Genomic DNA, 44,658 nt, shown 5'->3' with positions numbered 1-44,658 from the left:
CCCCTCGGGGGCGGGCAAGACGACTCTGGTGCGGGCACTGCTTGAGCGCGAGCCCGGGGTTGAGCTGTCGGTATCGCATACGACGCGAGCGCAGCGCCCGGGCGAGATCGACGGAGTGCACTACCACTTTGTCAGTGCGGCGCAGTTTACCGAGGCGCTTGCGGCCGATCGCTTCATTGAGCATGCGCAAGTCTTCGGCAATCTCTACGGCACCTCGCGTGACGCCGTGGAGGCCCGCTTGGAGGCCGGCGCTGATATCGTGCTTGAGATCGATTGGCAGGGGGCGCAGCAGGTGCGCAAGCTCCTGCCTGAGGCGGTCACGATCTTTATCCTCCCGCCGTCACGCCGAGCGCTGGCCGAGCGGCTGCAGGCGCGTGCTCAGGATGCTCCAGAGGTGATTGAGCGGCGCATGGCCGAGGCCGAGGCCGAGATCGCCCACTATCGCGAGTACGACTATCTCATCGTCAACGACGACTTTACCGAGGCCCTGGAGCAACTTCGGCTGGTGGTGTGCAGTCAGCGGCTATCGCAGCGGCGCCAAGAGCCACGCTTACGCCGCCTGTTGTCCGGTCTGCTCAGCAGCGGCAGCTAGTGTGAAGTGGCGCGGCGCTGGGCGAATCGTGCGACTAGGCGCGAAGCGAGTTCGATCTCGTGGGTCAGTTCTGCCATCCGCTGGTTGGCTTGCTGGGCGTATTGGCTGACCTCCTGCGCCATCTGATCGATGCTGTTGATGTTGCGGTTGACCTCATCGGCGGTGGCGCTTTGCTCCTCGGTCGCGCTGGCGATCTGGGCGCTCATATCGTGCATGGAGCGGACCGCGGTGTTGATCTGATCGAGCGATCGGCGTGCCTCATCGGCGAGTTGGAGGGTCTCCTCGGCGCGCTCTCCACTCTCTTGCATGCGGGAGACGGCGAGAGTCGTGCTCTCCTGCAGCGAGTCGATAATCGCCTTGATCTCTTTGGTCGATGAGGAGGTGCGATCGGCAAGGACGCGGACCTCTTCGGCGACGACGGCAAAACCGCGGCCGACGTGCCCGGCACGCGCGGCTTCAATGGCAGCGTTCAGGGCAAGGAGGTTGGTCTGTTCGGTGATCTCCTGAATGAGATCGAGGGCTGCACCGATGCGTTTGGTCTCGGAGGCGACCTGGTCGATCGCTGTCGAAGAGCTGCGTACCCGCTCGACGAGCCCGCGCACCGCATCGGCGCTCAGCTTGACCGTCTCCATGCCGTGTGTGGCCTGCTGTCGTGCTTGTTCGCTGGTTGCCGAGCCTGCCGAGGCGTTGTGAGCGACCTCTTGAACGCTTTGCGACATCTCCTCCATGGCCGTGGCGACCTGCTGGGTCTCCTCGGTTTGCCGCTGAGCGCGTTCGTAGGCTTCGGCGATGGCCTCGCCCGACTGGGTGCCGACGCCCTGGATGTGGTTGGTCACCCCGGCGAGGCGCTTCGGTACGGCCTCAATCTTGGTTTGGGTGTAGAGTAGGGCCAATTCGATGCGTGACGCCTCGTCCTGGCGGCCCGTATAGATTTGCTCGGCGAGTGGGTCGTGGAGCATTTCCGTGGCCTGTTTAACAAGGCGATCAAGCGGTTGCCACAGCCACTGGAAGAGGGCGATGCTAGTGGCCGCAAGCAGTACGAGTAGGGTGGCTTGGAGCCACAGCGGAGCCCCAGAGAGGGCAAGCAGCAGCGCGATGAGCGGCGTCCCGGCGAGCAGCGCGGTCGTCTTGGCTTGAATACCGAAGATGCGGCGGGGGCGCGGGATCAGTTGCAACTCGCCACGATCGGGCTCGGCGGCGCGGGCCTGAGCATAGAGCGCTTCGGCTCGGGCAATCGCGCGCTCATCGGGCGGGGCTTGGCGCACCGACTGGATCTCGACGATCCGCCCCTGGGCATCGAGAATCGGCGTAGCGAAGGCGTGGACCCAGTAGTGATCGCCGTTTTTGCAGCGGTTCTTGACCAGCCCCATCCATGAGTGCCCCGATTGCAGCCGCTGCCACATCTCGTAGAATGCCGTGCGCGGCATATCGGGGTGACGGATCAAATTATGCGGTTGACCGAGGAGTTCATCGCGCTGATAGCCGCTGATCCGCACGAAGTGCTCGTTGATATAGGTGATCTTGCCGGCTGGATCGGTGGTCGAGAGGATAGTCGAATCGGGAGTGACTTCGACCCGGCGCTGGGTGACGGGCTCATTGACGCGCATGGTGCTCCTCATGCAGTTGGGGCCGCGCTCTCAGGCCCCTCCGATGTGTTGGGCAGGGCGCTTGCTCAGGGAAGTTCGGTGCGTTTCATCTCCGTCTATGCGGCCATCTTATGCCATTCAATCGCAAACTCATACAAGGAGGCGCAATGCGTCCGAGCGGTCGAGCCAACAACGAACTACGCCCCGTTTCAATCCAGCGGCACTACACCAAGCACGCGGAGGGGGCGGTGCTGATCGCTTACGGCGATACCCAGGTCTTGTGCACTGCAACGGTCGAGACGCGCCTCCCGCACTGGCTGCGCAACAGCGGCCGCGGCTGGGTGACTGCCGAGTACGGGATGTTGCCGCGGGCCACCCATACTCGCAATGACCGCGAGGCGGCACGCGGGCGGCAGCAAGGGCGAACGCTCGAGATCCAGCGCTTAATTGGACGTTCGCTGCGTGCGGTGACCGACTTAAGCGCCCTCGGTGAGCGCCGCGTGGTCATCGATTGCGACGTGCTGCAGGCCGACGGGGGGACGCGCACGGCGGCGATCACCGGCAGTTACGTGGCCCTCTGCGATGCCGTTGCCCATCTGCTTGAGCGCGGTGTACTGCGCAGTTCTCCGCTGCACGGCCAAGTCGCCTCGGTCTCGGTCGGGGTCTATCGCGGCGAACCGGTGCTCGATCTCGACTACGCCGAGGATGGCGAGGCGGAGACCGATATGAACGTCGTCATGAACGACGCCGGCGGTTTTATCGAGTTGCAGGGAACGGCCGAGGGCCATGCCTTCCGGCGCAGTGAGCTCGATACCATGCTCGATCTAGCACAGCACGGGGTTAAGCAGCTGTTGCAGGCGCAGCAGGAGGTGTTGGCTTGAAGCGCTTGGTGTTGGCAACCGGCAACGCCGGGAAGTTGGCCGAGTTGGCGCGGATGCTCGAGGGCGCTGGGATCGAGGTGCTCAGTCAGCGGGCGCTAGGGATTGAGCCGGTCGCGGAGACGGGGCTGACGTTCGTCGAGAATGCGTTGATCAAGGCGCGGCATGTCGCCGAGCAAAGCGGTCTGCCGGCGGTGGCCGACGACTCTGGGCTAGCGGTTGCGGCCCTTGATGGAGCGCCAGGGCTCTATTCGGCCCGCTACGCCGGGGAGCCGTGCGACGATGCGGCGAACAATCGGCGTCTGCTCGCCGAGTTGGCCAGCTGTACAGCGCAGGAGCGGGAGGCGACCTTTCACTGTGTCATGGTCTATTTGCGCCACCCGCTCGATCCGGCGCCGCTGATCAGCCACGGCCGCTGGCACGGGCGCATCACTGAGCGCCCGCGCGGTGAGCACGGCTTCGGTTACGATCCGCTCTTTGAAGATCGCGAACTTGGGTTGACCGCCGCACAGCTGAGTGCCGCGGAGAAGGATGCGCGCAGCCATCGGGGGCAGGCACTGCGAGCACTCGTCAGCGAACTGTGTCGGTAGCCCCCCCGTGCGCCGTCTACATCCACCTGCCGTGGTGTCTGCGGCGCTGCCACTACTGCGATTTCAACGCCTATACCCACCGCGGCACGCTGCCGGTTGCCGCCTATGTCACAGCGTTGATTCGTGAGCTGGAGCGCCAGGCGTTGTGGCTTGAACGGGCGCGCGCAGAACGGGGGGAGCGGGGGCGGTCGCCGATCGAGAGCCTCTTTTTCGGCGGCGGAACCCCGAGCCTCTTTCCAGCGGCGGCGATCGGGCGCCTGATCACGGCCGTCGATCAGCGTCTGGGGTTGACGGCTGATGCTGAGGTCACGCTAGAGGCGAACCCTGGTGCCCGCGAGCACGGGCGCTGGCGGGACTACCGCGCCGCCGGGGTGAACCGCCTCTCGCTCGGGGTGCAGAGTTTCGCGGCGGCACCGTTGCAGCGACTCGGCCGCATCCACGATGCACCGGCGGCGCACGCGTCACTGCGCGAGGCCTTCGGTGCCGGCTTTTCAGCGATCAACATCGATCTGATGTACGGGTTGCCGGGGCAGGGTGTGGCTGGTGCTGTGGAGGATGTGCGGATCGCCGCCGCCTACGGTGTCGCGCACGTGAGCCATTACCAGTTGACCATCGAGCCGGAGACGCCGTTTGGGCGGTCACCGCCCGCCGATCTGCCGGATGAGGGGGAGCTTGAGGCGATCGAGAGACACGCGCGCGCAGCGCTGCACGAGTGCGGCTATGAGCGCTACGAAGTCTCGGCCTTTGCGCAGCCGCAGCGACGCTGTCGCCATAACCTCAACTACTGGAGCTACGGCGACTATCTGGGCCTCGGGGCGGGGGCGCACGGTAAGGTTGCGGTGGCGCCGGGGCGTATCGAGCGTCGTGTGGCCGTGGCTGAGCCGCGGCAGTGGCTAACGGCTGCCGGTCGACCACAGGCCGATGCGCACGTTTTCGCTCTGGAGGGGGACGAGGTCGCCTTTGAGCTCTTTGCCAACGGCCTGCGCCTGCTTGATGGGATTGAGCCGCAGCAGGCAGTGCGCCACAGTGGACTGGCGTGGCCGCAGCTGCACGCTCGCTTGGCGTCGCTGGTGCGCGAGGGGTGGCTGGAGCAAGGAGCGGATGGGCGGGTGCGGGCGACACCGATTGGCCTGCGCTGGCTCGATTCTTTGCTGGAGCGGTTGTTGCCGTAGCCGTTACCGTAACCGCCGCTGTTGTGCGTACATGCCCCGGCCTTCTTCCTAAGAGGCTGTTGCGTCGATTAGAATGCACCCTGGGAGTGCTGTTTTTTACCAACGGAGACCGGTATGGCCCGCGTAACTGTAGAAGACTGTTTAGGAAATGTAGAGAATCGCTTTCAATTGGTGCTCGCTGGTGCCAAGCGCGCTCGGCAGCTGGCCAACGGCGTCGAGCCGCTGGTGCCGTGGGAGAACGACAAGCCGTCGGTGGTTGCTCTGCGTGAGATCGCAGCCGGGCACGTAGGCCCGGAGATCCTGGCGACCGAGGAAGAGGGTGTGCGGCGTTTCGAGGGTGGCTTCAGTGCCGCCGATGTGGTCGCCGAGGTCGGGGGCGGTCCCCGCCAGCCCGATCCGCTGGCCAGCCAAGAGCACGAGTTTGGTGCCGAAGTTGGTGGCGGTGCCGGTAGCAAGGGTGGTACCGATGCGAGCGAGGGCGGCGCCTGAAGATGGGGCAGCCGAATGGTGTATGGCACGTCCGGCGGGGGTGATCGGGAAGGCAGCTGATGAGCCGGCGCCGCCGTCGGATACGCAGCGGCGCCTCGATGAGCTTGTACGTCTTCTGGAAGAGTACTTGGAGGCGGAGCAGCTCGCCCTCGTAGAGCGAGCCTATCAATTCTCGGCGGCAGCGCACGAGGGGCAGCGCCGGCGCAGCGGTGAGCCGTATATCACCCACCCCATTGCGGTCGCCCGCATCCTTGCCGAGATGCGCCTCGATAGCGAGTCGATCGTGGCGGCGCTGCTGCACGATGTCATTGAGGATACCGCGATCGCTAAGGAGGGGGTCGCGGAGCGCTTCGGTGAGCAGGTTGCCGAGCTGGTCGATGGGGTCTCGAAGCTGACGGCCATCGATTCAAAGAGCAAGGCCGAAGCGCAGGCGGAGAGTTTTCGCAAGATGATCTTGGCGATGACCCGCGATATCCGGGTCATCCTGATCAAGCTTGCTGATCGACTGCACAACATGCGCACCATCTGGATCATGCCGCCACATAAGCGGCGCCAGATTGCACGCGAGACGCTTGAGATCTACGCTCCCATTGCCCAGCGCTTGGGCATGAATGCGCTGCGTAACGAGCTCGAAGATCTCGGTTTTGCCGCCCTCTATCCGCTGCGATATCGGGCGCTCAAGGAGAAGCTCGCCCGGCAGCGCGGTCGCCGTGGGGTGATCCTCGATACCGTCTGCGATCAGGTGCGCACCCGGCTTGAGCAGGTCGGGGTTGCCGGAGAGGTCGCCGGGCGGGAGAAGCATCTTTGGTCGATCTACTGCAAGATGCTTCACAAGCAGTTGAATTTCAGAGATGTCTTCGATGTCTACGGGTTCCGGGTGGTGGTCTCGAGCATCGACGACTGCTACCGCGTCCTTGGCATTCTGCACAGCCTCTATAAGCCCCGTCCGGGGCGGATCAAAGACTACATCGCCATCCCGAAGGCAAACGGCTATCAGTCGCTCCATACGACCCTGATCGGGCCGCACCGCATTCGCCTTGAAGCACAAATTCGCACCCGTGAAATGCACGCCGTAGCCGAGTCAGGCATCGCCGCGCACTGGCTCTACAAGGAGGTTCACGACGATGGCAACAAGGCACAGCTGCGCGCCCGTGAGTGGGTGCAGCATTTGTTGGAGATGCAGCGCAGTGCCGGCAACTCCCAAGAGTTTATCGAGAGCGTCAAGATCGATTTGGTGCCTGATGAGATCTACGTCTTTACACCCAAGGGCGACATCATCGAGTTGCCGAGTAACGCAACACCGGTCGATCTGGCTTACGCCATTCACTCCGATGTTGGTGATTGCTGCGTAGCGGCCAAGGTCGATCACCGCTTGACCTCACTGCGCACGCCGCTGCAGACCGGTCAAGTAGTCGAGATCGTCAGGGGGCCGTTCGGACGGCCCAATCCGGTTTGGCTCGATTTCGTGGTGACGGCCAAGGCGCGAACGGCGATCCGCCACGCCCTGAAGCGCCTTAAAGATGAAGAGGCGCTCGACTTGGGACGGCGCATGGTGGAGCGGGCGCTGGCAGCACTCTCGCTGGAGATCGAACAGCTCGATCAGGCGCGCATTGAACAGGTGGTCGAGGGAGCCGGGGTCGGCAGCTTCGATGAGCTCCTGAAAGAGGTGGGGCTGGGGCGGCGGGTTTCGTGGCTGGTTGCCCAGCAGCTCTCAGGGGTGACCCAGGGGGAGGCCGAACTTGAGGGGCGCGGCGAGAGCGGCGAGCAGATCGGCCACTTGACGTTGCGCGGGAATGAGGGGGCGGTCGTTAGCTTTGGGCGGTGTTGTCGACCCATCCCGGGGGATCCCATCGTCGGTTTCGTGAGCAGCGGCCGCGGCGTGGTGGTCCACCATCAGGAGTGCAAAAATATCGGGGTGCAGCGCAAGCGCCATGAGAACTGGGTCGATGTCGACTGGGACGAGGCGATCGATGCTGAGTTCCCGACCCTGATCAGTATCGACGTTGTCAACGAGCGGGGTGCTTTGGCTCTGCTTGCCCATGCGATCGCTGAGCAGGGTTCGAGTATCGAGCACGTCAGCATCGAAGAGCGCGACGGGATGATCGCGACCGTCCGCTTTCTGATCCTGGTGCGTGATCGCCGCCATCTTGCCGCGGTGATGCGTCATCTGCGCGCGATGGCACCGGTGCAGCGCATTGTGCGCAAAAAAGACAGCTAGCACGGTATGCTGCTGAGTGTGCGGTAAGAGGTGGGGGCGAGGAGCAACCCTGCGCTTGATCGCTGAATCCCTAGGACAGAGAATCAGGAGACGGGAGGGTAGTGGCTTATGTCGCAACGCGAAACCATCGAGACGGGGGCCGCGCCGGCGGCCATTGGCCCGTACAGTCAAGCGGTTCGCGCCGGTGATTTCGTCTTCGTTTCGGGGCAGATTCCCCTCGATCCGGCGACCGGAGAGTTGGTGGGTGCCGATATGCGCAGTCAGATTGAGCGGGTATTCGCCAACCTGGGAGCGATCGCCGAGGCGGCGGGTGGGACGCTAGCCGATGCGGTGCGGATTACCGTCTATCTGACCGACCTAAGCCACTTTGCGTTGGTCAACGAGGTGATGGCTGACGTGATGGTTGAGCCGTATCCGTCGCGCGCTGCGGTGGGGGTCATGGCCTTGCCGAAAGGGGCAGCGGTGGAGATGGATGCGCTCTTGTATCTGCCGTCCGGAGGGTAAGCGGGTTCAGTGAAGGCGCCTGCTTGGCCGCTTACGGCACTGCCGGGGGTGGGTACGCGCACTGCCGAGCGACTGCAGCGTCTCGGTCTGCGGACCGTCGCCGACTTGCTTTTCCATCTGCCGATTCGCTACGAAGACCGGACGCGGCTGCGCCCGCTCGCTGCGTTGCGGGCCGGGGAGCGGGTGTTGGTCGAGGGCGTGGTCGTCTGGAGTGAGCAGACGCGCGGGCCGCGTCCCCGGCTGGTTTGTCGGTTAAGCGACGGCAGTGGTGAGCTCGATCTGGTCTTCTTCCACTGCAAGCCGCAGCAACGCGAACGGTTTCGCCAGGGCAGCCGTTGGCGTTGCTTCGGCGAGGTGCGCGCCGGTTTTACCGGCTTGCAGATGGCGCACCCGGAGTGTCAGCCGGTGCAACTGGCCGATGCCGATCGTAGCGGTGTACCGACAACGCTGACGCCGGTCTATCGTACGACCGAAGGGTTGCAGCAGCGGCAACTGCGCCGCCTGGTCGATTTGGCGCTGGCACTGCAGCCGCAAGTCTTGCCTGAACTGCTGCCCGAGTGGTTGCCCGCAGGCGGTTGGCGGCAGGCCGGTTGGCCGCCGCTCGGTGAGGCGTTGCAGCAGCTACATCGGCCGCCACCGGAGAGCGACACCGAGGCGGTGCTCGCTGGCACCCACCCAGCGCTCCAGCGCATTGCCTACGAGGAGTTGCTGGCGCACCATTTGGCTTGGCGACAGGAGCGCGGGCAGCAGCGTGTGGCTGCCGGCGCCCCAGTGCTGACGTCAGGAGAGGCGCTGGCCGCACGGTTGCGCGCAGTGTTGCCCTTCACTTTGACGGCAGCGCAGCAGCGGGTGGAGGCCGAAGTGGCCGCCGATCTGGCCTCTCCACAGCCGATGTTGCGGCTGCTGCAGGGCGATGTCGGTTCGGGCAAGACGGTCGTGGCCGCCTTGGCGTGCGCGCGCGCAATCGGCAGTGGTTATCAGGCCGTGTTGATGGCGCCGACCGAGCTGTTGGCCGAGCAGCATGGGCGGGTCTTGCGTGGTTGGCTGGAGCCGCTTGGGGTCGAGTTGGCCTGGGTGAGTGGCTCGCTGCCGGCGGCACAGCGCCGTGAGGCGTTGCGGCGCCTCGCGAGTGGTGAGGCACAGCTCGGCATCGGCACCCACGCCCTCTTTCAGGAGGCGGTAGAGCTGTCGCGACTGGGGCTGGTTGTGGTCGATGAGCAGCACCGCTTCGGCGTGCACCAACGCCTGGCGCTCAAGGAGAAGGGGCAGGATGGCGCGCCGCACCAGCTGATTATGACCGCGACGCCGATCCCGCGGACCTTGGCGATGACGGCCTACGCCGATCTCGATCTGTCGCTGCTCGATGAGCGTCCGCCGGGTCGTCAGCCGGTGCGGACCGCCGCGGTGGAGCAGGGGCGTCGGCACGAGGTGATCGAGCGCATGCGGGCGGCGCTGGCTCAGGGGCGGCAGGCCTACTGGGTCTGTACCTTGATTGAGGCCTCCGAGGAATTGAGCGCGCAAGCCGCGGCAGAGACCGCCGATCAGCTCGCCGCAGCCCTGCCGGAACACACAGTTGGGCTGGTGCACGGGCGCATGGCGCCCGCTGAGAAGGAGCGGGTGATGGCCGCCTTCGCCGCCGGCGAGATCGCACTGCTGGTGGCGACAACGGTGATCGAGGTCGGTGTCGATGTGCCGAATGCTACGCTGATGGTGATCGAGAATGCCGAACGGCTCGGTCTGGCGCAGCTGCATCAGCTGCGCGGGCGCATCGGGCGCGGCGCGGCAGCGTCGGCCTGTCTGCTCATGTATCATGGGCCGCTTTCGGTCAGCGCTCAGCAGCGCTTGTCGGTGTTGCGTCAAACCGAGGATGGGTTTGCGATTGCTGAGCACGACTTGGCGATCCGGGGGCCGGGGGAACTCCTGGGTACCCGACAGACTGGGGTATTCGGTCTGCGCATCGCCGATCTACAGCGCGACGGCGAGTTGATCGAGCGTGCACGAACAGACGTCGAGGGGTTGCTGAAGGCAGAGCCGCAGTGCATCGCGGCGCTGGTTGAGCGCTGGGTCGGAGAGCGGCAGCGCTACGGACAGGTGTAGGATCGGTAGGATGCGGTGGGCCGAGTGCAGTGGCGGGTTTTGGCTCAAGAGCAACTAAGGGTAAGAGTAAAGGAGTGACTCTGGCTTGGAGCGGTGGCGTGCGCAGCAGTTAGTATGGCGGCCTCGGGAGGCGGCTTGGCGTCCGGGGGCGGCCCCCCTTCCGGGGCGGCCGCCGCCGCTGGTGCGTGCACTGCTTGCGGTGCGTGACTCGTTGACTCAGCGACTAGAGCGCATCGGGCCAGTCCAGGTCGAATTGTTATGGCAAGGGGTGGCGCGAGCGTCGCTGGATGAGGCGCGGGCCTTGGGTATTGGGCCGCGGCGAAGGGTTTGGCTGCGGGAGGTCATACTGGCCTGCGAGGGAGGGCCGCGTGTCTATGCGCGCAGTGTACTCCCGGGGCGTGCGTGCGGACGCTTAGCCGGGTTGCGGCGCCTCGGTGCCCGGCCGTTGGGGCGGCTGATCTTCGCTGCCGCCGACGTCCAGCGCAGCCCGCTGGCGGTGGCTCGGCTGCGTGGGCCGGAGCCGCTTGCCCGGCGCTTGGCAGCGTACGGTGAATGCGGCACAGTGGGCGCTTGGGCACGACGCTCGACGATCTTGGCGGCACACCAGTCTATCTTGGTAACTGAGGTCTTTTTGACGGGGACGGTGAGCTCGGAGGAGGTGGAGCGTGATCGGGCAAGCACGGCGCGGCGGTAAATCGTGGGCTGTAACCGAGCGCCTGCACACCTACGCTGAGCTGGCGCGTCTGGATCGGCCGATTGGCAACTTTCTCCTACTCTGGCCCGTCCTCTGGGCGCTGTGGCTGGCGGCCGAGGGGGTGCCTGATCTCGATATCCTGCTCATCTTTGTGCTTGGTGTCTTGTTGATGCGGGCGGCTGGCTGTGTAATTAACGATTTTGCCGATCGCCATATCGATCTGCACGTACGGCGCACACGGCGTCGCCCCTTCGCGACCGGGCGGGTCTCCGAACGCGAGGCCTTGATACTCTTCGTAGTGCTTTGTCTGCTCGCCTTTGGCCTGGTGCTGCTGACGAACTGGCTGACGATCATGATGTCGCTCGTAGCGGTCGTGCTGGCGGCCTCTTACCCCTTTACCAAGCGCTATACTCACTTGCCGCAAGTGCACTTGGGGTTGGCCTTCGGCTGGGCGGTACCGATGGCGTTCGCCGCACAGACCGGGGCAGTACCGCCGGTGGCCTGGCTGTTGCTGCTTGCTGCGGTGCTCTGGGCAACGGTCTACGATACGATGTACGCGATGGTTGATCGTGATGACGACATCAGGATTGGGGTCAAGTCGACGGCGATCCTCTTTGGCGATCTCGACCGGGTGATGATCGGTCTGCTGCAGCTCTTGATGCTGTTGGCGTTGCTGCAGATCGGTCTGCGCAGTGAGCTGGGGCCGCTCTACTACGTCGCCCTTGGGGGTGCGGCGGGCCTTTTCATCTACCAACAGGTGCTGATCCGCCGTCGTGAACGCCACCACTGTTTTCGCGCCTTTTTGAATAACGCCTGGTTCGGTGGTGTGGTCTTTCTTGGTATCGTGCTCGACCTGCACGTCTGGCAATACTTCGTCTAATTGGGCACATCGGGCATCTTGTGCCGTTGCGGTGCGGGTCGTTGGTGGGTGGTCTCAGCCGTCCGATGGCTTGTCCTGGACCCATCAGGCTCGCTAGACTGCCCACCTTGAATTCACGAGCAGTGGGGTCCATGGTCAGAAGTCCACCGGCCGACTCAGTCGGGCTTGTGACGCAGCACAAAGCGATCTTCGAGGAGCCGCTCGCGCTCGACTGCGGGCGAGAGCTCCCGCGCTATGAGCTGGTCTACGAGACGTATGGTCAGTTGAATCGGGATGCCAGCAACGCGATCCTGGTCTGCCATGCATTGTCCGGCAATCACCACGCGGCGGGCTATCATTCGGAGCACGATCGCAAGCCGGGTTGGTGGGAGACCTGTATCGGCCCCGGGAAGCCTCTCGATACCAACCGCTTCTTTATTGTCTGCAGCAACAACTTAGGCGGTTGCCACGGTTCGACAGGGCCGGCTAGCATCAACCCGGAGAGCGGCAAGCCCTATGGCGATCAGTTTCCTGTCGTCACCGTCCGCGACTGGGTACGCAGCCAGGCCCGCTTGGCTGCGCGCTTGGGCGTTACGCAGTGGGCAGCGGTGGCCGGGGGTAGCCTGGGAGGCATGCAGGCGCTGCAGTGGGCGATCGACTTCCCAGAGCGGCTGCGTCATGCCATCGTCATCGCGGCCGCACCTCGCCTCTCGGCGCAAAATATCGGCTTCAATGAGGTCGCCCGACAGGCGATCATGAGTGATCCCGAGTTCCATGGTGGCCGCTACTACGACTACGGTGTTGCACCGCGGCGCGGGCTGGCCGTTGCCCGCATGCTCGGTCACATCACCTACCTCTCCGACGACGCCATGCGGGCGAAGTTTGGGCGTGACCTGCGCGGCAGCATGAGTTTCGATTTCGATGAGGTCGACTTCGAGGTCGAGAGCTATCTGCGCTATCAGGGGCAACGCTTCGTTCAAGATTTTGACGCCAATACCTACCTGCTGATGACCAAGGCGCTCGACTACTTCGACCCGGCGGCTCACTTTGGAGACGATTTCTCAGCGGCGGTGCGGCCGATCCAGTGTGCCACCCTGCTGCTCTCGTTCTCCAGCGATTGGCGTTTCGCACCGGCGCGCTCACGTGAGATTCTGCGCGCCCTGCTTGAGAACGAAAAACCGGTCAGCTACGTGGAGATCGAGGCAACGCAAGGGCACGATGCCTTCTTGATGCCGATCCCTCACTACCTGGATGCCTTCTCTGCCTACATGAATAACGTGGCCCGGGAGCTTGAGGGATGAACCCACTGCGCCGTGAACTCGAAATCGTCGCCGACTGGATCGAGCCCGGTTCGCGGGTGCTTGACTTGGGCTGCGGCGACGGCACACTGCTGCAGTATCTAGTGCAGCGAAAAGGCGTGATCGCTTATGGGCTGGAGATTGACCCGCGCAAAGTGACCCGCTGCATGGATCGCGGAGTCAATGTCGTGCGCGCTGATCTCGACGAGGGGCTGGCCGATTTTCATCGCGACAGTTTTGATCATGTAATCATGAGCCAGACGATCCAGGCGGTGCGTTATCCAGACAAGCTGCTTGAGGATCTGCTGCGGGTGGGGCGCAATGGTATCGTCACCTTCCCGAATATCGGTTATTGGCGTCTGCGCACGCAACTGTTGTTCCGTGGGCGTATGCCACGCGGCCCCAGTTTGCCGAACGCCTGGTATAACTCGCCAAATATCCATCTGTGCACCATCCGCGACTTCGAGCGTCTGTGCGCCAGCATGGGCATCGAGATCCTTGAGCGCCGGACCTTGGATCGTGCCCACCGCGCCAATCCGCTGCTCAACATCGCCCCGAACCTGCTTGCCGAGGTCGCGATTTACCGTTTCGTACGGGGTGCGCAGTCACTATAGAATGCTCACATTCGGTGTCGTGCCGGTTGCGGTCTTGTTGGCCCAAGGCCTGGCTGGCCTGAGTTTTTGCTGGCCCAGTCTGTGTCAGCCTGGGCTGTGTCAGCCTGGGACGAGTTGAGATGGATCTGCAGCGCCCGATACCGCTGCTGCGTCGTCGGGATCTGGAGCGCCTCTCCCGAGGTCGCCCCCCGGGGGCGGCTGTGATTACCGGGTGCGACTGTGACCGTCCGCATGGATCGATACAGAAGAGCCAACGGAGCCGCCCTATGCAGCCTGAGTACGTACGCTATAACCAGACCGTAGTAGAGAGGCGCCGCTCAGCCTACCAGGAGATCGTCATCGCCCACGATCCGGTGACGGGGCATCTGCTCTATCTCGATGATGACCTGCAAATTGCCGAAGCCGATGAACCGTACAATCAGGCGATCATCTCACCGCTGGTGAGCAGCGGGGCGCTCGGCGAGGTGCTTATTCTCGGTGGCGGCGATGGCGGGGTGTTGCGCGCGGCACTCGATGCCGGTGCTGCACGGGCCGTCCTCGTCGATATCGATGCCGAGGTCATCGAACTGGCCAAGCGCTACTTGCCTACGCTCTGTGGTGATGCCTTCGAGCGACCCGGAGCCGAGGTCGTCGTCGGTGATGCCTTCGCCCATCTGGATGCCGCAGAATGTTGGGATGGGATCGTTTACGATCTGACCATGGACCCGATCCGAGACGATCAGCCACGCACGGAGTATATTCGTGAGATCCTCGGTAAGATCAGCAAGCGTCTACGTCCGGGAGGGGTGATGAGTATGCAGTGCTGTGGGACCGATGAGCCGGGGCTGCGCGAAGAGATCCGCGCCGGGCTTGCGGCCACCTTCAGCGAGTGGGGGGATTGGGAGGCGAGGGTTCCCTCCTTCGATGTGCCGTGGATCTTCGCCTGGGCTAGTGTAGGGAGGTAACCGCCATGAGCACCTGGCTCGTCACCCATCCAGCCTGTCTGGAGCACGATACCGGTGCCGGACATCCGGAGAGCGCCGCCCGCCTGCGCGCCATTCTTAGCGCTTTGGAGACGTCGACATTCGAGTATCTGTTGCGCGAGGAGGCGCCGTGTGCCACGCCCGAGCAGCTTGAGGGGGCGCACGATCCCGACTACGTCAGGGCGATATTGGAGAGCGTGCCGGAGACCGGCTGCCGTCATATCGATTCCGATACGCTGCTGAGCCCGGGGACGGGTGAGGCGGCCCTGCGTGCTGCCGGCGGTGTCTGTCACGCCGTCGACGGGGTGCTCCAGGATCAGGCACACCGGGCATTTTGTGCTGTGCGTCCGCCGGGGCACCACGCCGAGTCGGATCGTGCCATGGGCTTTTGCTTTTTTAACAATGTCGCAGTCGGTGCGGCCCATGCGTCGATGCACTATGGGCTGCGCCGGATCGCTATGGTTGATTTCGACGTTCACCACGGCAATGGCACCGAGGAGATCAGCCGTGGCCGTCCGCGTTTTCACTACTTCTCGACCCACCAGCACCCGCTCTTTCCCGGCACTGGGCTGCCCAGTGCGGAGACGCCGCGCAACATCGTCAACGCGGCCCTGGCCGACGGCGATGGCTCGGAGCGCTTTCAGGCCGTTTTTAACGACACCATCCTGCCTGCTGTCGACGCTGTGAAGCCAGAGCTTATTCTGATTTCAGCAGGTTTCGATGCCCATCGGGCCGACCCTCTTGCGACCCTGCGCCTTGATGAGTCGGACTTTGCCTGGGCGACGCGTGAACTGGTTGCGCTCGCCCGCCGGCACTGTAACGGACGTCTCGTCTCCGTCTTGGAGGGGGGCTACAATCTCTCGAGTGTGGGCCGCTGTGCAGCCGCCCACGTCGAGGCGCTAATGATGTGAGCAGTGAGCAGTGAGCAGTGAGCAGTGAGCAGCGAATTGGCGGGCGTGTACGGCCCATCGCTTGCTGCCGATCGACGACCGACCCACTCGCAGGAGCGCGCATAACAGGGGAGCGCACCATGAACCGACCTTCCGGCCGTTATAGACCCCGCTTGGAGCGTTTCCGGCGCAGCGGTGAGCGCTCTCATCTGCTCTACTATCTGCCGATCTTCGATGCTGAGCGGCAGACGCGTATCGGGGTGTTGGCGGATCTTTCCGCACAAGGTTTACTGCTCGTCGGTCACGAGCGCTACGCCATTGGGCAGCGGCTGCGGCTGCATATCGCCGGCGAGTCGGGCAGTGAATTGGCCGGCAGCGTCGCCCTCTCTATCTTGGCCGAAGTCCGCTGGTCGGCGCCGGACGTGAACCCGGCCTATGTCGCAACCGGAGTTCGCTTCGTCGAGCTCGATTCGGAGCTCGAGCAGGAGATCCAAACGCTGATCCAGCGGCTCGGGCGCATGGAGCGCTGAGCGTGACGGCGCCGGCGGCGTGAGTTCTGTTGCGCCGTCGCTCAGCCCTGCTGGCCGTTACTGCGGTGAAACCCGAGGGTTTAGGCTGTAGGTGGTGGTGATCGCCGCTTGGTCGAGGATGTGCCCACGGATAGCCGCCAATAGATCGCCACCACGAAACGCCCCTTCGACCGGCGCCCGTGGTGTATCAAGCGCATAGAGGGTGAAGACGTAGCGGTGCGGTATGGCGTCGTTCCAGGGCGGGCACGGGCCGTCGTAGCCCCAGTACTCGCCGCTGAGCTCTTCGCTGCCCGCCAAGAAATCGGTGTAGTCGTTAACCCCTTGGCGGGTGCCAAAGGGGCCGGCTGCTTCGCGCTTGCCACCGGGAGTGACCGCATCGGCAAAGGCGCCCTCCGGCAACTCGTCGAGCTGCGGATCGATGTCGACCAGCAGCCAGTGGTAGAAATCGACCCGCGGTAAGTCGGCCGGCACCTCACGATCCTCGCGGTTGACATCATCGGCCTGGCAGGGGGCATCCGGGTCGTGGCAGATGAGGGCCAGGGATTGGGTCCCCTCCGGTAGTTCCGCCCAGGCGATCTGTGGGCTTCGATTGGGGCCAAACGCCATGTGCGCATCGGCATCAGGCACCCCGAAAGCATGACGCTCGCTGATGGGCTCGCCATCACGCAGGCTCTGACTGCTTAGACGCATATTCGACCTCCTATGGTCTCTGTTGCTAGGTGGTTTCCGGGGTCGTAGGTGAGCGCTCGCGGTGTGCCGTCTAGCTTCGGGAAGGCGCTGCCGGCAGAGGTTGCCGGTTCTGTCTCAGCCCCGTTCGGTCCTCCCTCCCCGGGGCCTCCCCAGGCATGGCCGTACAGGATCTCGTAGGTGGCCGGCACGCGACCGTCCGCTTGGCGGAAACGCCGCGAGTAGGCAGCCTCTACCCGGGCTAACCGGTGCGGTGAGGCGAGCCCCCGTGGGCGCCGTGTCGAGGCGTTGATCGAGCCTAACGCCTTGAGCTCGCGGATCACGGCGCGCGGCTGCTGATAAGTCAGCGTAAGCTGTTCACCGTCGACCACTGGGCCGGTAAAGCCGCAACGCAGCATCGCCTCGCCGACAATCGGCTTATCGCAGAAGGTGTGGATGTGGGTGTAGTGATCGACCTCAGCCCAGGCACCGCGCAGCTCCTCAAGGGTCTGTGGGCCGAGGGTGGTGAAGAAGAGTGCCCCCGCTGGGCTCAATACACGGCGCATCTCTGCTAGTGCCGCGCCGATATCACTGGCCCACTGCAGTGCCAAATTCGAAAAGAGCAGATCAATGCTGCCATCCGGGAAGGGCAGGGCCTCGGGGTCAGTGCAGATACAGCGCGGTCGCCGCAGCCACGAGCCGCGTTTGCGGCAGCGGCGCAGCAGATCGGGTGCGTCTTCGATGGCGTAGACTTCTGCTGTGCGAAAACGCTTGAGCAAGGCCCGGGTGGCATAGCCCGTTGCCGCCCCCACGTCGACTACGCGTCGGGGCGCTAGGTGGACCGGCTCCAGGCGCTCAAGCAACCGCTCGGCGACCTCACGCTGGAGTGCTGCGGCCGGCTCGTAGCGCTTGGCACAGCGCGCCATCCGCCGCCGTTGCACGCGCTGCCGGTCAAGCGGCGGCTCCGCGAGTGAGGTGTCGGTTACGCCCATCTCTATGCGCATCCTCCTACATGGGAAGCGGCAGGGCCCCCCGCATCGGGTAGACGACCAGCATGCGCACTAGGTGGAGCAGGATCAGCGCGAAAAGTGGCGATAGATCCAAACCGCCCATGTTGGGGAGCAAATTTCGCAGTGGCCGCAGTATCGGGTCGATCAGTTGGTAGAGAAGGTTCAGGCCGGGGTGGCTCGCAGTGGGGTTGACCCAGCTGACAATGACCCCGATCAGGATCAGGATGGTATAGAGGTTGAGCAGGAGACCGATCAGCCGTCCGATCGATTCAACCAAGAGGCCGACCGCAGGTGGCTGTTGCCCGTAGTAGATCAGGAAGATCAAATAGACAGCGAGGATCTGCAGGGCCAGCATCAGGACAACGGCGGCTAGATCGATACCGCGCAGCGAGGGAATAAGGCGGCGCAGCGGATTGAGAGCCGGGGCTGTTGCCCGCACTAGAAACTGCGAAATCGGGTTGTAGAAGTCGGCACGCACGCTCTGCAGCAAAAAGCGCAGCATGATCGCTAGGATGTAGAGATAAAATGCTGTGCCGACCAGGAAGATCAACGGCTCGGTCAGGTAGTTCGATCCCATTTATTGCTCCCCAAGCAGGTTGCCGATCTCTTCAGCGCGAGCGGCCGCTGCCGCTACGGCGCCCTTTACCGCTGCATGTATGTTGTGCTGCTCTAATACTTCAAGAGCGCGCTCGGTGGTCCCTCCCGGAGAGGTCACCCGCTGACGTAGCGTGCCCGGAGCATCGCTCGACTCCAGTGCCATCCGCGCCGCGCCCGTGGCGGTCTCAAGCACCAGCAAACGAGCCCGCTCACGATCCAGCCCCCGCTCCACGGCAGCCTCCTCCAGCGCCTCCATCAGCAAGAAGAAGTAGGCTGGGCCGCTGCCTGAGACAGCAGTTACAACGTCCATCTCCGCTTCGTCGTCGAGCCAGAGCGTCTGGCCGACCGCGCGCAGCAGCGACTCGGCTAACTCGCGCTGGGCGGCGCTGACGCGGGCGTTAGCCAGCAGTGCAGTGGCCGCGCTGCGCACCAGCGCCGGGGTGTTGGGCATGGTGCGGACGATCGCAGCATCAGCGCCGAGCCAGCGCTCTAGATCGCGCAAGCGTACCCCGGCGGCGACCGATATGGCTAGCGTTTGTTGTTGCCGGAGCTGTTCGCCGAGCGCTTCGGCGACTTCACGAATCACTTGCGGCTTGACCGCTAAGATAACCGCATCGGCCTGCTCCACAGCGGCTCTGTTCTCGGCATAGGTGGGGACGGCAAAATCGCGCGCAAGGGCGTCGCGGCGTTCGCTGTCGGGTTCGGCGACGTGGATGCGGGTGCTGGAGTGGCCGTCGGCGATCAGTCCGCCGATCAGCGAGCGCGCCATATTGCCACCGCCAATGAAGCTGACTCGGGTCTCTCTGTGCATACGCTACGCTTCCTCTTGTGTCTGCGGAGTGCCTTGACTGGGGGGGTGATTGGGGCGCGGCCCGAATAGGGCGGTACCTACGCGCACGATGTTAGCGCCCTCGGCGATAGCGGCTTCAAGATCGGCCGACATGCCCATGGAGAGGGTGTCGAGAGGGAAGCCGCTGCGGCGCAGTTCGTCGAAGAGTTCGCGCAGCAGCGCAAAGGGGCGGCGCTGGGCAACGGGATCGGTGGCCGGGGCGGGGAGCGCCATCAGCCCGCGGAGACGCAGGCGTGGCAGTTGGGCGACGCAATCGGCGAGTTCGTGCACCGCCTCTGGGAGACAGCCGGCCTTTTGCGGCTCGGCACTGATGTTGACCTGTAGGCAGATGTTCAGCGGCTCAAGCGATTCTGGGCGCTGTTCGGCGAGCCGGCGAGCGATCTTGCTCCGATCGAGCGTGTGGATCCAGTGGAAGCGGGTTGCTGCCTCACGCGTCTTGTTCGACTGCAGGGCGCCGATCAGGTGCCAGGTGATGTTGGCCTCGGGCAAGGCGGCTTGCTTGCGTTCTGCCTCCTGCAAATAGTTCTCGCCAAAGTCGCGCTGACCGGCGTCGTACGCCGCTCGGAGTGCCGCGATCGGCTGGCGCTTGCTGACTGCGAGCAGGCGCACGCTGTGTGGCGTGCGGCCGTATTCGGCTTCAGCGCGACGGATGCGTGCCTCGACTTCGGCTAGCCTGGCGGTGATGTCGCTCATCGGTTCCTCCGCGAGCCGCCCATCCTTTGCCTCTAGGGCGGGTCGAGTAACAGTGGCGAACGGCCGCTGTTGCCTGGGCGCAACGGTGCGGTACGACGCAGAGTCGGTACGGCACAAGGGTTGGCCACGGTGGGTGCGGCGCTGCAGCGGGTGCCCCCCTTTTTTTCCGTGCTAACATAGTGGTAATCGATGCAGCAGTCGATGCAGGGTACACAAGATGCGTAGACTACTCCTCTCGGCGTGGCTCTTTGCCGGAGTGCTGGCCGTTGTCGTGGTGGTGCGCCACCACCAGGCCGAGCCGCCGTCGCCTGGTGCACTCGCCCCGTGGATGACGCACGGGAGCGGGGGAGCGCGCACGGAGGCGGCGCTGCCTAAGGTGTCGCCGGCGGTGATCGAGTGGTTGCTCGACGACTACGAGATTCGCCGTTCCCTGGAGATCGGGTCGAACCGGGCCATCTCGATGTCGCTGCTTGAGCGGTTGATTGCCGAGGCGTCCCAGGCGACCGGGCTTGATGCCGACTTGATCCGCGCGGTTGTGCGCACCGAGAGCGATTTTCGTCCAGCAGTGGTCAGCTCGGCCGGGGCGGTCGGTCTGATGCAGGTGCGTCCGGTCGTTGCCGTCGATATGGTGAACCGGGTTACCAAGCATCAGGCCGATTGGTTGCAGCGCTTTGCTGAGCTCGACGGCGATGAGATCACGCCCGAGGACCTGGCCGACCCCCGGGTCAACATCTTGCTCGGCAGCCACTACTTGGCATACCTGCACCAGCGCTATGCCGACTTCGGCGAGCCTATGGCCCTGTGGCTGGCTTTGGCCGCCTACAACTGGGGGCCGGGCAACGTCTACCGCCATCTGCTCTCCAATCCTGATCTGCACGGCTTCGAGGATCTGCGGCGGTTGCTGGAGCAATCCGCCCCTGGTGAGACGCGCGCCTTCATCGAGCGGGTGCTTAAGCGCAGCGGCTACGGTCTTGACGCGGTCTAGTCAGTGTAGAAGCTGAAAGAGCTTCTGCCGATAGCGCCGTGCCTCGGGATGTTCGGGGCCGAGGATGCCGAGGGTCTTCAGGGCGAGTTGATGCGCCTCATCACGCCGTTCCCGATCGTGCCGGATTAGGTGTAGCAAGTGCTCTAAGGCCGAGAGCTCGTCGCCGGCTACGATCAGCTGCAACGCCAAGTGCATGCGCACACCGTCGTCCTCGGGTGTGGCAGCGAGCTGCTGCTCAAGGCTGGCGCGGTCGGGCAGGTCCTTGACCTGTTCGGCGAGCTCCTTGCGGCTCAAGATCGCTTGCGCGCGCGGGTCGTTGCGCTCATCGCTGGGCAGGGCCTCGACGAGCGCGCAGGCCTCATCGCTCTCTCCGCTTTGAAGCAAGGCGCGGGCGAGTTCCAGCGTGCTCTCGGTGTCCCCGCGCTGCCGCTGCGCGGTACGCAGGTAGGGAACGGCCTCGGCGGCACGGCCCTCAAGCAGTAGGGCCTTGCCCTCGGTCAAGGGGTCGGCGGGAGGGGCTTCAACGTGCTGTCCGAGCCACTTGCGCAGCTCTCCCTCAGGGACGGCGCCGACGAACTGATCGACAGGCTGACCCTCTTTGATCAGTAGCGCGGTCGGTAGGCTCTGAATGCCGACCTGCATCGCCAGCTGCTGCTGTTGATCGCAGTCGACCTTGGCCAGTCGAAAGCCGCCGCGGTACTCATCCGCCAACCGCTCCAGCAGTGGGCTCAGTGTTTTACACGGCTCGCACCACTGGGCCCAGAAGTAGATCAGCACCGGTTGCTGTAAGGAGGCGTCGAGCGCTTGCTCTTTGAAATTTTCAGCGGTGATCTCGATCACATGCGGCGAGGTGCTCAAGTTGGCCTCCATCATCCGAAAAACATTAGGAATATCGACTGGGTACGAGGATACCACAAAAACCCGGCGGGCGAAGCCGCACTCTGCGGCAGGAGCGCTTAAATAGTTCCAGGCCGCGTGAGGTGTTAGCGCGCGGCTGCGGCCTGGTAGACGACTTCGCCAGCGACGAGCGTCGTGGTGGCAATGCCGGTCAGCTCCCAGCCCAGGAAAGGGGTGTTGTGGCCGCGGCTGTGCAGTGTCTCGGGCGAAACGTGCCAGCGTTGCCGCGGATCGATCAGGGTTACATCGGCTACGGCGCCAATTTGGAGCGTTCCGGCGTTGAGTCGAAGCGCCGTGGCGGGGCCGCAGGTCAGCCGGGCGATGGCCTGGCGTAGATCAAGCACGCCCTCGTCGACCAGGCGCAGGGTAAGGGCTAGCAGCGTATCGAGGCCGCTGATCCCCGGTTCACTCGCCGCGAAGGGGCACGCCTTGGCGTCCGGGTCGTGCGGTTGATGATCGGAGCATAGAGCGCCGATCGCGCCACTGGCGACGTAGTGACGGAGTCCGGCGCGATCTTCGGCGCTGCGCAGCGGTGGGCAGACGTGGGCAGTGGTGTTATAGCCGCTGCAATCCTCTTCCGTTAGGTGCAGGTAGTGAACTGCGGTGTCGGCGCTGACGCGGAGCCCGGCCCGCTGTGCTTCGGCGATCATCTGAGCGGCACGGGCACTCGATAGGCGGCCGATGTGGATCGCCACCCCGCGTTCTTCGGCGAGCGCCAGAAGGCGGCCGACGGCGGCCGTCTCAGTGGCCACCGGCTGTCCGGGTAGACCGCAGCGGGTGGCCACTGCGCCGTCGTGGACCAGGCCGGCGGCTGCTAAGTCGGGATCTTGCGGAGTGAGTACGATCGGGATATCGAAGGTGGCCGCGTAGTCGAGTGCTCGGCTTAGCACCAGGGTGTTGCGGATCGGCTGGCCGCCGTCGCTCAAGCCTGGGCACCCGGCATCGCGCAGCGCGGCCATCTCGGTCAAGTGCTCGCCGGCCAGCGCGCGGGTCAACGCGCCCAAGGGGTGGACACGGGCTCCACCCGCTTCAAGGGAGCGGTTGTGGATCAGTTCGACGACCGCCGGAGTATCAGTCACCGGCTGCGTATCGGGAGGTTGCAGCAGGGTGGTGATGCCGGCAGCGGCGGCAGCGCGCGCTTCGGGGACGATACCGCCCTTGCGGACGCTGCCAGGTTCGCGCAGGCGTGCGGCAAGGTCGATCAGCCCGGGGACGACGAGCTGGCCGTCGGCTGCGATGGTCCGATCGGGGGTGAAGTCGGCCGGTGGTGAACCGATCCCGACGATGCGGCCGGCAGCGATATAGAGATCGGCCTCAATAGTGCCGTGGCCTGCTGTGCTGGGGTCGATGATTGTGCCGCCGCGAATGTGCACCCGGCTCACCCGCTCTCCTCCTCATCGCTGGCGCTGGCGATTGCCGGCTCGTTGTAGCCGCCCAAGATCATCGCCATGACTGCCATGCGTATGGCGATTCCGTTGGTCACCTGCTGCAAGATGACCGAGCGTGGCCCGTCGGCAACGCGTGGGTCGAGTTCGACGCCGCGGTTGACCGGCCCTGGATGCATCACGATGGCCTCGGCCGCGGCGTGCTGCAGGCGCTCTTCAGTCAATCCGTAGCGCTTAAAGTATTCGCTCTCGCTCGGCAGGAGGGCACCACTCATGCGCTCGCGTTGCAGACGCAGCATAATGATGACGTCGGCGCCAGCCAGCCCGCTCTCCATATCCTCGAAGAGTCGCGCGCCGAACTGCTCGCAGTGGCGCGGCAGTAAGGTACGCGGGGCGATCAGGCGCAGCTCGCCGGCCCCGAGCGTGCGCAGCACGTGGAGCTGAGAGCGCGCGACCCGCGAGTGGAGGATATCGCCGACGATGGCGATGGTGAGCGGTTCGAGCGGCCCCTTGACGCGGCGAATGGTGAAGGCATCGAGCAGCGCCTGGGTCGGGTGGGCGTGGCGCCCGTCGCCGGCGTTAATAACGGCGACCCCCGGGGCGACGTGGCGGGCGATGAGCTCGGCAGCGCCGCTATCGGCGTGGCGCACGACGAAGGCGTCGCACTGCATCGCCTCAAGGTTGTGCAGCATATCGAGCAGACTCTCGCCCTTACTGGTCGAAGAGGTCGCTACATCGAGGTTAAGGACATCGGCAGAGAGGCGCTGGGCGGCGAGCTCGAAGGTCGTCCGGGTGCGCGTGCTCGGCTCAAAAAAGAGGTTGATGATAGTGCGCCCCCGCAGCAGCGGGACCTTTTTGACCGACTTGCCGAGAACGCCCGAGAACGACTCAGCGGTATCGAGAATGCGGGTGAGTAGGTCGCGTGGCAGCCCCTCTGTGGTCAGCAGGTGGCGCAGCCGGCCTTCGGCGTCGAGCTGTACACTCATGTGGGGCGCTCCGACTCACAGGCAAAGCGCAGCGGTTCGGGGCCAAGCAGTTTCAGACGCTGTGTTCGCGGCATCTCGATGCGCACACCGACAATATCGGGCTGGATGGGGAGTTCACGGCCGCCGCGGTCGATCAACGCCGCGAGCAACACCTGTGCGGGGCGGCCATAGTCGAACAGGGCATTAAGTGCGGCACGGCTCGTGCGGCCGGTGTGGATGACATCATCGACGAGGACGAGCACGCGCCGATCGACGCAGACCGGGATCTCCGAGGGCTGGACGGCGGCCTTCAGCCCCGTGGTGGTGTGATCATCCCGGTGGAAGGCGACCTCCAGTGTGCCGACCGGGGCCGGGAGGTGCAGCCGCTCCTGAAGGGCGTGCGCGACCCACACCCCGCCGGTGTGAATGCCGACGAGCTGTGGGGCGGGGTCGATATCCGCAATAACCGCCAGTCGCTCGTTCAAGCGCTCGGCGACCTGATTGATAAGCTGGACGGCATCGAGTTGCGAGGTGTTCATGGGGACCTCGGCTTGCGCTAAATCTGCGCTAAAAAGGTCTCAACGATTACGGCTGCAGCCTCGGCGTGGAGCCGATCGGCGTTGCGCTGCGAGCGGCGCCGACTCGGGCTGCGCGCCTCCAGTCGCTGTGTCGCCTCATGTGAAGAGAGGCGCTCATCGACGGTGGCGACCGGTAGCGCGTAGCGCGCTTCTAACGCGCGGCTGAGCCGCCGGGCGGTCTGCGTACTGTTTGAGTCGCTGCCGTCGGCGTGACGCGGCAGGCCGACGAGCAGCAGCTGCGGTGACCACTCCGCAAGCAACGCATCGACCTCGGCCCATCGCGGCAGGCCGTCATCGGCGCGCAGGCAGCTAAGTGCTCGGGCCGAGCCGAGCAACGCCTCGCCCACGGCGACACCGATTGTCCGCGCACCGGGGTCGAAGCCGAGCACTGTACCGAGGGTCGCGGTATCGTAGCGCGCCGCCTCGGTGCGCTCGGCCAGAGCCGCCTCTGCAGGAGGTTTGGGTGTCCTCCCGGCGCTCGTGTCTGAGGGATGCTCAGGCATGACCACTCTCCGATGAGAGTAGCGAGATGTCGATGCCCATGTGAGCGGCGGCGGCACGCCAGCGCTTTGCCGTCTCGGTTGCAAAGATGACCCGGGGGTCGACTGGGCCGGAGAGCCATGCGTTCTGTGCCAGCTCCTGCTCCAGTTGACCCGCTCCCCAGCCGGCGTAGCCGAGAGCAACCAAACTCTGCTTCGGGCCATCGCCGCGTGCGAGCGCAACGAGAATATCGCGCGAGGTGGTGATGGCGATCTCTTCGGAGATCCGCAGCGACGCCTCCCAGCGCTCATCGGGGGGGTGGAGGACAAAGCCGCGTTCGCGTTGCACCGGGCCGCCGGCAAAGACTGTCTGCTCTTGTGGGCTCGAGTTGCTGACCTCAAGCTCAAGATGGGCGAAGAGGTCGCCGAGTTTGACGTCAGTTGGGCGGTTGACGACGATCCCCATCGCCCCGGCCGACGAATGCTCGCAGAGGAGGGTGACCGTCTGCGAAAAGTTCGGGTCGGCCAAGCTCGGCATGGCGATCAGAAAGTGATTCGCCAAGTGTGCGCCATCTTCTGCTTGCAAGTGCCGTTCGCTCATGGGGGTAGTATCGGTCACCAGCGGCGGTGTAGACAAGGGCGTGCGGCAAGCTGGGGTGTTTCTTCACTTCGCACTACTGGGTGCGCAGTCCCTCGCCGTCGACGAACTCCCAGGTGCGGGTGATGACGAGCCGGTCGTGTCCATCCATGACCGCCTCGGGGACTTCGGCGAAAGGGGCGCCGAGTTTGACAATCCGCACGGCGGCCTCGTCGAGCAGATGGTAGCGGGAGGGTTGCACGATGCGGGCGGAGTCGAGCGAGCCGTCTGGCATCAGGGTGACTTCCAGAATGAGACGGCCCGAAAGACCACGGTTGCGGGCTTCATCGGGGTAATTCAGATTGCCAATGCGCTCAACCTTGCGCGTCCACTGCTCCATGTAGGCGGCGGCATCGTGGGCGCGCGTGCGCGCGTTTAAGAAGCGCTTGGAGGGCTCACGGGGTTGGCTCAGGCGGCGTTGCAGTTCGGCGATCTCGGCGGTGGCCGGATCTTGAGCGTTGCGCGGATGCTCCTGCTCGCTCTGCGGGGTCGGCTCCGCCGGTGCGGTTTCAGTTGCCGAGGCGCGCTCTGCGGTTTCGGCGGTGATCTGCTGCGGCTGTTCGGGAGGGGGGGCACTGCTGCCGCCGCCCGGTTCGCCGCTTGGGGCGTCGAGCGGGGGAACCGGCTCACCGGCTAAAGGCAATGGGATCTGTGCCTCTTCCGCGAAGCCGCCGCCATCCTGATCGAGATCGGCGAGAAAATCGGCCTCCTCGGGGGGGCGTTCGGCCTCGATCTGCGCCAGCGTCACCTCCATCATCGACGGTTCGGTAGCGCGTGGGGCCAGTTCCCAAGTTAACCCCACCCCGAGCACAACAAGGGCGTGGACGGTTACGGCGAGGAAAAGCGACATGCCAAGCCGGTCGCCGTCGAGTTCGGGAAGAGATGCGTGCGGGACGCGGCGGTTCAAGGTGCTGCCTCTTGACTCATTGGCTAGTCGGCGATGTGGAGCGCCGGTGGCTCGTAGCGCAGCTCGACACGCTCGGCCATCGCCGTTGTCATCCATACCTCGCCGTGACGATCGATCAGCAGCACGTAGCCCACCCCGAGTTGCTTGGCGACAGTGTGCCACGCCTGCGGGCCGGCGATGAACAGCGCCGTTGCTGCGGCGTCGGCTAGCACCGGATCGCTGTCGATGACGGTGACCGAACGGCTGCCCATGGCCGGATAGCCGGTCGTCGGATCGAGGATGTGGTGGTAGAGGCGGCCGTCGTGCTTGAAAGCCCGCTCGTAGTCGCCCGAGGTGAAGACGGCTTGATTGGCCTCGGCAGTTACGGTGGCCAGGATGCCGTCACTGCGCGGATCGCGCACGCCGATGCGCCAGGGTCGGTCGCGCCCCGGCTCGGGGAGGCCCAAGGTCGCCAAATCGCCGCCGATATGGACCATACCGGCGCGCACCCCGTGTTCAGCCAGGGCGGCGACGGCACGGCCGGCGGCGTAGCCCTTGCCGATACCGCCGAGATCGAGGCGGACGGCGTCGTTCTCACTGCGGACTCGGTTATCGGCGTCGATGTGCAGATCGGTCAGCCGCGGTGCCTGCTCGACCCAGCGCGATAATTTCTCCGCATCGGGCGGCTGCTGGAGGGGACCGTCGTGGCTGGAGAAGGCCCACAGCTCGGTTAAGCCGCCGATCGCCGGGCTGAAGCGGCCGGCGCTGGCCTCTTCGACCTGCCGCGCCCGTGTCAGCAAGTGGCGCAGTTCGTCGCTGATCTGCATCGACTCGCCGCGGGCTAAGCGCTCGTTGAGCATGCCGAGTTCGGAGCCGTAGCGCGGATGCCACGCCTCATGCACCGCGTCGATCTCGGCGCGGGCGGCACCGAGCGCGGCTGCCGCATCGGCTTGCCCTGCATCGGTGATGCGGATCTCGACCGTGGTGCCGAGCGCCATAAAGCGCAGTGGTTCAGGAGGTGCGCTGTCGCGCTGACAGCCGCTGACGAGCAAGACGAGGCTGAGCAGGGCAGCAGCAATAGTGCCGCAGGCGGTTAAGTGTAGGCTCTTCATGGGCGATATCACGTTGGTAAGGGCGATCTATGGCATTGTAACGAAGCCATGAAAAAGAGACAGGAGATCTACGCTCCGGGCGCGCGGGCCCAGGCACTTTTGCCCCTTTTGCCGCAGCTGCGTGAAGGGCTTGATGCCGCTGTGGTGCGCCTGAAAGCCGCTGGTGAGAGGGGGGGTGCCATTGCCGGGGCACGGGCTGCCGTGCAGCGGCTGAGCAGCGGCTTTCGCTTTCTGGCGATTCCAGAGCTCGAGTCTTTGAGCGCAGAGATTGATGCCGGGTTAGAGCAGCTAGGGGCGATTGATGCTGCGACGGACTTGACGGCGGATTGCGGTGCGGTGGCGGATAGAGTCGACCGTGATCAGCTGCGCAGCGAGTTGCACAGCGCGCTCTCCGGTTGCAACGAAGTGCTCGAAGGCGTGGTGCGTGGTGACGATCCGCTAGCGGCCATTACCGCTTGGATCGATCGCTTGCGCTATGCCCGCGGTGCGCCTCGCTACGACTGCCTGGCACTGCTGCGCCAGTGCCTCGATCCGCAGGCGCCGCGCGCCTGGGAGGCGGCTATCGAGGTGCGGGCGCGGCGCGCGCGCTGGCCCTACCAGCTGGCGGTGCTGGAACTGCTTCGTGGCGAGGAGTGGGCGGGGCAGCAGCAGTCGCTGCAGGCGATGCAGTCGCTGCTGGAGCGGCTGGAGCAGAGTCTCGGCAACAGCGCGGCCGGCAGTGCGTGCTGGGCAGCGCTCGGTTTGATCGAAATGCTCTCGGCGCAGGCCGAACCGCTGAGTGTGGCCGATAAACGGACGCTGGCCGGCTACGACCGCGAGCTGCGGCGACTGACTGCCCCGGCTGCGGCGCTGACCGGGACGCCGCCGGCATCGCTGGTCGAGGCCCTGCTAGCGCGCTGTGCTGAGTTGAGCGAGAGTACAGCACAAGAGGTGTGGGAGGGCGGTGGCCGGTGGATGTTGCTCAGTGTGGCTATAGCACGGCTGCCGCGGGGTGAGTGGGTCTTGCCGGAGGGTCCGCAGAGTCGGCAGACGCAGCCAGCAGACGATCAGCCGCGCACGGCGGACGCGGTATGGGTGCCGCGGCAGCCGTTCGGGCAGTCGCCTGTAGCGCAGAGCGCTGGGTGGGATAGGGCGCGAGAGATTGCGCGCGCGCCGGCAGAGCCGGGGCCGCTGTTGGCGCTGCCGCCGCCCACCACGCCGGCTATAACTGCGAAACCGAAGGCCGTCGAAGAGCCGCTGCTGCTGGAGTCAGAGGCCTCATCCCTGGGTATGTTGACGCCGCTTTATGCCGAATGGTGCGCACTACTCCGGCGCGAGGCGGAGCGGAATCACCGGTTGATCGAGTTCGAGGTGGTCGCTGCGGCAGGTGAGTTACAGGCGGCCGTCGTGGCACCTCTGCGTGAGGCGCTTGATGAGTTGCTGCGCAACGCTGTCTGCCACGGCATCGAGGCCCCTGATCAGCGCCAACGCAGCGGTAAGTCGCGGCGCGGCAAGCTGCGCCTGCAGGCATCGTTGGAGAGGACGGGGGCGCTACGGATTGCACTCAGCGACGATGGGGCGGGGATCGACGTCGAGCGTCTCCAGCAGCAGCTCTCCGACTATGTGCCCGATGAGGCGCCGCTGCTGACCCGCGGTGAGATCCTGACCCTGGTCTCTATGCCCGGAGTCAGTGCCCATCACTGGAGTGCTACAGCAGCAGAGGATGCGAGACAGAGGCCCCGCGGCGACGGCATGGAGCGTGTGGCGGCGGCAGTGCGTCAGCTGCGCGGGTTGCTCGATCTTGAGACCATCACCGCGGGCGGTACGACCTTCACGCTGCGGCTGCCCGCTGCCAACGTCTTGGCGGATACGGCCGGAAGCTCTTCTTAGCGAGTAGCCGCGTCAGAGTCGTGCTAGAGCTCACCGAGGGCGCTGACCACCGTGCTCAGCGCGGCGATGGCTGCGGTCTCGGTACGCAAGGTGCGTCTTCCAGCGGCAGCCGGGATAAAACCGTGGGCCGCAGCGGCCGCCAGTTCCGCATTGCTTAGACCGCCTTCGGGGCCGATTAAGAGCACTGTGCCGGTGGCTGCCGTCAGAGTGCTGAGCGGTTCCTCGGCCTGTAGGCTCAGGACTAGGCGTCGTGCCGGTGCATCATCCAGGGTCGCCCAGGCCTGTGCCAGCGGGCGGGGTTCATCGATCTCCGGCAAGCGGTTGCGGCCGCACTGCTCGCAGGCACTGGCCGCGACCGCTCGCCAGTGCTGGCGGCGTTTGGCGGCCCGCGCGCTCTTCTCAAGGCGCACCACAGTGCGTTCGGTGAGCAGCGGGACGATGGCGCCGACACCGAGTTCGGTCGCCTTCTCAACGGCCACGTCCATGCGTTCACCCTTCACAACGGCCAGCATGAGGACGACGCGGGCCGGGAGTTCGCGTTCGGTCGGCTGTTGTGGGCCGACTTCGACGCAGATGCGTCGCCGCTCGATAGCGAGTAGGGTGCTGGGGTGTTCACCGCCGTTGCCGTCGAAGAGGGTGACGCGGTCGCCGACGCTCAGCCGGCGTGCCCGAACGTGTGCTGCCGGGTTGGCAGGCAGTTCGAGTTGCGCGCCGGGAGTTAGGGGGAGCGGGACGTAGAGTCGAGCCATCGGTCTCTCCGTAAGAGGGGGTAGAGGCCGTAAGGGGCGGCCTCTTTGATAAGCACGCAGCCTATCAGAGCGAGGTGGTATTGCGCTGGCGAAGGGGCTGCAGAATGGGCGATAATTAGAACAAGAGCAGTTTTCACTGCTGGGTTTGTCAGATTGGTACACACAGCGTGGATCGACCGTCACCCTATACGCAGTGCCGCAGTCGGTCGGCTATCGAAATCGTACAGCAACAACAGGGAGAACCTGCATGACAGCAACTGAGAAGCCGTGGACCGAAGCGATGCCCGAAGAGCAGTTTGCGCGCATGCGTGACGTGCTCGCCGCGCCGAGTCCGATCGGTCTTGAGGCCGCGATGACCTTCGGGGTGATCGAGCCGTACTTCGAGTCGTTCCGCCCCGATGGATGGGCCATTCACCGCTTCCAGGGGCACGCCGGGATCGTCTTCGACACCCATCCCGGCGACGAAGAGCGCTTTAGGATCATGGTCGTCGGGCACGCCGATAAGATTCGGTTGCAGGTGCGCAGCATCGGTGAGGACGGCAAGATCTGGGTCGATAGCGACTCCTTTCTACCGGGGACGCTGCTCGGTCATGAGGTGACCCTCTTTAGTGAAGATCCCGAGGCTCCGGGGACGTATCGGCGCCTTGAAGGCGGCACCATCGAGGCGCTCGGTGCGATCCACTTTGCCGAGGAAGCAGTGCGCCGCGGCGATAAGGGGGTGAAGAAAGAGCAGCTCTATCTGGAGCTGCAGATCCACGGCGACGAGCCGAAGGCGCAGGTCGAAAAGCTTGGGGTGCGCCCCGGCGATCCGATCTTGCTCAACCGTCCGATTCGCCGCGGCTTCGGCCCCGATACGTTCTACGGCGCCTACCTCGACAACGGCCTCGGTTGCTTTGTCACCGCCGAGGTCGCGCGTTTGATCGCGGCGGCAGGTGGCCCCGAGAACGTCCGCGTCCTCTTTACGATGGCCAGCTACGAGGAGATCGGTCGCTTCGGCAGCCGGGTTATGGCTGGCGAGCTGAAGCCCGATGCGCTGATTGCCGTCGATGTCAATCAAGACTACGTCGCCGCTCCCGGCGTCGGCGATAAGCGCTTCCAGCCGCTGAGCATGGGCAAGGGCTTTACCTTCAGCTGTGGGGCGATCACCAGCGAGCAGCTCAACGCGGTACTGCAGCAGGTGGCGCGCCAGCACGAGATCCCTTTCCAGCGCGATGTCAGCGGTCGCGACACCGGCACCGACGGGATGGCCGGGGTGCTGGCCAACGTCGACTGCGTCGCCGCCTCGATCGGTATCCCGATCCGCAACATGCATACGATCTCGGAGACTGGCTACACCGGCGATGTCATCGCGGCGATCCACGCCGTGACTGCCACGCTGCAAGAGCTTGATCGGCGAGACGATGGACAAGGCAGTCTGCGTGAGCTCTTCCGCCAGGGCCACCCGCGGCTCGATCAGGTCAGCGGATTGGGCCACCCCGGGCTGGCCGCGATTAAGGAGGACAAGGAGGACGAGGCTGCAGCGGCGTCGAAGTAGGCGGTGCACGCTGTACAAGCACCGCGCCCTTCGCCGCTCCCAGTGGGCGGCGTCTGGCCGGTGTGCAGCTGTGCTTGGTGTGCAGCTGCAGCTGCAGCTGCTGTGGCTGGCGGGGGCGGGGACGCCCCGCGCCGGCCGTACCTTGCCCCGTGCCCTTGTCTCCGCGCACTTATACTGGGGCACTAATATTTCAATAGCTATTCGTCAGCGGACGTGTTACAGTCGATTTGTGTTTGCAGAGGCCTGCTCGCTAATTCGCTGACAGGCCCAGGTTACCGCCGAACAACGCTCCGCTTTTGCGGGTGGCGATCACCGGTCCGGTACCCTCGAACCGGTCGTGGATCGCTGCGCCAAGGCCTTTCCTCGATGACTTCCTATCTATTCTCCGGTCGCACGTCGGCTGGTGCCTTGGCGCTCGTTAACCCGTTTTTAGGAGTTCTCTATGTCTTTTGATTCTCTGGGCCTCTCCCAGGAGTTGTTGCGTGCGGTCAAGCAACAGGGCTACACCACCCCGACGGCGATTCAAATGCAGTCGATCCCTGCCGTGCTAAACGGTGGTGATGTAATGGCCAGCGCGCAAACGGGCACTGGCAAGACGGCGGCCTTCACGCTGCCGATGCTTCAGCGCGTCAACGATGGGGCGGAGCGGCAGCGTACGCCGCGAGTGCGCGCCTTGGTCCTGACGCCGACGCGTGAGTTGGCCGCCCAGGTGCAGCAGAGTGTGAGCACCTATGGCCGGTATCTGCCGATCCGTGCTGCCGAGATCTACGGCGGGGCACCGATGGGCAAGCAGACCGCGATCCTACGCCGTGGGGTCGATATCGTGGTCGCCACCCCGGGGCGTCTGATTGATCACTTAGAGCGCGGCAACGTGCAGCTCGGTGGAGTCGACATCTTGGTGCTCGATGAGGCCGATCGCATGCTCGATATGGGCTTTAAGCCGGCGATCGAGCGCATCGTCAAGACCTTACCGGCGCATCGGCAGACGCTGCTCTTCTCGGCGACGTTCTCGGGTGCGGTGCGTGGTTTGGCGCAGCGTTTCCTCAACGCCCCGCAGCTGATCGAGATGGGTGGCAGCAACGCCGCGGCTGAGGCGGTGGAGCAGGCGGCCTACCTGGTCGACTCGCACCGTAAGAGCGAGCTGTTAAGCCATCTGATCGGGTCGCGCAATTGGCATCAGGTGTTGGTCTTTACCCGCACCAAGCGCGGTGCCGACCGCCTCGCCGAGCAGCTTGAGCGCGCCGGCATTCGGGCGCAGTCGATCCACGGCGATAAGAGCCAAGGCCAGCGCGGTCGTGCCCTCAACGCCTTTAAGCGGCGTTCGGTGCGGGCCTTGGTCGCCACCGACGTGGCCGCGCGCGGGCTCGATATCACGGGGCTGGCGAACGTCGTCAACTACGACCTGCCCAACAACCCCGACGACTATGTCCACCGCATCGGGCGGACCGGGCGTGGTGGCGATCACGGCTCGGCGTGGTCGTTCGTCGGTGGCGATGAGCGCCGACAGCTGCAAGCGATCCAGCGCACCGTCAAGGCCGACATCCCGCTGCAAGTGCTCGAAGGATTCGAGCCGACTCAGCGGCGCCGCTCCGGGCCGCCGCCGAGCCGTCGCTCCGGGCCACCGCCGCGGCGTCCCTCCGCCGCCGCCGGGCGCTCTACGTCGTCACGCGGGCCAGGAGGTCCGAGTGGGCATAGCAGTCGGCGTCCCAGCTAGCCAGCGCCCGCTCGCTAGCGTTTAAACTAGCGCTTAAAATCGATCGGTTGCAGCTCGTGCCGGCTGAGCAGGCGATAGAACTCCGTGCGGTTGCGTCCAGCGAGGCGCGCCGCACGGCTGACATTCCCCTCGGTCAGTTTCAGCAGGCGAACCAGGTAGTCGCGTTCAAAGCTCGCGCGCGCTGCGGCGAGTGTCGGCACCGCCGGTTGGTTGTCCTGGCGCAGCGCCTGGCGGACGAGGTCGTCGGGGATGACCTCGCTGGTACACAGCGTGACCGACTGCTCGATCACGTTTTGCAACTGCCGGATATTGCCCGGCCAGTCGGCCTGCGCCATGGTCTCGATTGCCTCCGGCGAGAAGTCGCGGACCGCTCGCCCGTGTCGGCGCGCGGCCTCACCGAGAAAGTGACGCGCCAGCAGCGGAATATCTTCGCGACGTTCAGCCAGTGGCGGCAGTTCGATGCCGACGACTGCTAGGCGAAAGTAAAGATCCTCGCGGAAGCTGCCATCGGCCAGTGCCGCATCAAGATCGCGGTGGGTGGCTGAGAGCACCCGAACGTTGATTGCTACCCCCTGGCGCCCGCCGAGTGGGCGCACCACCTGCTCCTGCAGGGCGCGCAGCAGCTTCACCTGCAGCTGCAGCGGCATATCTCCAATCTCATCAAGAAAGAGCGTGCCGCCGTCGGCTTCGCGAAAGAGCCCTTCGCGGTCGCGATCAGCGCCGGTGAAGGCGCCGCGGACGTGACCGAAGAGCTCCGACTCCAGCAGCGTCTCCGGAATCGCCCCACAGTTTACGGCGACGAAGGGGCCGTCGGCGCGTGGGCTGCTGGTGTGGATGGCGCGGGCAATGACCTCCTTACCGGTGCCGCTGGCGCCGCGGATCAGTACGTTTGCCTCGGAGTCGGCAACGAGCAGGGCGCGTTCGAGCACTGCCTCCATGCGCGGGCTGCGGGTGTGCAGGCCGTGGCGCAGACCGGCTTCGCGGGCCGACGCCGAGCCGCGGCCGCCGCCGTGGAGGACGGCCTTTTCGAGCTGTTCAAGCAGTTCGGCGGCGTCGAACGGCTTAGTCAAGAAGCCCTGTACGCCGCGTCGGGTCGCCTCGACAGCGTCCGGGATCGAGCCGTGGGCGGTGAGAATAATCACCGGCAGTGCGGGCCAGCGCTGGCGTATCGCCTCGAATAGCGCCAACCCATCCATGCCGTCCATACGCAGATCGGTGACGACGGCATTGGCTGGTTCGCGTTCGAGTTCGGCTAGGGCACGTTCCCCGCTTTCGCAGGTCGTCGGTGCGTAGCCAGCGCTCTGCAATCGCATCTCGAGCAGTCGGCAAAGGCTCGGGTCGTCGTCGACGACGAGGATTCGGGCGCGTTCGCTCATGGTCGTGGTTGCTCTCCTGACTCGGTTGGGTCCGGCTGCCCGCCTGACCTCTTTGGTCCCTTTGGGCTTGTTGGCCTCATTGGCCCCGTGGGTCCTGTTGGCCCCGTTGGCCCCGTTGGCCCGTTGGGTCGGGACGCTTTGGCGCGGGTAGGGTGGCACGCAGCAACGCCCCGCCCTCACCGGCGCGCTCTGCTTCAATCTGACCGCCGTGCGCAGCGATATGTTCGCGGACCAGCGACAGACCGAGGCCGCTGCCTTTGACTGAGCTGCGACCGCGAGCACTGCCCTGGCGAAACGGCTCGAAGATCGTCGCGCGCTCTGATTCCGGAATGCCTTCGCCCTGATCGCTGACCGAGAGCTCAAGCTGATCGGCGCTGCGGCGGAGGGCCACCGCGATGGTGCCGCCGTCGGGAGAGAAGCGCAGGGCGTTGGAGAGAAGGTTATCGATGACCGTGGTGAGCTGTTGGCGATCGCCGTAGATCGTCTGCTCCTCAAGCTCAAGAGCGATCTCGACACCGCGGCGGCGCGCCGGCAGCGTGTGGCGCTCGACGACATCGCGAATCAGCGCGGTGAAATCGAGCAACTGGTGCTCGGTAGGGCGCTGGATGGCCTCGCCGTGCCGTGCGAAACGCAACAAATTGTCGATCTGCCGACGCAGTTCGTGGCTGTTTTCGCGCACGATGTCGATGATCTCATCGGCCTGTTCCGGGTGGTTGCGGATGGTGCGCTCCCGCAGCAGTTCGGTCCCCTCAAGGACGGCGGCTAGTGGCGTTTTGAGCTCGTGGGAGAAGTGGCGCAAAAAACGCTGGCGCTGATTTTGCAGTGCGGAGAGGTGCTGGCGCAGCCAGTCGAGCTCTTCGCCGAGGGTTTCCAGATCGCGCGGCCCGGCGACGCGGATCGGCTCTTCAAAGCGGGTGGCACCGAGACGCCGGATGGCATCACCGAGGGCGTGAATGGGGCGGTGGATGCGGCGTGCGAAGTAGACCATGAAGAGGATGGTGACGGGGATCGCAGCGAGCGAGTGCCAGACGAGGATCTCGCGCGCCTGCTCGGAGAAGGCGGCCATGCGGTCGACTTCGCGGTCAATGCGGTCGTAGCCGGCGGCGGAGACGGCTGCAACCGACCGATGCAGCGCCATGATCAGCTCGGGGACGCGCTGATGCGCCGCGATCGCTTCGTGCTCTTTGAGCAGTAGGGTCACAAGCAGGGTCGACTCGACAATGCGAACCCCGCGGTGGATCCAGTCGGCCTCCGCCGGGCCGATGCTCCCGGGAATGCCGCCGGCGGCGGCTAAGTCACGGCGCCACTGTCGGTAGTCGCGCATCGAGGTTGGATCGTCGAAAATTAAATGCTGCCGCGCGGCACGCTCCATGTCGGTCGCTAAGCGGGCCATACGGGCGCTCTCCTGTGTCACCCCGATGGCTTCGTAGACGGCCAGCTCGCCCTCACCGGCTAGGCGATCGACCGACCAGGCCGCGACACCCAGCGCCGTGATCAGCGGTGCGCTGACCAGCGCAAAGCCGATCAGCACCAGCCGCAGCAGCGATTTCGGGCGGCCGAGAAGCGATGGGATATCGAGTGGAAGACGGAGACGAGACATCGATTGCGGGCGGCCTTCAAGGTCGAGGAGCGCCGCAGCAACGGCAGCTCGGTCTATCGTTCTGTTGGAGCGGTTCATACCCTACGACCGACACTGCGTCTTACAGTTCAGGGCGAAAGCCGCAGCGACGGTTAGGGGCAAGGGCTGCCGGCGATGGCTTGAGAAGGGTGGCCAACGGACAAAAGAAGGCTGCGGCGGCTGTGAGCGAAGTGAGAGCCGAGCGACTGCAAGCGCAGTCGGCCGTTGCATCCGCACGGCGGCAAAACTATCGTACCGCCATCCCCTCTTCACGACTATGGCCGTCGCGAGCCCGATGGAGGAGTCAAAAGTCATGAGTCATCACGGTGTGGTCGAGGTGACCCGGTTTCGGGCCGCCATCTTCGATATGGACGGCGTGGTCACCCAGACCGCAACGGTCCATGCACAAGCGTGGAAGGCGATGTTCGATGCCTTTTTGCAGCGTTACTACGCGGCGCGCAACGAGCCGTTTCGCCCCTTCGACGTGCAGGACGACTACTTCGCCTACGTCGATGGACTGCCACGCCACGCCGGGGTTCGCAACTTTCTCCAGTCGCGGGCCATCGAGCTGCCGGAAGGAAGCGAGGACGACGCGGCCGAGTGCGACACGGTGCACGGCTTAGGCCAACGCAAGGATGCCATGGTGCAAGAGGTGTTGGCGCGTGACGGCGTGGAGGTCTTCGACGATTGGCGGGAGGCCTTCGAGCAGTGGCGTGTCGCCGGCATGAAGAGTGCGATCGTCTCCTCCAGTCTCAACTGCCAGGCGATGATCCGGGCAGCGGGAATCGAGCCGCTTTTCGATGCTCGGGTCGATGGTGCGGTCTCGCGCGAGCTGGGGCTGAAGGGCAAACCGGACCCCGATATCTTCATCGAGGCCGCACGGCGCCTCGGCGAGCCCCCAGCGGCGTGCGTGGTCTTCGAGGACGCCATCTCCGGGGTCCAGGCCGGTGCCGCCGGCGAATTTGGACTGGTCGTCGGTGTGGCGCGCCACGGCAATCACGACGATTTAGCCCGTCACGGGGCGCAAGTCACCGTGACGCGGTTGACCGAACTCAGTGAGAGTTGAGAAGGAGGCGCTATGACAGCCCCCGCAGATCTCTTCACCCCCGGGGTCGAAGAGGCGCTGCTCGGCCGGCTCGCCGGCCAGACGACCCCCCTCTTTTTAGACTACGACGGGACACTGACGCCGATTGTCGACGACCCGGCACAGGCGGTGCTCAGCCCGCAGATGCGCGATGTGCTCGGGCGCCTAGCCGAGGTCCACACGGTCGCCCTAGTCAGCGGTCGTGACCTGACGACGTTGCGCGACTTCGTCGGTCTCAACTCGGTCTACTACGCTGGCAGCCACGGCTTCGATATCGCTGGGCCGGGTGACTTGCGCCAGCGCAACGCCGCGGGTGAGGCCTGTGTTGCAGCCCTCGATCAGGCGCAGGACGAACTGCAACAAAGATTGGGTAGCCTCTCCGGCTGGGCGTTTGAGCGTAAGGCGTTCGCGCTTGCCATCCACTATCGCCACGTCGCCGAGGCGCAACGCCCGACACTCACCGAGATCGTGCAGGAGATTGGGGCACGCTACACGCAGCTGCGGGTCGGCAAGGGCAAGATGGTCTTCGAGTTGCAGCCCGATGTGGCGTGGGATAAGGGGCGAGCCGTGTTGTGGCTGCTTGAGGCGCTTGGCCTCGATCGCCCGCACGTCACCCCGCTCTACTTCGGCGACGACTGGACCGATGAGGACGCCTTCCGTGCCCTGCAAGGACGTGGCATCGGGGTCTTCGTCGGCGAGCTCGAGCGGGAGACGGCGGCGGAGTATCGCTTGGCGAGCGTTGAGCACGTCGGTGCTTTTTTTGAACGTCTGTTGCAAGGGGGCAGTGCGGCATGAACCTACCGAAGACCTCGGCTTGGTGTATGGAGTACAGCGGTTGGGAGCCAGACCATCAGCAGCACCGGGAGGCCCTGTGCACACTCGGAAACGGCCGCTTTGCCACGCGTGGCGCCTTCGAGGGGGCGAGTGCCGGCGATGTCCACTACCCTGGAACGTATATGGCCGGTGGCTTCAACCGACGCACCAGCGTCGTCTCTGGGCGTGAAGTCGAGAACGAGGACCTGGTCAACCTGCCGAATTGGCTCTGCTTGAATTTCCGGCCTGCAGGCGAGGGCGAGTGGCTCGACTTCGACCGGGTCGAGTGGCTGGAGTTCAAGCAGCAGCTCGATATCCGCCACGGCATCCTGACCTACACGCTGCACTTTCGTGATCCGCAGGGGCGCGAGACCCGCCTGATCAGTCGACGAATCGTGCACATGGGGCTGAGCCACTTCGCGGCCCTGCACTGGCAGCTCGAACCACTCAACTGGTCGGGAGAGATCGTGGTGCGCTCCGGGATCGACGGCGGGGTCGAGAATCTTGGGGTGGTGCGCTACCGGCAGCTTGAGACGAAACATCTTGAGGTGCTGGAGAAGTGCGAACTGGCCGCCGACTCGGTGCTGCTGCGCAGCATGACCAATCAGTCGCGGGTGGCGCTGGCCCATGCGGCCCGGACGCAGGTCAGTGGCAGTGATGGCGAGCCGGTGGAGCAGGGGCGCCGTTTGGTGGTCGAGGGTGACTTCGTCGGTCACGATATCCAGGTGCGCTGTGAACAGGGGCGGCCGATCACAGTAGAGAAAGTGGCGACCTTCTTCTCGGCGCGCGATCGGGCGATCTGTGAGCCGGCGCACGATGCCCAGCTTGAGCTGGCGCGGGCAGAGTCGTTCGAGTCGCTTCTCGCCTCGCACCGGCGGGCCTGGGAGCGCTACTGGAACTGGTGGGATATCGAGCTGCGGGCTGAGGGCAACGGCGTGCTCGAAGAGCAGCTGGTGCTGCGGCTGCATATCTTCCATTTGCTGCAGACGACCTCGCTGCACACCATCGATCTCGACGTCGGCGTGCCGGCGCGGGGGCTGCACGGCGAAGCCTATCGCGGCCATATCTTCTGGGATGAGCTCTTCATCTTGCCGCTGCTTAACCTCCACATGCCGGAGATCACCCGGGCGCTACTGATGTATCGCTATCGTCGCTTGCCGGAGGCGCGCTGGGCTGCTTACGACTTAGGGCTGCGGGGGGCGATGTACCCGTGGCAAAGCGGCAGCAATGGGCGCGAGGAGAGCCAGATCCTGCATCTCAACCCGAAATCGGGCCGCTGGCTCCCGGATACGACCTACAAGCAGCGACACATCAATGCTGCAGTGGCGCACAACGTCTGGCGTTACTATGAGGTCACCGGCGATATCGAGTTTATGGGGTTTGCCGGGACCGAGATGATGCTGAGCATCGCGCAGTTTTGGGCCAGCATCGCCGAGCACTGCCCGCAGAAGGAGCGGTACGTGATCCGTGGCATCGTCGGCCCCGATGAGTTTCACACCCGCTATCCCGATCGCGACGAGGCTGGGCTCGATAACAACGCCTATACGAACGTCATGGCGGCGTGGTGTCTGCGCACCGCCGGCGAGGCGTTGGCCATTCTCGCCCCGACGCAACGCGACGATCTGCTGCAGCGCCTCGGTATCGATGCGTCCGAGTTGCAGCGCTGGGACGAGGTCAGCCGGCGGATGTTTGTCCCCTTCCACGGCGACGACGGCTGCATCATCAGCCAGTTCGAAGGCTATGAGCAGCTCGAACCGCTCGACTGGGAGGGGCTGCGCGCCCGCCACGGTGACATTCAGCGCCTCGATCGGCTCCTGGAGGCCGAGGGCGACGACGTCAACCGCTACCAAGCGAGCAAGCAGGCCGATCTGCTGATGCTCTTCTACCTCTTCTCCTCGCAGCAGCTTAAGGAGTTGCTCGCGCACATGGGGTACGACTTCAACCCGGAGATGATCCACGCCAATATCGAGTACTACGAGGCGCGCACCTCGCACGGCTCGACGCTGAGCAACATCGTCCACTCCTGGGTGTTGGCGCGCTCCGATCGGCAGCGCTCGTGGGATCTATTCGGCAATGCCCTGATGAGCGATGTCGCCGACGTCCAGGGCGGCACGACCAAAGAGGGCATCCACCTCGGGGCGATGGCCGGTACCGTCGATTTGGCGCTGCGCGGGTACACCGGCTTGGAACTGCGCGAGGGGGTGCTGTGGCTCGATCCCATGCTCCCCGATGGATTGCACCAGGTCCAGCACAAGATCCACTACCGCGGCCACTGGATCACCATCCTGGTCAATCATGTGCGCCTAGTGGTTAGCCTGGAAGAGGGGACCTGTCCGCCGATTGAGATGGGCTACCGGAGGCGGATCTACACCCTGGAGCAGGGGCAGTCGCTGGAGCTGCCGACTGGAGCGCCGGCCTCAGACTAGTGTGGCGCCTGCCGCTGCTAGGGCGCGGCGCAGGTAGCCAGCGGTGTGGCCGTGGCTGCTTGCGGCGACGTGTTCCGGCGGGCCAGCGGCGATGAGCTGGCCGCCGGCGCCGCCGCCGTCCGGGCCGAGGTCGATCACCCAGTCGGCTGATTTAATCACGTCGAGATCGTGTTCGACGACCACGACCGTGTTGCCGTGATCGCAGAGCCGCTGCAGCACACCGAGCAGCTGCTCGACGTCGGTAAAGTGCAGACCGGTGGTCGGCTCATCGAGGATATAGAGCGTGCGTCCGTGCTCGCGGCGGGCCAGTTCACGGGCGAGTTTGACGCGCTGCGCCTCACCGCCGGAGAGGGTCGTGGCGCTCTGGCCGAGGTGTAAGTAGTCGAGCCCGACCTCGCAGAGGGCGTCGAGCCGGCGGGCGATGGCGGGGATGGCGGCGAAGAAGTCGCGCGCCTGTTCGACGGTTAGGGCTAAGAGGGCAGCGACGTTATAGCCGCGATAGCGGATCTCCAAGGTCTCGCGGTTGAAGCGGGCGCCGTTACAGGCATCGCAAGTGACGTGGAGATCGGGGAGCAGATGCATGGCAACGCGCTTGACGCCTTCGCCTTGACAGACTTCGCAGCGGCCACCGCGGACGTTGAAGGAGAAGCGCCCTGGGGTGTAGCCGCGCGCACGCGCCTCTGGGGTGGCGGCGAGCAGTTCGCGCAGCGGGCCGAATAGCCCGGTGTAGGTCGCAGGATTGGAGCGCGGGGTGCGGCCGATCGGGCGCTGGTCAATAGCGACGACCTGATCGAAGTGGTGCAACCCGGTGATGTGGTCGTGCGCGGCCGGCTGCGTGCGGGCGCCGTTGAGCTCGCGCGCTGCGCAGCGGTAGAGGGTGTCGTTGATCAGGGTCGATTTGCCCGAGCCGGAGACGCCGGTGACACAGGTGAGCACGCCGCACGGGATGGCGACATCGAGCCCCTGCAGGTTATGGCCGCTGGCGCCGTGAAGGGTGAGCGTAGGGGCGTGCTCGGTCGAACGGCGCGGCGGTAGGGAGATGCGGCGATGCCCGCTGAGAAAGGCGCCGGTGAGCGAGTCGGGTGCAGCGGCAACCGCTGCCGGGGTGCCACTGGCGACGACCTGGCCGCCGTGGACGCCGGCGCCCGGGCCCATGTCGAGAAGGAAGTCGGCGGCCCGCATCGCGCTCTCCTCATGCTCGACGACGACAACGGTGTTGCCGAGATCGCGGAGGCGGCAGAGGCTTTCGAGCAGGCGGGCGTGATCGCGTGGGTGGAGGCCGATTGAGGGCTCATCGAGGACATAGAGCACACCGACGAGTCCGGCGCCGATCTGGCTCGCTAGGCGGATGCGCTGCGCCTCGCCGCCGGAGAGCGAGCCGGCGGGGCGATCGAGGGTGAGATAGCCGAGTCCGACCTCATCGAGAAAGCGCAGGCGGCGCTCGAGCTCATCGACGATCGGGGCGGCGATCTCGGCGCGGGCACCGCTCAGACCGAGGTTGCAGCAGCTCTGGTGGGCCTCGGCGATGGAGAGGGCGCTCAGCTCGGGTAGGCGGTGGCCGGCGACGGCGACGTGGCGCGCCCGCTCGTTCAGACGCGCCCCGGCGCAGCTCGGGCAGCACTGCTTCTGGGAGGGGGCGACGGCTGCATCCGCTCTTTCCGCCGCGTCTGCTGCGTCCGCTGAGTCTGCAGAGCGGACGGTGTAGCCAAGACCGTCACAGCTTGGACAGGCCCCCTCGGGGTTGTTAAACGAAAACATCCGCGGCTCCAAGACCGCGGTGCTGTAGCCGCACTCGGGGCAGCTGCGCCGCGTCGAAAAGCGCAGCGCTGGACGCTGCGGCTCATCGATCCAGGCGACGAGCGCCAGGCCGGCGCTTTGGGCTAAGGTTGTCTCGAGAGAGTCGGCCAGCCGGCTGGCTAAATCCGGACGCACCCGGAAGCGATCGACCACCGCCTCGATGCGCTGCGCTGCGGCTGCGATCGCGGGCGGGAGGGCGTCGAGCTCATAGACTTCACCGTCGAGGCGGACGCGAATAAAGCCTTGGGCACGGAGTCGTTCACACGCCCGTTGCCCCTCTTCTCCGGCCTCTGCGAGTGGGGCGAGCAGCATCATCTTGGTGCCGTCGGGCTCGCTGAGGATGCGCTCGACCATCTGCGTGACGGTGTTCACCTCGAGGGCCGTGCCGTGGGTGGGACAGAGCGGCGTCCCGACCCGAGCGAAGAGCAGCCGCAAGTGGTCGTGGATCTCCGTCACCGTAGCGACGGTCGAGCGCGGGTTGTGGCCGGTCGTTTGCTGTTGGACGGCGATCGCCGGTGACAGCCCAGAGATGTGATCGACATCGGGCTTATCCATCAGCGAGAGAAACTGCCGCGCATAAGCCGATAGCGACTCGACGTAGCGGCGCTGCCCTTCGGCATAGAGGGTGTCGAAGGCGAGTGAAGACTTGCCGGAGCCTGAGGGTCCAGTGATGACGATCAGGCGGTTGCGAGGCAGGTCGACGTCGACGTTGCGGAGGTTGTGGGTGCGCGCACCGCGGATGCGGATCAGATCCATGCTGGGTTGGTTACGGTCACAGGTGTTAAGCGGCAGAGACGGCGTGATTACGGCGTGCTTAAAGTCCGATTGTAGCAGCGGTACTGTGTCGTGCGTATACCGGGGCTTATACCGGGGCCGGTGGCACGGGTGGCAGGCCGGCCAGACAGGCGACGGACCAGGCGACGGACCAGGCGACGGACCAGGCGACGGACCAGGTAGGTGGCTGCCAGTGCGCATTGTGCGCAGTTTTCCTGGCCGCCAAAAATCGCTACATTGGGCGACCGTCCGGTTCGGTCCGCACTTCGATCCAGAAAGGATGGGTGGTGCTAGAAAGTTCCAGCGCCGAGGCTTGAGCTGGCGGCAAGATCAATCACTGACTCAATTAGAGACGAGCGACGGAATGGAGGTGCTCGGCCATGGCTAGAGGCGTCAACAAAGTTATCTTGATCGGCAACCTGGGGAGGGACCCCGAGGTCCGCTACACGGCCTCCGGAAGTGCGGTGGCCAACGTGACCCTGGCGACGACCGACGTGTGGCGAGATCGGCAAAGCGGCGAGCAGCAAGAGCGCACCGAGTGGCACCGGATCGTCTTCTTCAACCGACTCGGTGAGATCGCCGGCGAGTACCTGCGCAAAGGCAGCAAGGTCTACGTCGAAGGGCGGTTGCAGACGCGCAAGTGGCAGGATCAAAATGGTCAAGACCGCTACACCACGGAGATCGTCGCGAATGAGATGCAGATGCTCGACTCGCGCGGCGGCGGTGGCGATGCGATGCCGGCTGGAGACGGGCAGCGAGCCGGTGCCGGTGCCGGTGCGCCGATGAGTGAACCGCCCGGTGCATCGAATCGCGGACAGTTTGGTGAGGGTGGTGGCCCAGAGCCGGATGACGATATCCCGTTCTAAATCGTATATATCTTGCTTTGTAAAGATAGGTGACTAATCCAAGCGGGACCGCCCTTGTCACGTAGGGGGTCTCGCTTTTTTGGCTAAGATTCTTTGTAAAGAAAAGGTTGGCACGAGGGAGCTAGACTCTAGTCTTGCAAAAAATGCGCGATAGTGTACTCTTGACTCATGGAGAACACCATGAGTACAGGCAAGGCGGCGAAGCGGCTGGGTGTTTCGGTCAAGACCCTGCAGCGCTGGGACCGCGAGGGGCGCCTCATTCCAGCGGCACGGACTGACAGCAATCGTCGTCTTTACACTGAGGCCCAATTGCGGGAGTTCATCG

At 65.0% G+C, this 44,658-nt stretch carries 41 protein-coding genes and 1 pseudogene; 24 read left to right on the top strand and 18 right to left on the bottom strand.

What is annotated here, in order from left to right:
* The coding region (gene gmk / locus CKO15_RS08300) for a guanylate kinase (protein WP_200194968.1) at nt 1-592 on the top strand (592 nt) is incomplete at its 5' end.
* Here the strand turns inward: gmk and CKO15_RS08295 are convergent.
* Nucleotides 589-2,199 carry a methyl-accepting chemotaxis protein gene (locus CKO15_RS08295; protein ID WP_200194966.1) on the bottom strand — a complete coding sequence of 537 codons (1,611 nt, stop codon included), beginning with the start codon at nt 2,197-2,199 and terminating at the stop codon, nt 589-591. The genes gmk and CKO15_RS08295 overlap by 4 nt on opposite strands.
* Before the next feature lie 146 nt (nt 2,200-2,345).
* Here CKO15_RS08295 and rph point away from each other — a divergent pair, with 146 nt between their 5' ends.
* From rph to CKO15_RS08225, 14 genes and pseudogenes are all read left to right on the top strand, one after another.
* Complete coding sequence (gene rph, locus CKO15_RS08290) at nt 2,346-3,059, top strand: ribonuclease PH (protein WP_200194964.1); 714 nt, start codon at nt 2,346-2,348, stop codon at nt 3,057-3,059.
* Complete coding sequence (gene rdgB / locus CKO15_RS08285) at nt 3,056-3,646, top strand: RdgB/HAM1 family non-canonical purine NTP pyrophosphatase (protein WP_200194962.1); 591 nt, start codon at nt 3,056-3,058, stop codon at nt 3,644-3,646. The genes rph and rdgB overlap by 4 nt, the downstream gene beginning before the upstream one ends.
* On the top strand, nt 3,637-4,818 hold the full coding sequence (hemW, locus tag CKO15_RS08280; RefSeq protein WP_200194960.1) for a radical SAM family heme chaperone HemW: 1,182 nt from the start codon (nt 3,637-3,639) through the stop codon (nt 4,816-4,818). Before rdgB ends, hemW begins: the two co-directional genes overlap by 10 nt.
* Before the next feature lie 114 nt (nt 4,819-4,932).
* Nucleotides 4,933-5,104, top strand: a pseudogene (rpoZ, locus tag CKO15_RS14685) (DNA-directed RNA polymerase subunit omega); the annotation flags it as partial.
* Between the two features lie 225 nt (nt 5,105-5,329).
* On the top strand, nt 5,330-7,525 hold the full coding sequence (locus tag CKO15_RS08270; protein WP_200194948.1) for a RelA/SpoT family protein: 2,196 nt from the start codon (nt 5,330-5,332) through the stop codon (nt 7,523-7,525).
* A gap of 108 nt (nt 7,526-7,633) precedes the next feature.
* On the top strand, nt 7,634-8,029 hold the full coding sequence (locus tag CKO15_RS08265; protein ID WP_200194946.1) for a RidA family protein: 396 nt from the start codon (nt 7,634-7,636) through the stop codon (nt 8,027-8,029).
* A gap of 9 nt (nt 8,030-8,038) precedes the next feature.
* The gene (gene recG, locus CKO15_RS08260) at nt 8,039-10,126 is read left to right on the top strand and encodes an ATP-dependent DNA helicase RecG (RefSeq protein WP_200194944.1); all 2,088 of its coding nucleotides are present in this window, start codon (nt 8,039-8,041) and stop codon (nt 10,124-10,126) included.
* A gap of 85 nt (nt 10,127-10,211) precedes the next feature.
* Nucleotides 10,212-10,820, top strand: coding sequence for a chorismate--pyruvate lyase family protein (locus tag CKO15_RS08255; protein ID WP_200194942.1), 609 nt, complete (start codon nt 10,212-10,214; stop codon nt 10,818-10,820).
* A complete protein-coding gene (gene ubiA / locus CKO15_RS08250) occupies nt 10,792-11,700 on the top strand; it encodes a 4-hydroxybenzoate octaprenyltransferase (RefSeq protein WP_338036025.1) in 909 nt (302 codons plus the stop codon). Before CKO15_RS08255 ends, ubiA begins: the two co-directional genes overlap by 29 nt.
* Before the next feature lie 131 nt (nt 11,701-11,831).
* The gene (gene metX, locus CKO15_RS08245; protein ID WP_200194940.1) at nt 11,832-12,980 is read left to right on the top strand and encodes a homoserine O-succinyltransferase MetX; all 1,149 of its coding nucleotides are present in this window, start codon (nt 11,832-11,834) and stop codon (nt 12,978-12,980) included.
* A complete protein-coding gene (gene metW / locus CKO15_RS08240; RefSeq protein ID WP_420842131.1) occupies nt 12,977-13,591 on the top strand; it encodes a methionine biosynthesis protein MetW in 615 nt (204 codons plus the stop codon). Before metX ends, metW begins: the two co-directional genes overlap by 4 nt.
* A gap of 266 nt (nt 13,592-13,857) precedes the next feature.
* Nucleotides 13,858-14,535: a spermidine synthase gene (locus tag CKO15_RS08235; protein ID WP_200194938.1), complete on the top strand. Its 678-nt coding sequence runs from the start codon at nt 13,858-13,860 to the stop codon at nt 14,533-14,535.
* Nucleotides 14,536-14,540: 5 nt separating this feature from the next.
* Complete coding sequence (locus CKO15_RS08230) at nt 14,541-15,464, top strand: histone deacetylase family protein (RefSeq protein ID WP_200194935.1); 924 nt, start codon at nt 14,541-14,543, stop codon at nt 15,462-15,464.
* A 119-nt stretch (nt 15,465-15,583) separates the two neighbouring features.
* A complete protein-coding gene (locus CKO15_RS08225; RefSeq protein ID WP_200194933.1) occupies nt 15,584-15,973 on the top strand; it encodes a PilZ domain-containing protein in 390 nt (129 codons plus the stop codon).
* Between the two features lie 57 nt (nt 15,974-16,030).
* Here the strand turns inward: CKO15_RS08225 and CKO15_RS08220 are convergent, their stop codons facing one another.
* The 5 genes from CKO15_RS08220 to CKO15_RS08200 are packed head-to-tail and all read right to left on the bottom strand — an operon-like array spanning nt 16,031 to nt 19,789.
* Complete coding sequence (locus CKO15_RS08220) at nt 16,031-16,663, bottom strand: YbhB/YbcL family Raf kinase inhibitor-like protein (RefSeq protein ID WP_200194930.1); 633 nt, start codon at nt 16,661-16,663, stop codon at nt 16,031-16,033.
* Nucleotides 16,654-17,631, bottom strand: coding sequence for a malonyl-ACP O-methyltransferase BioC (gene bioC / locus CKO15_RS08215; RefSeq protein ID WP_200194928.1), 978 nt, complete (start codon nt 17,629-17,631; stop codon nt 16,654-16,656). Before bioC ends, CKO15_RS08220 begins: the two co-directional genes overlap by 10 nt.
* 16 nt (nt 17,632-17,647) lie before the next feature.
* On the bottom strand, nt 17,648-18,226 hold the full coding sequence (locus tag CKO15_RS08210) for a YggT family protein (RefSeq protein ID WP_200194926.1): 579 nt from the start codon (nt 18,224-18,226) through the stop codon (nt 17,648-17,650).
* On the bottom strand, nt 18,227-19,057 hold the full coding sequence (proC, locus tag CKO15_RS08205; protein ID WP_200194924.1) for a pyrroline-5-carboxylate reductase: 831 nt from the start codon (nt 19,055-19,057) through the stop codon (nt 18,227-18,229).
* A gap of 3 nt (nt 19,058-19,060) precedes the next feature.
* The gene (locus CKO15_RS08200) at nt 19,061-19,789 is read right to left on the bottom strand and encodes a YggS family pyridoxal phosphate-dependent enzyme (RefSeq protein ID WP_200194921.1); all 729 of its coding nucleotides are present in this window, start codon (nt 19,787-19,789) and stop codon (nt 19,061-19,063) included.
* A 217-nt stretch (nt 19,790-20,006) separates the two neighbouring features.
* On the opposite strand from CKO15_RS08200, the gene CKO15_RS08195 reads away from it, so the two are divergent.
* Nucleotides 20,007-20,774, top strand: a complete 768-nt coding sequence (locus CKO15_RS08195) for a lytic transglycosylase domain-containing protein (RefSeq protein WP_200194914.1) — start codon at nt 20,007-20,009, stop codon at nt 20,772-20,774.
* On the opposite strand, the gene trxA is transcribed toward CKO15_RS08195, so the two are convergent.
* The 8 genes from trxA to CKO15_RS08155 form a co-directional block, all read right to left on the bottom strand.
* Nucleotides 20,775-21,632: a thioredoxin gene (trxA, locus tag CKO15_RS08190; RefSeq protein WP_200194912.1), complete on the bottom strand. Its 858-nt coding sequence runs from the start codon at nt 21,630-21,632 to the stop codon at nt 20,775-20,777. It abuts the gene before it with no gap.
* 125 nt (nt 21,633-21,757) lie between these two features.
* Nucleotides 21,758-23,053 (bottom strand): dihydroorotase, encoded by a 1,296-nt coding sequence (locus CKO15_RS08185; RefSeq protein WP_200194900.1) that lies wholly within the window; start codon nt 23,051-23,053, stop codon nt 21,758-21,760.
* On the bottom strand, nt 23,050-24,042 hold the full coding sequence (locus tag CKO15_RS08180) for an aspartate carbamoyltransferase catalytic subunit (protein WP_200194893.1): 993 nt from the start codon (nt 24,040-24,042) through the stop codon (nt 23,050-23,052). The genes CKO15_RS08185 and CKO15_RS08180 overlap by 4 nt, the downstream gene beginning before the upstream one ends.
* Nucleotides 24,039-24,560, bottom strand: coding sequence for a bifunctional pyr operon transcriptional regulator/uracil phosphoribosyltransferase PyrR (gene pyrR / locus CKO15_RS08175; RefSeq protein WP_200194887.1), 522 nt, complete (start codon nt 24,558-24,560; stop codon nt 24,039-24,041). Before pyrR ends, CKO15_RS08180 begins: the two co-directional genes overlap by 4 nt.
* Before the next feature lie 17 nt (nt 24,561-24,577).
* Entirely contained in the window at nt 24,578-25,102 is a 525-nt protein-coding gene (gene ruvX, locus CKO15_RS08170) for a Holliday junction resolvase RuvX (protein ID WP_200194875.1), read from the bottom strand.
* Nucleotides 25,095-25,679: a YqgE/AlgH family protein gene (locus tag CKO15_RS08165; RefSeq protein WP_200194863.1), complete on the bottom strand. Its 585-nt coding sequence runs from the start codon at nt 25,677-25,679 to the stop codon at nt 25,095-25,097. Before CKO15_RS08165 ends, ruvX begins: the two co-directional genes overlap by 8 nt.
* Nucleotides 25,680-25,752: 73 nt before the next feature.
* The gene (locus CKO15_RS08160; RefSeq protein WP_200194851.1) at nt 25,753-26,622 is read right to left on the bottom strand and encodes an energy transducer TonB; all 870 of its coding nucleotides are present in this window, start codon (nt 26,620-26,622) and stop codon (nt 25,753-25,755) included.
* A 23-nt stretch (nt 26,623-26,645) separates the two neighbouring features.
* A complete protein-coding gene (locus CKO15_RS08155; RefSeq protein WP_200194845.1) occupies nt 26,646-27,713 on the bottom strand; it encodes an FAD:protein FMN transferase in 1,068 nt (355 codons plus the stop codon).
* A 48-nt stretch (nt 27,714-27,761) separates the two neighbouring features.
* Between CKO15_RS08155 and CKO15_RS08150 the strand changes: the two genes are divergently transcribed.
* Complete coding sequence (locus tag CKO15_RS08150) at nt 27,762-29,582, top strand: FimL-related protein (protein ID WP_200194839.1); 1,821 nt, start codon at nt 27,762-27,764, stop codon at nt 29,580-29,582.
* A 23-nt stretch (nt 29,583-29,605) separates the two neighbouring features.
* On the opposite strand, the gene CKO15_RS08145 is transcribed toward CKO15_RS08150, so the two are convergent.
* Nucleotides 29,606-30,331 carry a 16S rRNA (uracil(1498)-N(3))-methyltransferase gene (locus CKO15_RS08145; RefSeq protein WP_200194833.1) on the bottom strand — a complete coding sequence of 242 codons (726 nt, stop codon included), beginning with the start codon at nt 30,329-30,331 and terminating at the stop codon, nt 29,606-29,608.
* A 247-nt stretch (nt 30,332-30,578) separates the two neighbouring features.
* Here CKO15_RS08145 and CKO15_RS08140 point away from each other — a divergent pair, with 247 nt between their 5' ends.
* On the top strand, nt 30,579-31,865 hold the full coding sequence (locus CKO15_RS08140; RefSeq protein ID WP_200194827.1) for a M20/M25/M40 family metallo-hydrolase: 1,287 nt from the start codon (nt 30,579-30,581) through the stop codon (nt 31,863-31,865).
* Between the two features lie 442 nt (nt 31,866-32,307).
* Nucleotides 32,308-33,579 carry a DEAD/DEAH box helicase gene (locus tag CKO15_RS08135; protein WP_200194815.1) on the top strand — a complete coding sequence of 424 codons (1,272 nt, stop codon included), beginning with the start codon at nt 32,308-32,310 and terminating at the stop codon, nt 33,577-33,579.
* Between the two features lie 26 nt (nt 33,580-33,605).
* Here CKO15_RS08135 and CKO15_RS08130 read toward each other — a convergent pair whose 3' ends face one another.
* Nucleotides 33,606-34,955: a sigma 54-interacting transcriptional regulator gene (locus CKO15_RS08130; protein WP_200194809.1), complete on the bottom strand. Its 1,350-nt coding sequence runs from the start codon at nt 34,953-34,955 to the stop codon at nt 33,606-33,608.
* 76 nt (nt 34,956-35,031) lie between these two features.
* Nucleotides 35,032-36,555, bottom strand: a complete 1,524-nt coding sequence (locus CKO15_RS14380; protein WP_200194798.1) for a sensor histidine kinase — start codon at nt 36,553-36,555, stop codon at nt 35,032-35,034.
* Between the two features lie 331 nt (nt 36,556-36,886).
* Between CKO15_RS14380 and CKO15_RS08120 the strand changes: the two genes are divergently transcribed.
* Genes CKO15_RS08120 through CKO15_RS08110 form a run of 3 tightly spaced genes read left to right on the top strand, consistent with a single transcriptional unit; the run spans nt 36,887 to nt 40,896 of the window.
* Nucleotides 36,887-37,639: a beta-phosphoglucomutase family hydrolase gene (locus CKO15_RS08120; protein ID WP_200194789.1), complete on the top strand. Its 753-nt coding sequence runs from the start codon at nt 36,887-36,889 to the stop codon at nt 37,637-37,639.
* 12 nt (nt 37,640-37,651) lie between these two features.
* Nucleotides 37,652-38,452, top strand: a complete 801-nt coding sequence (otsB, locus tag CKO15_RS08115) for a trehalose-phosphatase (protein WP_200194783.1) — start codon at nt 37,652-37,654, stop codon at nt 38,450-38,452.
* Entirely contained in the window at nt 38,449-40,896 is a 2,448-nt protein-coding gene (locus CKO15_RS08110) for a glycoside hydrolase family 65 protein (RefSeq protein WP_200194770.1), read from the top strand. The genes otsB and CKO15_RS08110 overlap by 4 nt, the downstream gene beginning before the upstream one ends.
* Here the strand turns inward: CKO15_RS08110 and uvrA are convergent.
* Nucleotides 40,888-43,449, bottom strand: a complete 2,562-nt coding sequence (uvrA, locus tag CKO15_RS08105) for an excinuclease ABC subunit UvrA (RefSeq protein ID WP_200194764.1) — start codon at nt 43,447-43,449, stop codon at nt 40,888-40,890. The two genes, CKO15_RS08110 and uvrA, sit on opposite strands and share 9 nt — an antisense overlap.
* Nucleotides 43,450-43,847: 398 nt before the next feature.
* On the opposite strand from uvrA, the gene ssb reads away from it, so the two are divergent.
* Complete coding sequence (gene ssb / locus CKO15_RS08100; RefSeq protein WP_200194759.1) at nt 43,848-44,333, top strand: single-stranded DNA-binding protein; 486 nt, start codon at nt 43,848-43,850, stop codon at nt 44,331-44,333.
* 168 nt (nt 44,334-44,501) lie between these two features.
* Nucleotides 44,502-44,658, top strand: a 157-nt coding sequence (locus tag CKO15_RS08095; protein ID WP_207124001.1) for a MerR family transcriptional regulator, incomplete at its 3' end; no start/stop codon positions are given.

Origin of the sequence: Halorhodospira abdelmalekii (genome assembly GCF_016583625.1) — a bacterium.
Lineage (GTDB): Bacteria > Pseudomonadota > Gammaproteobacteria > Nitrococcales > Halorhodospiraceae > Halorhodospira > Halorhodospira abdelmalekii.
Note: the sequence above shows the minus strand (reverse complement) of the source record. Positions and strands in the feature narration are given on the sequence as shown.

Coding starts and splice junctions, on each gene's coding strand:
- CKO15_RS08295 (WP_200194966.1), bottom strand. CDS start 2,199: ATGCGCGTCAATGAGCCCGTCACCCAGCGCCGGGTCGAAGTCACTCCC.
- rph (WP_200194964.1), top strand. CDS start 2,346: ATGCGTCCGAGCGGTCGAGCCAACAACGAACTACGCCCCGTTTCAATC.
- CKO15_RS08270 (WP_200194948.1), top strand. CDS start 5,330: ATGGCACGTCCGGCGGGGGTGATCGGGAAGGCAGCTGATGAGCCGGCG.
- CKO15_RS08265 (WP_200194946.1), top strand. CDS start 7,634: ATGTCGCAACGCGAAACCATCGAGACGGGGGCCGCGCCGGCGGCCATT.
- metX (WP_200194940.1), top strand. CDS start 11,832: ATGGTCAGAAGTCCACCGGCCGACTCAGTCGGGCTTGTGACGCAGCAC.
- metW (WP_420842131.1), top strand. CDS start 12,977: ATGAACCCACTGCGCCGTGAACTCGAAATCGTCGCCGACTGGATCGAG.
- CKO15_RS08235 (WP_200194938.1), top strand. CDS start 13,858: ATGCAGCCTGAGTACGTACGCTATAACCAGACCGTAGTAGAGAGGCGC.
- CKO15_RS08230 (WP_200194935.1), top strand. CDS start 14,541: ATGAGCACCTGGCTCGTCACCCATCCAGCCTGTCTGGAGCACGATACC.
- CKO15_RS08225 (WP_200194933.1), top strand. CDS start 15,584: ATGAACCGACCTTCCGGCCGTTATAGACCCCGCTTGGAGCGTTTCCGG.
- CKO15_RS08220 (WP_200194930.1), bottom strand. CDS start 16,663: ATGCGTCTAAGCAGTCAGAGCCTGCGTGATGGCGAGCCCATCAGCGAG.
- bioC (WP_200194928.1), bottom strand. CDS start 17,631: ATGGGCGTAACCGACACCTCACTCGCGGAGCCGCCGCTTGACCGGCAG.
- CKO15_RS08210 (WP_200194926.1), bottom strand. CDS start 18,226: ATGGGATCGAACTACCTGACCGAGCCGTTGATCTTCCTGGTCGGCACA.
- proC (WP_200194924.1), bottom strand. CDS start 19,057: ATGCACAGAGAGACCCGAGTCAGCTTCATTGGCGGTGGCAATATGGCG.
- CKO15_RS08200 (WP_200194921.1), bottom strand. CDS start 19,789: ATGAGCGACATCACCGCCAGGCTAGCCGAAGTCGAGGCACGCATCCGT.
- CKO15_RS08195 (WP_200194914.1), top strand. CDS start 20,007: ATGCGTAGACTACTCCTCTCGGCGTGGCTCTTTGCCGGAGTGCTGGCC.
- CKO15_RS08180 (WP_200194893.1), bottom strand. CDS start 24,042: ATGAGTGTACAGCTCGACGCCGAAGGCCGGCTGCGCCACCTGCTGACC.
- pyrR (WP_200194887.1), bottom strand. CDS start 24,560: ATGAACACCTCGCAACTCGATGCCGTCCAGCTTATCAATCAGGTCGCC.
- ruvX (WP_200194875.1), bottom strand. CDS start 25,102: ATGCCTGAGCATCCCTCAGACACGAGCGCCGGGAGGACACCCAAACCT.
- CKO15_RS08165 (WP_200194863.1), bottom strand. CDS start 25,679: ATGAGCGAACGGCACTTGCAAGCAGAAGATGGCGCACACTTGGCGAAT.
- CKO15_RS08155 (WP_200194845.1), bottom strand. CDS start 27,713: ATGAAGAGCCTACACTTAACCGCCTGCGGCACTATTGCTGCTGCCCTG.
- CKO15_RS08150 (WP_200194839.1), top strand. CDS start 27,762: ATGAAAAAGAGACAGGAGATCTACGCTCCGGGCGCGCGGGCCCAGGCA.
- CKO15_RS08145 (WP_200194833.1), bottom strand. CDS start 30,331: ATGGCTCGACTCTACGTCCCGCTCCCCCTAACTCCCGGCGCGCAACTC.
- CKO15_RS08140 (WP_200194827.1), top strand. CDS start 30,579: ATGACAGCAACTGAGAAGCCGTGGACCGAAGCGATGCCCGAAGAGCAG.
- CKO15_RS08135 (WP_200194815.1), top strand. CDS start 32,308: ATGTCTTTTGATTCTCTGGGCCTCTCCCAGGAGTTGTTGCGTGCGGTC.
- CKO15_RS08130 (WP_200194809.1), bottom strand. CDS start 34,955: ATGAGCGAACGCGCCCGAATCCTCGTCGTCGACGACGACCCGAGCCTT.
- CKO15_RS14380 (WP_200194798.1), bottom strand. CDS start 36,555: ATGTCTCGTCTCCGTCTTCCACTCGATATCCCATCGCTTCTCGGCCGC.
- CKO15_RS08120 (WP_200194789.1), top strand. CDS start 36,887: ATGAGTCATCACGGTGTGGTCGAGGTGACCCGGTTTCGGGCCGCCATC.
- otsB (WP_200194783.1), top strand. CDS start 37,652: ATGACAGCCCCCGCAGATCTCTTCACCCCCGGGGTCGAAGAGGCGCTG.
- CKO15_RS08110 (WP_200194770.1), top strand. CDS start 38,449: ATGAACCTACCGAAGACCTCGGCTTGGTGTATGGAGTACAGCGGTTGG.
- uvrA (WP_200194764.1), bottom strand. CDS start 43,449: ATGGATCTGATCCGCATCCGCGGTGCGCGCACCCACAACCTCCGCAAC.
- ssb (WP_200194759.1), top strand. CDS start 43,848: ATGGCTAGAGGCGTCAACAAAGTTATCTTGATCGGCAACCTGGGGAGG.